The organism is Acinetobacter sp. WCHAc010052, assembly GCF_002165295.2.
GTDB classification, from domain to species: Bacteria; Pseudomonadota; Gammaproteobacteria; order Pseudomonadales; family Moraxellaceae; genus Acinetobacter; species Acinetobacter chinensis.
In genome coordinates, this window is record NZ_CP032143.1 from 1,038,083 (window position 1) to 1,095,753 (window position 57,671).

Here is a 57,671-nt window from a genome sequence, read left to right on the forward strand (position 1 = left end):
CGCTTTGTGGGCGGGGGATTTTAAATCCCCTGTGTCTACCGATTTCACCACTCGGGCTTTACAAGATATGGAGGTAGGAGCCGGAATCGAACCGGCATTTACGGAGTTGCAGTCCGCTGCATCACCATTCTGCCATCCCACCATCTCTTGGTGATGCACATATTAGCAAGCCCTGAAAAAAAAACAATACTAGTTTTCATGCAGATGCACATAAATTCGGCATATAGAATAAAATTGTCTAAATAATCATGTATTATTTGCGAAATTGATTCATATCTACTTTGGAGATGTGCCGTGGCATTGGTATTGGATGGTCGCGCATTAGCGAAACAAATTGAAGCAGACTTGTTGACCCGTGTTGAAGCTTTAAAAGCAAAAACAGGTCGTACCCCAATTTTAGCGACAATTCTGGTCGGTGATGATGGTGCATCTGCAACTTATGTACGTATGAAGGGTAATGCATGCCGCCGTGTGGGTATGGATTCTTTAAAAGTTGAATTATCAAAAGAGACGACAACTGAACAGTTACTGGCTGAAATTGAAAAATTAAATGCCAATCCAGATGTACACGGTATTCTGCTGCAGCATCCAGTTCCTGCACAGATTGATGAGCGTGCATGTTTTGATGCGATTTCACTGGCTAAAGACGTAGATGGTGTAACCTGTCTTGGTTTTGGTCGTATGGCAATGGGTGAGGCTGCTTATGGTTCAGCGACTCCAGCCGGTATTATGACGATTCTGAAAGAAAACAATATTGAAATTGCTGGTAAGCATGCGGTTGTTGTCGGTCGTTCTGCGATTTTAGGTAAACCAATGGCTGCAATGCTGCTTGAAGCAAATGCAACAGTAACAATCTGTCATAGCCGTACACAGGATTTGGCAAGTTTTGTGAAGCAGGCTGACATTATCGTTGGTGCTGTAGGTAAAGCTGAGTTGATCCAGAAAGACTGGATTAAACAGGGTGCAGTGGTCGTTGATGCTGGTTTCCATCCACGTGATGGCGGCGGTGTGGGGGATATCCAGCTTGCAGGTATTGAAGATATCGCATCTGCTTATACACCTGTTCCAGGCGGTGTAGGTCCAATGACGATTACGACTTTGATTCGTCAGACTGTAGAGGCTGCTGAAAAAGAACTGGGTTAATGCTTTTGCTCCTTCTCCCTTTGGGAGAAGGTTGGGATGAGGGGGTAGACCTCTCCCTAACCCTCTCCTGAAAGGAGAGGGGACTCTCAATATTAAAATGAATTAAAAAAATATGAGCTGTACATTCCAACTTCTAAAAGCCCCGCAACACTTACTTGATGCTTTACATGAAGTGATTCCAGGCTGTGATCTGCTTGCACAGCAGTTACCTGAAACACCGATCTCCTTATGGTTAATTCCACCTGTATTTCCAACTGACCGTTTAGATGATGAAGTGATCCGCCGTATCTGGAATGATACGCCGTACTGGATCTTCTGCTGGGCTTCGGGTCTGGCGATGGCGCAATGGTTACTGGCTGAACCGCATCATGTCAAAGATAAGGTGGTATTGGACTTTGGTGCAGGTTCGGGTGTGGTTGCGATTGCGGCAAAAATGGCAGGTGCGAAACGGGTGATATGCTGTGATATTGATCAGGTCAGTCTGGATGCCTGTCGTGAAAATGCTCAGCTGAATGATGTGGAACTTGAATATCTGGATGATCTGTATAAGGCAGAACAGGTTGATGTTCTGCTTGCTGCTGATGTTCTCTATGATCAATGCAACCGTTTCTTTCTGGATGAGTTTTTAAAATTTGCCCCTGAAGTGTGGGTTGCAGACAGTCGTGTGAAAAATTTCAGTCATCCGAATTATCAGAAACTGGATGAACGAAGTGCCACGACCTGGCCTGACCTGGATGAAGCCAGAGAGTTCAGAAATGTCAGTTTTTATAAGACTTTATGATCTATTTTTAGTTAAAAAATTGTAAAGAGACAGGTTTTTAACTGCAAGCAGCTGATACGCATATGCTTTTTGCCAGCGGTTTTTTACGATAAAAATGTGAGCATGCCAGTTTTCCCTTTTACGGATATTTACTCCACTCATGATCAGGATAAAGTTCTGAGGTGAGTTTGTGATTTGCTTTGAGAGTCTTTGAGCTTCGCATAGCGTGAACTGCATGAAATCATCTTCACTCACTTTGGGTGGGTGAGTATCCTGACACAGAATAAAACAATCCTTCAGTAAAGGGGTCTGGTAATGAATCAGACAACATCCATGGCGATGATAGTCATCATGCGGAATGAATTTTGTTTTATTTCTGATGATGAAGCGGACAGCATGCATTTTTATATTCATATGATTATGGCGGATGCGATAACGTTGAAAGGCTCTGAAAACAGAGCCTGACATTTTAAAAAATAAATATAATCAGTTAAGAGCAGGTGTAGCGGACTACACGCAATGTTGCTGGACGGGTATCCAGGGATTGTCGGGTTGCATAGTCTTCACCGCCATGAAGACTGGGGGTGTTACTTAAACCGACACTGGTTCTGGAGTTCCCCAGGGTTTTACCAAACTGTTCTGATTGCACAGCTGGATTGATAATTTCATTGACGCTTAATATCGACAGTTTGTACTGTTTTGATGTACCAAGAACTTTCTGACAGGCACGCTGTAATTTATTTTTGTCCAGCTGCTGATTCTGACGTCCTGCAAGTGTATAGGCGAGGGTTGCCGTGTCTGCGGACTTACTTTCAATCTGATACCCCACTTGACCATTAAACTGTCTTGGTGCGCTTTGACAGGCAGAAAGCCCTGCTGCAATCAGAATCAGTCCAGTGATTTTATATAAATTCTGCATTTTAAAATTTCCTGGTGTTGTTATCTGTATTGAGTATGCCATCAAAGCTGTATCTTGTCGCTTGCTACAAAATGTAAATTTCCAATAAAAAGCCCTCAGTTAAGAGGGCTTTTTGGATTGCTTAAGATTAATTGTCAGTAATCAGACTATGTTTTTTCGTATCTTTCATAAATACATAAGTGAGCAGAGACAGACCGATCATGAATGTAATGTAATAGAAGAAATAGTTTTCATGTCCTGCATTTTTAAAGCTCAATGCAACCAGTTCAGCAGTACCACCAAAGAGCGTATTGGCAATAGCATAAGGTAATGCAACACCCAGTGCGCGGATATGCGCAGGGAACAGCTCTGCTTTAACCACAGCATTAATAGCGGTATAGCCAGTCACAATTACCATACCACTCATACACAGCATAAATGCAGTTGTAGGGTTGGTAGTGGAACCAAGACCATTAAAAATAGGAATGGTAAACAGCACACCAAGCACACCAAAGGTGATCATAATCGGTTTACGGCCAATTTTATCTGACAAAGCACCAACAGCCGGTTGCAGCAGCATAAAGACAAAAATCGCAGCAGTGGTGATTTCAGTTGCTGTGGTTTTTTCAAAGCCAGAGGTGTTTACAAGATATTTTTGCAGATAAGTGGTAAATGTGTTGAAAGCAAGCGTACCACCCGCTGTCAGCATTATGACAGTAAAGGCCTGTTTAGGGTATTTGGTGAATAAAGCCAGGGCTCCTGATTTTTCACCCCCATTTTTTGCCTGTTCCTGAGCCTGCTTGGATGATTCAGTTTCAACCAGACCGCGACGGATCCAGAACACAACCACAGCAAGCAGTGCGCCAATAAAGAATGGAATACGCCATCCCCATTCAGATAACTGACCTTCGGTTAACGTGCGCTGTAAAATAATCAGTACGCAAAGCGCAAGTAACTGACCCGAAATAAGCGTGACATACTGGAAGCTGGAGAAGAAACCACGGTGGTTTTTACCTGCCATTTCCGTTAAATAGGTTGCACTCGCGCCATATTCACCGCCGACACTCAGACCCTGAAGTAAGCGGGCAAATAATAGTAATGCGGGTGCAAGCATACCAACACTTGCATACGTCGGTGCGCAGGCAATAATCAGTGAACCGGCACACATGAGTGATACTGACAGGGTAAGACCGGATTTACGTCCTTTTCTGTCAGCATAGATACCCATGATCCATGCACCAATCGGTCGCATGAGGAACCCGAGGGCAAAGACAGCTGCAGCCTGAAGAAGTTTTACAGTGTTGTCACCATCAGGGAAAAACTGTGGTGCAAAATAAAGGGTAAAGGCGGCATATACATACCAGTCGTACCATTCAACGAGGTTACCCGCTGAACCGCCTAAAATGGATTTAACTCGTGTTTTACGGTCCACTTGAGGGGCGGCAGTTTGAACAGATGAATCAGACACAACGATTCTCCAGGAAAAGTTGATTAACACATCCTTTAAATTTTCGGCAAGCTGTATTCTGTAGAAAATTTAAAAGATTGTTTCACCAAGGAAGATGGGAGATAAATTAAATAAAATTTAAAACACCTTATACGCCTGCATTACAGCATGACTTATTAGACTTTAGTCTTGTGTATGGTTAAATTATTATCTATTCAGTTGTATTTGATAGTTAAGTTTTTGTTGTGATTTTTAAATATTAAATTTAAGTTTCTGTTATAAAAATAAAAAATGAGAAACCCTTAAACATTGTTATTTTTTATGTGAAAAATGCTGTTTGTCTGAAAAATAATCTTTACAGAACCTGAAAACGGGGCTCAGACAGATGAACAGCTATGGAATTCGGGGAATTAATCATGTTATATCTAAAATGTTCGAATACGAAAATTTCAGGGTTTGATGTATGAGTATGATCATCCGCCATCAGCAGATTGTAGAACTCGTCAGGCAGCGTGGTTATATCAGTATTGATGAGCTGGCACAGCATTTTGCGGTCACACCGCAGACTTTACGCCGTGATATCAATCAGCTGGCAGATGCAGGACAGCTTAGACGCTATCATGGCGGTGCAGCACTTGATTCAAGTGTAATCAATACAGAATACAGCCAGCGGACAGGGCAGCACCTGACTGAAAAGCAAAAAATTGCAGAGAAAATTGCACAGGATATTCCTGATCATGCCTCAATTTTTATTAATATCGGGACAACCACAGAGGCGATTGCACATGCTTTGCTGAAACATCAGGGATTAAAGGTGATTACCAATAATCTGAATGTTGCCGGTATTTTAAGTGCCAGGGAGGATTTTGAAGTACTGATTGCCAGTGGTCGGGTCAGACCCGATGGTGGGGTGATCGGGCAGGCGACATCGGCATTTTTCAGCCAGTTCAAGGCAGATTATGCTTTGATTGGAATCAGTGGAATTGATGAAGATGGAACATTACTCGATTTTGATTTTCAGGAAGTAAAGGTTTCGCAGACCATTATTGAAAATTCAAAACGTGTCTGGCTTGCAGCAGATCACAGTAAATTTGGACGACATGCCATGATGCGACTGGCACAGCTGGATGCTGTTGAGCGTGTTTATACCGATGTTTTACCAGATCAGCACTTTCAGCAGATCATGCAGCATAATCAGGTAAAACTGGTTGTGGCTGACTGAGTCATTTTATACCTTCAAATGTTTGTTACATTTACAAAACAGATGATTATTTCATCGTTCAGTCATGGAAAATGACTAATATTTACCCTATTATGTTCGTATACGAAAATAATAGAAAATATCTGATCAATCTCTGAATAGAGAGCGATCCAGGCTGAACAGGTGAAATGCGTATGACAAATCTGAATGAAAATCTGAAATGTTATGATGTTGCGGTCATTGGCGGTGGTATCAACGGTGTAGGCATTGCCAATGATGCTTCAGGTCGTGGTCTGTCTGTTTTCCTTTGCGAAAAGGATGATCTGGCAAGCCATACCTCATCTGCCAGCAGTAAGCTGATTCATGGTGGCTTACGTTACCTGGAACATAAAGAATTTCGTCTGGTTCGTGAAGCACTGGCTGAGCGTGAAGTATTGCTTGCTAAAGCACCTCATATCATCCGCCCTATGCGTTTCATCATGCCTCATCGTCCACATTTACGTCCTGCATGGCTCATTCGGACAGGTCTGTTTTTCTATGATCACCTGGGGAAACGTGAAAAATTGGCAGGATCAAATAATGTGACTTTTCAGCCTGTAGACAGTCCTTTAAACAAAGATATTACCCGTGGATTTGAGTATTCAGACTGTGCTGTGGATGATTCACGGCTGGTTGTTCTGAATGCAATGCAGGCGCGTGAGCAAGGTGCTCAGATTATGACGCAAACACGGTGTATTTCAGCACAGCGAAAGGATTCTGTCTGGATACTGGATATGGAAAACCAGCAGGGGTGTTTTCAGATTCAGGCAAAAGTACTGGTCAATGCCGCAGGTCCGTGGGTTGCGCAGTTCATTCGTGAAGATCTGAAATTACAGTCACCCTATGGAATCCGTCTGATTCAGGGCAGTCATATTATTGTTCCGAAACTGTATGAGGGTGACAAAGCATTTATCATGCAAAATGATGATCAGCGCATTGTTTTTGCCATTCCTTATTTAGAAAAATATACCATGATTGGGACAACAGACAGGGAATATGCCGGTGATCCGAACAAAGTGGAAATCTCAGCAGATGAAACAGCATATCTGCTTGATGTGTCCAATGATCATTTTAAAACTCAGTTGAGTGAAATGGATATTGTCAGTACTTTTTCAGGTGTGCGCCCGTTGTGCGATGATGAGTCAGACAATCCTGCTGCGGTGACCCGTGACTATACTTTGGCGCTTTCGCAGGAAAATGTTTCAGATGCGCCGTTGCTGTCTGTATTTGGTGGAAAATTAACGACCTATCGTAAGCTGGCTGAATCTGCGATGGAGCATTTACAGAAATTTTTTCCTGAAATAAAACAACCATGGACTGAACAGGCACTGTTGCCAGGAGCTGAGAACTTAAGATCTGTGGATGAGCTGATCACGGAGATTGAGAATAAAATAAAGGGTGTGGATACAGGTACCGCACAGCGCTGGGCACATGCATACGGGAGTCGGGTGTGGAGCTTTCTGAAACACACCGGTTCTGTACATGAACTGGGGCAGCATTTTGGGCATGGTTTGTATGCTCAGGAAGTCGATTATCTTGTAGATGCAGAGTGGGCAGTGGACAGTGATGATATTTTAGAACGTCGCTCTAAACTGTATCTTGAATTCAGTCTGGATGAAATTTTGCTGCTGGATCAATATCTGGCTGAATTGCATGAGCGTAGATTACAGCAGGATGTGGCGTAAAGCATTTTGAGGGATTGAAATATCCTTTTAAGAGTCATAAAAAAAGACCGCGATATCGCGGCCTTTTTTAAATCTCCCTGACTCCCTCTTTATAAAAGAGGGATCTGAAAGGGGATTAAGCAGATTTTTTAACAGCTTCTAAAAGTTCGTCCTGACGAGCTTTAAGTGCTTTAGGTAAACGGTCACCTAATTTGTTGAACAGTTCAGTGTGGCTTTCAAGTTCTTTGATCCACTGATCTTTGTCCTGTGAAGTTACAAGATCAAACTGTTCTTTAGTGAAGTCAGAACCAGTCCAGTTCAGCTGTTCATAAGTTGGTACGCGACCGATTGGTGTATCAATTGCAGTAGCACGACCTTCACAACGGTCAATGATCCACTCAAGAACACGCATGTTCTGACCGAAACCAGGCCATACGAAGTTACCTTCAGCATCACGACGGAACCAGTTCACGTTGTAGATACCTGGTAATTTGTTGCCGTTAGCCGCAGCTTTTGCACCAACTTCTTCACCCAGCTCCAACCAGTGTGAGAAGTAGTCAGCCATGTTATAGCCCGCAAATGGAAGCATTGCGAATGGGTCACGACGGACGATACCTTGTTGACCAACAGCCGCAGCAGTTGTTTCAGAGCCCATAGTTGCAGCTTTGTAAACACCATCAACCCAGTCAAATGCTTCTGAAATCAGAGGCACAGTGTCTGCACGACGACCACCGAAGATGAACGCAGAAATTGGAACACCCGCTGGATTTTCCCAGTCAGCGTCAATCGAAGGACATTGACCAGCTGAAACAGTGAAACGTGCATTTGGATGAGCTGCTTTTTCACCAGCAACGTGCGGCTGACCTTTCCAGTTAGTCAGGTTAGCAGGTACTTCTTTAGAAAGACCTTCCCACCATACTTCACCATTGTCAGTTACAGCAACGTTTGTATAGATTACATCTTTAGTCAGTGTAGCCATACAGTTCGGGTTGGTCTTGGTGTTTGTACCTGGCGCAACACCGAAGAAACCAGCTTCTGGGTTGATTGCATATAAGCGACCATCTTCACCTGGTTTGATCCAGGCAATGTCATCACCTACAGTTTCAATTTTCCAGCCTTCGTAGCCAGCTGGTGGAATCAGCATTGCAAAGTTGGTTTTACCACATGCAGATGGGAACGCAGCAGCGATATAGTGTTTTTCACCTTGTGGGTTCGTTACACCAAGGATCAGCATGTGTTCAGCTAACCAGCCCTGTTGACGACCCATAGAGGATGCAATACGTAAAGCCAGGCATTTTTTACCTAACAGTGCGTTACCGCCGTAACCTGAACCGTAAGACCAGATTTCACGGGTTTCTGGATAATGCACAATATATTTTTCAGGGTTGCAAGGCCATGCAACGTCTTTCTGACCTTCAGCAAGCGGAGCACCAACAGTGTGTACGCAAGGAATGTATTCGCCATCTGTACCCAGTACATCGTAAACAGCTTTGCCCATACGAGCCATTTTACGCATGCTGACAGCAACATAAGGAGAGTCAGTGATTTCGATACCGATGTGTGCAATGTGTGAACCAAGAGGGCCCATAGAGAATGGAACCACGTACATGGTACGGCCTTCCATTGCGCCATCAAATAAACCGTTAAGACGGGCACGCATTTCTGCAGGAGCTTCCCAGTTGTTGGTCGCACCGGCATCTGCCTGGTTTTCAGAACAGATATATGTACGACCTTCAACACGAGCAACGTCGGACGGATCAGAATTCGCTAAATATGAACCAGGGTGTTTTTCCTGATTCAAAGCTTGCATAGTGCCGTTAGCGATCATCAGGTCGATATAACGCTGATTTTCTTCGTCGCTTCCGTCACACCATTCAATTTTTGCAGGTTTGGTTAATTTAGCAATTTCTTCAACCCATGCAATAAGCTTGGGATGACGAACGAATTCTGGTGCGTTCACTTGGGTCATGGTGAGGCCTATCTAAATGTGTACAATAAAGCTGTACAAAGTATGATCTGAACAACGTGATACATTGTCCAGATGAAATATAAAAAAAAGTGGCTGTATTAAAGCATAAAATCATAAAAAAAATAAGACTAAAGGAAGTATGGACTTTTTATGGAATATTGTGCTTATTTTTAATAATATTGTTTTTAATCAATTGTTTATGTATTTAAATAAAGTTTATTATTTATATTTACTGTTTTTATGAGGATTATTTTTTTTAATAATATTATTTAAAAACAATATATTAGAGCTAATGTTTTTATGAGAATTATTATTGATTAAATAAATGGTGGTAATTCGAATTTTACATAAAGGTGCTTTTAATTGTCGGATATTTGGACAAAATTAGAATAAACACTTTAAAGATGTATAAAAAATGGCTGAACAGCTTAAACCTCTTTCCATCATTTATAATGAAAAATCGGGTTTCCATGCATCGGGGAAAGAGGATATTTACGAACAGCTGGTGGCTGAACTGACCCATTATGGTTTTGAAATTCAGTCTTATGAGATCAGTTCTGAGCCTGATTTTGATGTTCTTTTCCAGAAAGTGATCACCAGGCATCTTCAGCATAAAAACAGGGGGATTATTGTCACAGCTGGCGGTGATGGGACTTTGAATGCCGTTGCTTTAAGGTTGAAAGGGCAGAATATTCCGATGGGGATTTTACCTTTGGGTACTTTCAATTATGTAGCTCGGGCGCTCGATATTCCACTGGATCTGATGCAGGCTGCAAAAGTGATTGCAACAGGAAAGAAGCGGGCTGTACATCTGGCGCAGTTGAATGATCAGATTTATATGAATAATGCCAGTCTGGGCTTATATCCTTTATTTATTCAGAAAAGAGAGCAGCTGAACAGTAAGTTTGGACGTTTTCCACTGTTTGCTTACAGTTCAGGTCTGGATGTGCTGATCAGGGACAGAAAAGAGCTGAAGCTTGAGATTTCTGTGGATGGAAAGACCTATCCTGTCAAAACGCCTTTGATTTTTTTTGGAAATAATCAGCTTCAGCTTGCAGACTTTAAACTGAGAATTGCTGAATGTGCTGCACTGGGTAAAGTCGCGGGAGTAGTGGTCGCCAAAAGTGATAAACGGACGCTGTTCAGACTGTTATGGCAACTGATCCGTGGGAAAATAGACAAAGCTCCTGATGTTTACAGTTTTTCAGCTGATCAGGTCAGGATTGATTCAAAAAGTAAAAAACTGACCGTGGCAATAGATGGAGAACTGGTGGAGATGAAACCACCTTTAAAGATATCCGTTCTGAAAAATGCACTGGAGGTCATGGTTCCTGATGATTCTGCACCTGTCTGACCTGCATTTTGGCACTGAAAATAAAGACTGTATGGAAGCCATCCGTCAGTTCTGTCAGACCCATCAGCCTGAAGCTGTTGTGGTCAGCGGAGATCTGACCCAGCGGGCAAAATACATTGAGTTTCTGCATTGTAAAAAATTTCTGGACAGTCTGGAAACCCCTTATCTGACTGTGCCAGGCAATCACGACATTTCTCTGTTTGATCTGTGGAACAGGGTGTTTAAACCTTTTACACGTTACAGACTTTTTTTTGGAAATACCGATTCTGTTTTCGACACAGAACATTTTTATCTGATTGGTCTGAACAGCATCCGCCGCAGATATCACACACGTGGACACATTTCCATGGAGCAGATTCAGTGGGTCAGCAACAGGCTGGCTGAAGCTCCCGCAGATAAGCTGAAAATAGTAGTCACTCATCAGCCTTTTTATGTGGACAGCCAGCATGCTCACGCTGTGAAGGATTGTCCTGTACAGGGGCGGATTGCTCTGGAAAGCTGGTCTAAAAACGGGCTTTTTGCTTTATTGCATGGACATCTGCATCAGTCAGCGGTTTATGACCTGAATTATATTTATCAGTTGAATGCCATGCATCCTGTACTTGAAATTCATGCAGGAACAGCAACTTCATATCGTCTGCATCATGGATTCGGTAACAGCTTTAATGTCATTCAGAATGATGGCACGGTTCAGTATTATTATTTCGATGTCAGAACGAAGCGCTTTCGGACAAATGTACTGGACGAATTATAAAACGGCAGAGATCACGACTTTGCCTGAAAAAAATACAAAAAATGAATTATTTTTTCAGTTAGCCCTTTAAACCTTTTTTTCCATCCCCACAAAAGTGGCATATCAAAAATTTTGTTGATGACCAGGAATAAGAAGTCATCTTCACAGTGCAATTGAATGACATTGAAACAATGTCCATGGAGTTAGAAATGAGCAAGATCCGTCCTTTACATGACAACGTTGTTATCCGTCGTGTTGAAAAAGAAACCAAGACAGCTGGTGGTCTGATTCTGAGTACTTCTGCTGCTGAACAACCAGCTCAGGGTGAAGTGATTGCTGTCGGTAACGGTAAAGTAACTGACAACGGTGTACGTGCTCTGGATGTTAAAGTGGGCGATAACGTACTGTTTGGTGCTTATGCAGGTACTAAAGTAAAAGTTGAAGGTGAAGAACTTCTTGTTATGAAAGAGTCTGACATTTTAGCGGTACTGGAAGGTTAATCCTTTTACCGTTGAGACTTAATACATCTGGTTATATTTTTAAAATTTAAAAGATTCAGGAGTTTAGCATGTCAGCTAAAGACGTAAAATTTGGTGATTCAGCGCGTTCAAAAATGATCGCTGGTGTAAACACACTTGCAGATGCTGTAAAAGTAACTTTAGGTCCTAAAGGCCGTAACGTTGTGATCGACCGTTCTTTCGGTGCGCCGCACATCACTAAAGATGGTGTAACTGTTGCCAAAGAAATTTCTTTGAAAGACAAATTTGAAAACATGGGCGCTCAGCTGGTTCGTGAAGTATCAAGCAAAACCAATGACATCGCAGGTGATGGTACAACAACTGCAACTGTTCTTGCTCAGGCAATCCTGAACGAAGGGATCAAATCTGTAACAGCAGGTATGAACCCAATGGATCTGAAACGCGGTATTGATCTTGCTGTAAAAGCACTGGTTGCTGAAATCAAAGCGACTGCAAAACCTGCATCAGATACCAAAGCCATTGAACAGGTCGGTTCTATCTCTGCAAACTCTGATGAGACTGTAGGTAAACTGATTGCTCAGGCAATGGAAAAAGTCGGTAAAGAAGGCGTGATCACTGTTGAAGAAGGCTCAGGCTTTGAAGATGCGCTGGACGTTGTTGAGGGTATGCAGTTTGACCGTGGTTATATCAGCCCGTACTTTGCAAACAAGCAGGACACGCTGACTGCTGAACTTGAAAACCCGTTCATTCTTCTTGTTGACAAAAAAATCAGCAACATCCGTGAACTGATTACTGTGCTTGAAGCTGTTGCTAAAACAGGTAAACCACTTCTTATCATCGCTGAAGATGTTGAAGGCGAAGCGCTGGCTACACTTGTTGTGAACAACATGCGCGGTATCATTAAAGTATGTGCGGTTAAAGCGCCTGGTTTTGGTGACCGTCGTAAAGCAATGCTTCAGGATATCGCAATCCTGACTGGTGCAACTGTAATTTCTGAAGAAGTAGGTATGTCTCTGGAAACTGCATCTCTTCAGGACTTGGGTACTGCGCACAAAATTACAGTGTCTAAAGAAAATACTGTAATCGTTGATGGTGCAGGCGATGCAAACCAGATTGCTGAACGTGTGACTCAGATTCGTGCTCAGATTGAAGAATCAACTTCTGAATATGACAAAGAAAAACTTCAGGAACGTGTTGCTAAACTGGCAGGCGGTGTAGCGGTTATCAAAATTGGTGCTGCAACTGAAGTTGAAATGAAAGAGAAGAAAGACCGTGTTGACGATGCGCTTCATGCAACGCGTGCTGCGGTTGAAGAAGGTGTTGTAGCTGGTGGTGGTGTTGCACTGGTTCGTGCAGCGAAAGCGCTTGATGGTGTCACTGGTGTAAATGATGATCAGAACGTTGGTATCAACATTTTACGTCGTGCGATTGAAGCGCCTTTACGTCAGATCGTAGCTAACGCAGGTGATGAGCCTTCAGTTGTGATCAATGCTGTGAAAAACGGTGAAGGTAACTTCGGTTATAACGCTGCAACTTCACAGTATGGCGACATGCTTGAAATGGGTATTCTTGACCCAGCGAAAGTAACCCGTTCTGCGCTTGAACATGCTGCATCTGTAGCAGGTTTGATGTTAACAACTGAATGTATGATTACTGATATCCCAGAAGACAAACCAGCAATGCCTGATATGGGTGGCATGGGTGGTATGGGCGGAATGATGTAATCTGCACTGTATCAAAATAAGTGTCTGTGATGGAATGATAATGTGCTGATCTGATCTGCATTTACTCATTCTCTTACTCACATTTATTTCCGATGAAAAAGGTCGCTCAATGAGCGGCCTTTTTTATTGAACTGATACTGTGTAAGTCGGTGTGCGAAGTATTTTATTTAAAATTTTCATGTATTTAAATTTTATAAGTGGTCAAGGTTTTTACCAGATATTTTAGTTATTCTAATGAATAGTTAAAAACAATCCCTAAATTGTGGGATGGAATTGGCGTTTTTGAAAAATTATAGTTCAGGAGATTTAAAAACAATAAGTAAATAACATTAAGGATTCTAAAATGAACAAAAAATATTCGTCACTGGCTCTGGCAATATGCACAATTATGCAGGCAGGAGCAGTAAAAGCCGCAATAACTGATGATGTCGATGCACCGAATTATATAACCACACCAAACCTGACTGTAAATGGTAACGCCAATATAAATGGAGATTCCAATGTCAGTGGAAACTCGACTGTGAATGGAAAGCTGACCACCAATGAACTTCATGTGAATGGTGCTGTTACAGGTTTATCACAGCTTAATGGTGGGCTGACTGTGAATGATGCAGCAGGTACATATAACCTGATGTCCATACAGGATCAGGGAAATGGTGAAGGCGTTCTGTATCTTAATGGTGACAGTTATACATCGGGAGATTCTACAGTCCAGGGAAATTCAACCGTCAGTGGAAAGCTGACCACCAATGAACTTCATGTGAATGGTGCTGTTACAGGTTTATCACAGCTTAATGGTGGTCTGAATATTAATGATGCAGCAGGTACATATAACCTGATGTCCATACAGGATCAGGGAAATGGTGAAGGGTATTTGCAGCTTACTGGCGATAGTTATACATCGGGAGATTCTACAGTCCAGGGAAATTCAACCGTTAATGGAAAGCTGACAGCCAGTGAGCTTCAGGTAAACGGCACGATTACAGGGCTTTCATATTTAAATGGTGGGCTGACTGTTAATGATGCAGTGGGAACAACTAACCTTTTTTCCATTTCAGATCAGGGAAATGGTAAAGGTGCATTATATCTCAATGGTAATAGTCATACGGTGGGAGATTCATTAGTCCAGGGAGATTCAACCGTTAATGGAAAACTGACAGCGAATGAACTGCAGGTAAACGGCACGATTACAGGTCTGACTCATTTAAATGGGGGGCTGAATATTAATGATGCAGCGGGAACTGCTCAACTGTTTTCCATACAGGATCAGGGAAGTGGTGAAGGGTATTTACAGCTGAATGGTGACAGTGTAACTACTGGTGATTCCACAGTTCATGGAAAACTGACAGCGAATGAACTGCAGGTAAATGGCACAATTACAGGTCTGACTCATTTAAATGGGGGGTTGAATATTAATGATGCAACAGGCGCCAATAATTTGTTTCTGATACAGGATCAGGGCAATGGTAAGGGGTATTTTCAGCTGAATGGTGACAGTGTTACTACGGGTAATGCATGGATTCATGGTGATACTTCAGTGGGTGGAAAACTGACCACCGGTGATCTTCAGGTGAATGGTACAGTTACTGGGATTTCACAGCTGAATGGTGGTCTGAATATTTATGATGCAACAGGAACAACTCAACTGTTTTCCATACAGAACCAGGGAAATGGTAAAGCTTATTTTTCGGTTAATGGTGACAGTGTTACTACGGGTAATGCATCTATTTATGGTGATACCACAGTGGGTGGAAAACTGACCACTACGGATCTTCAGGTGAATGGAACACTGACAGGTTTAAATCAGATTGTCAGCGCAGATATTAAGACTCAGGCGTTTGCAGTCAATGATCCGGCAGGGGCGGTTTTATTCAGTGCTCAAAATGCTGGAAATGGGCAAGGTTTGTTTAACTTCAACGGGCTGAGTAATTTTAATGGTAATTTGTCTGTGAGTGGGAAAGTGACGGTTCAGGATCTGGAAGTTCTGGGACTGTTGCAGTTAAAAAATATTGATGCTCAGAATACTCAGATCAGTAATGTAGCCGCTGCAAATCAGGGGCATCAGGCTGTCAATTTAACACAGATGAATGACACGGCTGCACAGACACTGACAGATGCAAAAGCGTTCACTACATCAACAGCTACAACATTAAGATCGGAAGCTGCAACAGAAACGACCCGTGTCAATAAAGCCATAGCAGATGGCGATGCTGCGACCCTTGCATCAGCCAATAAAACCACAGCAGATACAGCAGCAGCCATCCGTACAGAAGCTGCAACAGAAACGACCCGTGTCAATAAAGCCATCGCAGATGGCGATGCTGCAACACTGGCATCAGCCAATAAAACCACAGCAGATACAGCAGCAGCCATTCGATCAGAAGCTGCAACAGAAACGACCCGTGTCAATAAAGCCATCGCAGATGGAGATGCTGCAACACTGACATCAGCTAATAAAACCACAGCAGATACAGCAGCAGCCATCCGATCAGAAGCTGCAACAGAAACGACCCGTGTCAATAAAGCCATAGCAGATGGAGATGCTGCAACCCTTGCATCAGCCAACAAAACCACAGCAGATACAGCAACAGCGATCCGAGCAGAAGCTGCAACAGAAACGACCCGTGTCAATAAAGCCATAGCAGATGGAGATGCTGCAACCCTTGCATCAGCCAATAAAACCACAGCAGATACAGCAGCTGCGATCCGAGCAGAAGCTGCAACAGAAACAACCCGTGTCAATAAAGCCATAGCAGATGGAGATGCTGCAACATTGGCATCAGCCAACAAAACCACAGCAGATACAGCAGCAGCCATCCGATCAGAAGCTGCAACAGAAACGACACGTGTCAATAAAGCAATTTCTGATGGTGATAAAGCGACCCTGGCATCAGCCAATAAAACCACAGCAGACACTGCAACAGCCATCCGTGCAGAAATTGCATCAGAAACAACGAAAGTCAATCAGGCAATTTCAGACGGAGATAAAGCAACACTTGCATCTGCAAACAAGACTACAGCAGACACCGCAGCAGTGATCCGTACAGAAGCCGCAACAGAAACGACCCGTGTCAACAAAGCAGTTTCAGATGGAGATAAAGCAACACTGGCTGCGGCAAATAAAACTACGGCAGATACTGCAACAGCGCTGAAAGCAGATGCCGCAAAAGAAACAGCCAGAGTCAACAAAGCTATTACAGACAGTGAGCAGTCAGCAATTGCAGCTGCCAGACAGCATACAGATCAGACGGGTGCATCCATTATTGCTCAGGCAAAGGCTTATACAGATGCCAATGCAAATGGTTCGGTCAACGTTCAGATCAATGCTGCAGATAAAACTGCCAAAGCAACAGCACAGGGCGCAGATTCACTTGCAATTGGAGTTAACACTTTAGCAGGTGGAGATGAAGCCATTGCAATCGGTAAAAATGCACAGGCTTTAGGAAGGCAGTCCATCAGCATTGGAACAGGAAACATTGTTAAAGGAAATAACTCAGGTGCATTTGGTGATCCAAACAATGTCACAGGAAATGCAAGTTATGCTTTTGGTAATAATAATACCATCAGTCAGGACAATACTTTTGTGATGGGAAATAACGTCAATACAAAAGCAAAAAATGCAGTTGTCCTGGGCAATGGCTCGGCAAGTGACCGTGATAACACCGTTTCAGTGGGTGCAAGTGGCAGTGAAAGACAGGTGATCAATGTCGCAGCGGGTACTGCCAGTACAGATGCGGTCAATGTGAAGCAGATGAAAGATGCCGATGCAAATACTTTGGCATCAGCAAGATCGTATGCAGATTCACGGGTTGTACAGTTAAACAATAAACTGAATGATATCGAAAAAACAGCATACAGAGGTGTTGCTATCGCCATGGCTTCTCAGCAGCCAGTGCCAAATATTAAAGCAGGGCAGTATGCTGTGTTTGGTGGCATTGGACATTATGAGGGAGAGTCGGCAGGTGCTTTAGGTGTAGCCAGTGTTTTTGCTGATGGACAGACTTCAATCAGTGGTGCGTTCAGTGTTGCAGGTGGTGGTGAAGTGGGTGGTCGAGTTGGTGTTTCCTACGTTTTTGGTGGTAAATAAAGCCTGAATCGACTGAATGATCATGTACCAGAGCAGACTGAATGAATTATTTTGGTCTGCTTTTTATAAAAAAATATTTAAATAAAGGTTTATATAATAATAAATAAAGATTTTTTTAAGGCAATTAAAATTTTTATTTCCATTGTTTTTAAATAATTTTAAAACAAAAATTAAAAAATATATAATTTAAATTATTGTAATTAAATGTATTTTTATAATAAATTTAAAATAAAAAATTATAAATATAACTATTGTTATATGAAATATAAATGAATATATATAATGATTTTGACAAGGCATTTAAAATAATATTATTGTGTGAATAATATTAAAATTGTGTGATTCAGTTAACATGAATGCTGCAAGTGAAAATGAAATTATTGGCTTGATTTATGATGCATCAATGAATGCTGCGGTATGGCAGCAGGTCATTGATCGTATTGTTGAGCATACTCAGAGCAAAGCTGCCATTTTGACCGCAGTTGATCAGATGTATTCAGATTATGATTTTGTTTACAGCAACAACCTTCCTGCTGAAAGTATTCTTGCCTATCAGGATGAGCGCATCAGTGTGATTGATATGCGGCTTCATGCGCAGAAACTGCTTGATGTTGGGGTGGGAGAGCCTGAGCAGTTCAATCTGATGCATTATGCAGAGATGCCAGGTACAGATGAATATCTGTTTTATGAACGTTGTATGCGGCCTTCAGGAATTGGGCAGTTTTGTGCTGTATTGCTGGAACATGGTCATTCGCGGTGGTCAGTGCTCGGTGTACATCGTGCAAAGGATGCTCCTGCTTTTGAACGGCAGAATGTAGAATTTATTCAGCGGATTTCCAAACATTTGCGCCGTGGTCTTCAGATTCATCGTCAGCTGAGTATCGTTAAGCAGCAGAATCACAGTTTACAGAAGCTCCTTGATCATATGAGAACAGGTGTCATGTTGCTGGATGAACAGCGCAGTCTGACTTATTCAAATCAGTGTGCTCAGAATATTCTGCAAAAATACAACCTTCTGTCACTGGATCGGTTTAATCGACTGATCGTACCTAAACATCAGCAGGAAAAGTTTGATCAACTGGTGAATGGAATCTTTATAAATCCGGTTAAGGCAGGCAGAGAAGTTGGAGGAGTCATGGCGATTTCTGATGGCGTGGAGCGATCTTTAATGATCAGTGTTCTTCCATTTAATGATTCACAGAATCTGACAGATACCGTTATGGATACCTCAGAGAAACATGCTGCTATCTTTTTTACTGAAGTGGATCGCTGTTATTCACTTGAAAAAGCATATTTAAAACAGATGTTTGGTCTGGCTAAGCGCGAAATGGAACTGTGTGAATACCTGGTTAATGGTTATAGCATAGAAGAAATTGCAGATACAGCAAAAATTACTTTGAGTACGGTCAGAACGTATATGAAGTATATATATGCGAAAACAGGCTGTAGTTCTCAGACGCAACTGATTCATTTACTGATGGGCACGACAACCAATTTTGAACATATTCATTAATTTTTAAATGCTGTTATTTTAACAGAATGATCAACCATGTAAAAAATATAATGGCCTGAGCCACAAACTGAGCAGCACTGCCCATATCTTTTGCATTTTTAGAAAGTGGGTGGCGTTCCAGGGAAACACGGTCAACCACAGCTTCCAGTGCAGAGTTGAACAGTTCCACGATGATTGCAAGTAAACAGACACCAATCATCAAAGCCTGTTCAACTGATGTGACATCAATAAAAAAAGTGATTGGAATCAATATAATATTGAGCCAGACAATCTGACGGAAAGCGGCTTCATTCTGATAGGCTGCTTTGAAACCTGCCAGGGAATAACCTGTTGCATTCAGAATACGTTTAAAACCCGTAGTGCCTTTGTAGGGAGAATAGTCGCTCATAAGCCAGAAAAGTAAAAGTTTAGAATACTGTCGTATTTTAAACTTAATTGAGGCTTAAATTTAGTTTATTTTTCAATGTTTTTAGACATATTTAAAGATGAAAAGCTGTATCTGGCTCACTGAGCATTTTTCTGAAAATTATTCAGTGCCTTACGTCCCAGTCCTGGATCATCGGTAAAGACCCCATCCACACCTGCTTTAAAATACATCTCAAACTCTTTAATGGCTCCTGCTTCACAGTGTTTTGATGCATCTGCCAGAGCTGTACTGCACTTCAGATCCGGTGCAAGAAAGTTATTTTCAGGACGGAAAGTATAAGGATGTACTTTTAAACCGGCTGCATGAGCATCTTTGACAAAATCAGACGGTGCGGTATAGGTTGCGTTAAAAATATAGGATTTTGCAGGTCCTGCACCATCTGCATATTTTGCAATGTCTTTGAGCCCCTGAGCAGTTGCCATTTCTCCATAGGTCAGGGGAGTACCATTCAGCACAAAGTCGGCAGGGCGTAACAGTTTGCTGTCAAACAGCTGAATAATTCTGGCATTTTTAATGGACTTATGCAGGGCAAGCTGGTCTTTCAGATATTTCAGATTGGAGACTTCAAAGGACTGAAGGTACACGGGAGCAATATCACGGGTATAGGCATGCTGTGCCAGTGTTTTTAACAATGGATCTTCCAGCCCCAGTTTCTTTTGCTGAAAATAACTGGGATGTTTTGTTTCAATATATAAGCCAACAATTTTGCCTGTTTTTTTATAGTGAGCTTCTGCCAGATCAATAATCTGATCAAGTGTCGGGATGCTGAACTGGTCATTGTATCTGACATTGCCAGGGCGGAGCTCAGGAATCCGTTCACGGGCTTTAATCTGATTCAGCTCGCTGAGCGTGAAGTCTTCAGTAAACCAGCCAGTGAGTGGTACGCCATCAATGGATTTTGTCTGCTTCCGGTCAGCAAACTGAGACAGCGTACTGACATTGCTGGTTCCACCAATTTCATTTTCATGTCGTGCAACCAGGTAACCATCTTTGGTGGAGACCAGGTCCGGTTCAATGAAGTCTGCACCATCATCAATCGCCTGCTGATAGGCTGCCAGGGTGTGTTCTGGACGTAGGGCACTGGCACCACGATGCCCAATGATCAGCAGTTCAGATTTCTGACCAGGGGTGGTGACCTTTACACTGTTGTCATCATCATTGCAGCCTGACAGACAGACCAGACTGAATACAGTTAAAGCAATTCTTTTTTTCATGATTATTGTGCTGTCCATAAAATGTTTTCAGGAAGTTTGGTGTTGATTCCTGAGTCAGTTTTATGTGAGCAGACTGCATTTAGATGACAATTCGCAAAAAGACACAAAGCGTTACTGTTCAACGTCACGCTGTTTCTTCATATTCTCTTCATAATCTGAATATATTTCTGTGATTATGTAAGTGATTCTTATTATTTTTAACTTTAGTCACTGAATCTTCTTAAAAATTTGTTAAGCTTTCCTGGATAGAGCTGATCTGATTTTTCTCCAGAACCTTATACTGCGACGGGACATATGCTGTCTAAATTTTTTATCCAACGACCCATTTTTGCAGGTGTTCTGGCGATTATCGTCATGGCACTCGGTATCTTTGCTGTACTGAATTTACCTGTAGAGCGTTATCCAGATATTGCTCCTCCCCGGATTACGGTTTCCACGACTTATACGGGTGCAGATGCAGCTACGGTCGAAGAAAGTGTCACGCAGGTGCTGGAACAGCAGATTAAAGGAATTGATCACCTGCTGTATTTCAGTTCCAGCAGTGATTCATCAGGGCGTGCCCGTATCAGCCTGAGCTTTGAAAATGGAACAGATCCGGACACCGCTCAGGTTCAGGTCCAGAACAGTATTAATGGTGTCATGAACCGTTTGCCGGATGATGTACAGCGTCAGGGTGTGACGGTGAATAAATCGCTCGGTGATACTTTTATGGTGGTGGGTCTGTATGACCGGACAGGTAAAAGTAACAATATTGAGCTGGGGGATTATCTTGCTGATCATATAGAGCAGGAGATTTCACGGATTGAAGGCGTGGGCGAGGTGGATGTTTTTGGTTCACAGTATGCGATGCGTATCTGGCTGAATCCGAATCTGTTACGCCAGTATCAGTTGATGCCTTCAGATGTCCGGGCAGCCATTGAAGCTCAGAATACTCAGGTGGCAGCAGGGGGAGTCGGTGATTTACCCGTCGTGCAGGATCAGTATCTCAATGCCAAAGTGACAGCAGGTTCACGCTTAAAAACAGTCGAAGAATTTCAGAATATTATTATTAAGTCTTCAACAGATGGACAGTACGTTTATTTAAAAGATGTGGCTCGGGTTGAACTCGGTGCAGAAAATTATCAGACATTCAACACCATCAACGGTTATCCATCTTCAGGTATGGGAATTTCACTGTCGTCGGGTGCCAATGCACTGGCAACTTCCGCTCAGATTAAAGCTGAACTGACCCGAATTTCAGAGAAACTGCCGCAAGGTTATAAAATTGTTTATCCACGAGACAATACTCCCTTTGTTCAGGAATCCATCAAGGAGGTCGTAAAGACCCTGTTTGAAGCAATCCTGCTGGTGGTTATTGTCATGTTTGTTTTTCTGCAAAGCTGGCGAGCAACCTTAATTCCTGCCATTACTGTACCCATTGTCATACTGGGAACATTTGCAGTGCTGTTCGCTTTAGGCATGAGTATCAATACACTGACGCTGTTTGCTTTGGTGCTGGCAATCGGTCTGCTGGTGGATGATGCGATTGTAGTGGTGGAAAATGTTGAACGGCTGATGCATGAGCAGCAGATGACTGCAAAGCAGGCTTCGATTGCTTCCATGCAGGAAATGACAGGTGCGCTGATTGGTATTACCGTGGTTTTGACTGCAGTTTTTATTCCAATGGCTTTTTTTACAGGGTCAACCGGAGTGATTTACCGTCAGTTTTCCATCACGCTGGTAACAACCATGAGCCTGTCTTTAATGGTGGCACTGGTGCTGACACCTGCTCTGTGTGCTTTGATTCTGAAACCCGATCCTAAACCTGCTAGATGGGCAGTATGGTTCAATCAGCAACTTGAATGTCTGAAACAGCGTTATCTGACGCTTATACAGAAAACCTTGCAGTTAAAATGGGTGATCCTGGTGCTGTTTGCAGGATTGATTGCTGTTTTTGCACTGTTCTACAGAGGCTTACCAACCAGTTTTATTCCAAGTGAAGATCAGGGTGTGCTGAGTGTGCAGTTCAGGCTGGCTGAAGGTGCTCCTATGTCCAGCAGCCGGATAGTGGGTGAAGACATCCGCAAATATTTTCTGGAACAGGAAAAGCAGAATGTTGAAATTGTACTGATCCGTTATGGACGAAATTTCTCTGGAACAGGGCAGAACTTAGGCACAGGATTTGTTGCACTGAAACACTGGGATGAGCGTCCGGACAGTCAGAATTCTGCTCAGGCAATCCGTGAACGGGCTGTAAAATATTTCAGACAGAACCGTAATGCCACCATTACCGTCATGCTGCCTTCTTCGGTCAGTGGTCTGGGTGACAGTAACAGTTTGGAGTTCTGGATTCAGGATATTAATGGACAGGGGCGTCAGTTTCTGGATCAGCAGTTCAATGCATTACAGAAACAGTCTGCACAGTTTAAAAGTTTTGAAAACCTGGACAAAAAATCCAATCCGGACAAAGCGAAACTGAAAATTCATGTCAATCAGAAACAGGCGATGGCCAACGGTTTGAATCAGGCGGCAATCAACAGTACGCTGTCTGCGGCATGGGGCGGAAATTACGTCAATGACTTCATTGACCGTGGTCGGATCAAAAGGGTGATGATGCAGGGGGATGCAGAATTTCGCTCAAAACCGGAGGATTTACAGTACTGGACTGTACGTAACAGTACAGGTCAGATGATTCCGTTCAGTAATTTTGCCACGATAGACTGGGAAGGTGGACCGGATGTTGTTAACCGTTTTCAGGGCTATTCTGCTTTGCAGATGGAAGCTGATACTGCAAAACATACCAGTTCAGGGACTGCCATGAAGGATATCCAGAATATGGTTGCCACGCACGAGGGCATAGATGTCGCCTGGAGTGGGCTGTCCTATCAGGAACAGAAATCCAGCAGTCAGGCAATCTGGCTGTATCTGATATCCGTTGGATTTATTTTCCTGTGTCTGGCGGCACTGTATGAAAGCTGGTCCATTCCAACAGCAGTGATTGCCTCAATTCCACTGGGGATTGGCGGTAATATCCTGTTCAGTCATGTGGCTGGATTTCCAAATGACATTTATTTCCAGATTGCATTGCTGACCACGATTGGACTGTCCTGTAAAAATGCCATATTAATTGTGGAGTTTGCTGCAATGGCTCAGGAGCAGGGCAAAACTGCTCTGCAGGCTGCAGTTGAAGGTGCGGGATTACGTTTACGCCCAATTCTGATGACTTCACTGGCATTTGGTGCAGGCGTTATTCCTTTGGTCATTGCATCTGGGGCGGGTGCTGCAAGCCGTCAGGAAATTGGGGTCAGTGTGCTGGGTGGGGTGATTTTTGGTACCGTACTGGTCCTGATTTTTATTCCGTTTATGTATGTACTGGTTCGGACGGTGTTTAAAGCTGGACGGGCAACAGATCATGACTGATCTGTCTGAACGCTGAGTAAAGTTTTGTAGTTCAGGTTGAGTAACCGGTCTGATCTTTGTAGTATTGCCACGCCGTATGAACGGTAAACAGAGGATTCCATCAGCAAATGGACAGTCATAGTCGTAATTTTAGTTATTTAACTGATTTTTCAAACATAAATTCCATAAAGACAACCGTCAAAGAATTCTCTGTATAACCATTATCACAGTGTTCTTATGATTGGTTGATCAAAAATAAGGACACATGATGAGCTACAACAACTTCATATTTCTATTAAATGATGCATTGGAACATCAGCACATTCAGCGGGCACTGGATGCTGTTAAAACATTTAAAGCTGCAGACCTTGCAGATGTACTGACACAACTGCCACAGCAAAGCGGATTGCTGCTGCTTCAGCATTTGCCTGATCGGGCTTATATTTTCAGTTATTTAAAACCTGTGGAACAGGCTCGGTTTATGGCGGTGCTTGATCATAAACTGCTTGTGTCCCTGTTTGAAGACATGCCTTCAGACCGCCGTGTCGATGTTTTTAAACGGCTGAATACCGAACAGCAGAATACCCTGTTACCTGTACTGGCTCAGGCAGAACGCGAAGATATCCGTAAACTGGCTGCCTATAAAGAAGGGACAGCTGGCGCAATCATGAGCTCTGAATACGCTACGCTGAAACCTGGTATGACCGTGATGGAAGCAATCAGAATGTTGCGGGAAGAAGCACCCGATACTGAAACCATTTACTTTGCTTATGTGCTGGATGATTTACGCAGACTGCTGGGCGTACTGTCCTTAAAGGAACTGATCCTGGGGCGGGAAGATCAGAACATCAATGAACTGATGACCACAGATATTCTTCAGGCAAAGGTCAGTGATGATCAGGATGATGTGGCAAAACTGATTGCCCGTTACGATCTGCTTGCACTGCCTGTGGTTGATGATGCAGGCATTATGCTCGGAATTGTGACCTATGATGATGCAATGGATGTTGCAAGTGATGAAGCAACAGAAGACTTTTTAAAATCAGGGGCAATTCAGGCAAATGATAAACTGAGTCTGAAAACTGCACCTGTGTTTCAGCTGTATCAGAAACGGGTTTACTGGCTGGTGATTCTGGTTTTTGGCAGTCTGCTGTCAGGGATCGGGATTGCTCACTTTGAAGATATTATTGCGGCGCACATCGTACTGGTGTTTTTTCTGCCCTTACTGGTGGGCAGTGGCGGTAACGCCGGCTCTCAGTCTGCAACCCTGATGGTCAGAGCACTGGCCACAGGTGATGTTCAGTTTAAAGACTGGTTCTATTTACTGGGCAGAGAAAGCCTGGTTGCACTGTGCTTAGGTGGCACAATGGCATTTGCAGTCTCGGTACTCGGTTATATCCGTGGTGATGAAATGGTCGCCCTGGTTCTGGCTTTAAGTATGATGGGAATCGTTATGCTGGGTTGTCTGATTGGGATGAGTTTGCCTTTTGTACTGAATAAAATCGGGCTTGATCCTGCCAGTGCATCTGCACCTCTGGTCACTTCCATCTGTGATGCAACAGGCGTACTCGTCTATCTCTTTATTGCTTCCCAGATTCTTTCAGGTGTTTCTGTCTGAATTATTTTTTTTATACAGATATTTATTGAATTTTCAGTAAAATTAACCGGAAATATGCAGAGAAATAAAAGAATGCCAGAGCCTTTACAGCAAAAAAAATTATCTACCCAGGAAGTGATCAGGCTTGAACGGGATCTTGCAAAATTTGCCAATATGATGGACTCCGTAGTCCGTATTCCATTTACTAAACAGGGAGTAGGGGCAGATGCAGCACTCAGTACGATACCCGTTGCCGGTGATGTCGCAGGTTTTGCCCTGACCTGTTATGCCGTGTTCAAGGCAAAGCAGATCGGTGTGCCACAGGCGAAACTGAATGGTGTGATGAAACTGGCGGCAATGGATGCTGTGGTTGGGTTTATTCCCTTTGTTGGAACCATATTTGATATTTTTATCCGCCCAAGCCGCAAAGCACTGGATGTTGTTCATGAACATATCCGGACTGAATATCAGATTCAAAGCGAAGATCATGTTGTTCATCCATTTCTGCATGAAAAACTGGAACAGAAACAGCAGAATTCTGCCTTCTGGCGCAATCCCGTGGTTGCATGGTGCTGGCTCCATATCCCGGATCTGCTGGGGCTGATTGTACTGGTGTGTATAGTTGCGGCTGCATGGTTTGGAATTTCGATGTTATGGGAATGGTATCAGGGACTGAAATAAATTGAACGGACTTTGTACTGAAACAGTCAGACAGTCATGGAAGGCATCTCCAAAAATTAAAAAAACAGGGAAGAAAATGATTACAGCAAATTTACCGGCAATAGATTTTGAGCAGACACAGCGTTTTTATGAACACCTGGGGTTTGAATGTGACTATCGTTCAGATGAATGGATGATTATGAACCGCGATGGTATGTTGCTTGAGTTTTTCCATCATCCAGAGCTTGACCCGAAACAGTCATGGCACAGTGCCTGTATCCGTGTGGAAAATATGGAACATTATTTTCAGGAATGGAAAACTGTGGCGTGGCAGAATTTTTCAGGTGCAGCCATTACAGAGATTGAACATCTGGATGAAATCAGCCTGTTCTGTATTATTGATATGAATGGCAGTCTTTTGCGCTGTATTCAGCAATAAAAAAAGCCTCAGTCTGAGGCTTTTTTATTATTTCAAACAACTTAATAACTTAAGGGCAGTTCAGTTGCTGCAGAGCCGCAACACGCTGCTCAATTGTAGGGTGGGTCTGGAAAAGAGCAGCCAGGCTGAAACCCTGTTCCTTACCTTCCGCAATTGCAAAGGCTTTCATTTCTTTAGGCATCTGATCAGGCATTTCTGATTCTGCCTGTAAACGCAATAATGCAGAAATCATGGCCTGTTTACCTGCCAGACGTGCACCTGCCTCATCTGCGCGGTATTCACGGTAGCGTGAGAACCACATCACAATTGCTGACGCCAGAATACCGAATACGATATCAAGGACAATGGTAATACCGAAATAAGCCAGTCCTGGTGCTTCACCATCTTCACGACCAAATACGTTACGGTCAATAAAGTCACCGACTACACGGGCAAAGAACATTACAAAGGCGTTGACCACACCCTGGACCAGGGCAAGTGTCACCATATCACCGTTTGCAACGTGCCCGATTTCGTGGGCAAGTACTGCACGCAGTTCATCTTTGTTCATGCGTTCAAGCAGTCCTGTGGAAACGGCAACCAGTGCATCGTTTTTATTCCACCCAGTTGCAAAGGCATTGGACTGATATGAAGGGAAAATACCGACTTCAGGCATATTGATACCTGAACGTTGCGCCAGCTGGGCAACTTCCTGCACGAGCCATGCTTCTGCCTGGTTGCGTGGAGCATTCGGGTCAATGAGTTCAGTGCCAGTTGATTTTTTCGCCATCCATTTAGACATGAACAGGGAAATTAAAGAGCCAACCATACCAAAAACAAAACAGATGACTAACAGGTTGCCCAGATTCAGACCACCAGCGCCATGATAACTACCGACACCGAAGAGCGACAGAATAATGCCAGCTACAACCAGTACCGCGAGGTTGGTTAGCAAAAACAAACCAATCCGCATCATTGAGAAAACCCTCTTATGATAAAAAAATAATCTGATTTATTAATTACAAATCATAAAGGTCAATATGCGGTGTAAAACCCAAAAATTCAAGCAGAAAAATATAAAAATCTGGATCAGTCTGTAATGGAAATTTTAGCAGATGCCATCGCATTTGCTGTTGCATAAGAACCTGCAGGCGCATCTGTGAAACTGCCATCTTCAGAAACGATAATCTGACGCTGTGATGAGTTTCGTGATGAGCCGGCGGCTTTGGTATTCTCTGAGTAATGAGTGGACTGAGCAATGATCTGAGGGGATGCTGTGCTGCCTGAAGTCGAAATGATACCGCCTGAATAAAGATTGCTTAAACGGCTGGACACCCGACGTACATAATCCTGAGTTTCACGGAAAGGGGGAATACCACCGTATTTATCGACATTGCCTTCGCCGGCATTATATGCAGCAAGCGCCAGTGAAGTGTTGTTGTTGAAACGTTTCAGTAACCAGCTGAGATAACGTGCTCCCCCCATAATATTCTGATGAGGGTCGTATGCATTTGAAACATTAAAACGTCGTGCGGTTGCAGGCATCAGCTGCATCAGCCCCTGGGCACCGACTGGAGAGCGTGCATTACTGTTAAAGCCAGATTCTGTATGCATGACAGCTTTGATCAGACCTTCAGAAACACCGTGCTGTAAAGCTGCCTGTTTAATGATGGAATCAAAAGCATTTTTATTGCGGCTGTAACTGGGCAGTACAGAAGCTTCGCTTGAGCCCCAGTTACTGTAAGAATGGATATTGCTGTCCGCATAATAAGTGACTTTCACCCTTTTTAAGGACTGATCAGCGCTTTTACGGTTTGTCAGCAGGGTACTGCCGTTTTTATCTTTATAAATGTAAATCTGACCGGCATGCGTATTTTCAGTTACAAACAGAACTGAACTGGCACCCATTAAAAACAGACAAGAAAAGTCAAAAATTTTTTTCATTGTAGTAAGAATAAAATTCTGTCCCCGAACATTAAAAAGGAGTGTATCAGAAAAACTGGGGATGAAAAATATATCCACACCAAGTCAACCCTTGCTTTGAAAAAATCAAGTCTGTTTGTCTTCTAATTAATCAAAAAAAAATTAATATTTTTTTTAATCGGCATAACTTGACACATTTAAGTAACTGATATTTAATTAAAAATAAATTGATCAAAAAATGATCAATTTAAATAAAACCCTTACTTGCAGGGGGCAGCAACTTGTCAAGTGATTTAGAATCCACAAAGTTATCCACAGCTTTTGTGGACAACTGTGGAAAAGTCCAAAAGATAAGCATCTGGGGCAAAAAATGAACGCGAAAGTCCATTTTATCATTTCAAAAAATACAGCTATATGACAAAAGAATGTAATTTTCAAAATTACATTCTTTTGGTGCGCAGAGAAGATGAATCGGCTAAAATTGCGCAGTAATTTTTTTATGGGTTAATCGCGTCTATGTATTCGCCAGTTGAATCCACTCAGGGATTTAATTTTAAACCGGAACTGCCTACAAGCTCTGCCTATTACCGTCTGCTGAAAAAGCTGCGTCGCCAGGTGGGTCACGCTATCCGTGACTTTAAAATGATTGAGGAAGGTGACAAAGTCATGGTTTGTATTTCCGGGGGGAAAGACAGTTATACCCTGCTGGATATCATGCTTCAGTTCAAACGGATTGCTCCGATTAACTTTGATGTGGTTGCGGTCAACCTGGATCAGAAGCAGCCGGGCTTTCCTGAAGATGTTTTACCCCGCTATCTGGAAGAAAATAATATTCCTTATTATATTCTGGAAAAAGATACTTACAGCATTACTAAACGTCTGACACCAGAAGGCAAGACATACTGTGCCGTATGTTCACGACTGCGCCGTGGTTCGCTTTATGGTTTTGCTCAGGAAATCGGAGCAACTAAAGTTGCGCTTGGTCATCACCGTGACGACATTCTGGCAACTTTTTTCCTGAATCTGTTTCATGGTGGCAGTCTGAAAGCGATGCCGCCTAAACTGCTGTCTTCAGATAAGAAAAACATTCTGATCCGACCACTGGCTTATGTGGAAGAAAAAGACATTATCAAATATGCAGAAATGCGTAAGTTCCCGATCATTCCTTGTAACCTGTGTGGTTCACAGGAAAATCTGCAGCGTGCCATTTTAAATGACATGTTACGGGACTGGGATAAACAGTATCCGAAGCGTCTGCACAGCATCTTTGGTGCGCTGCAGAATGTGTCACCATCACAGCTGGCTGACCGTGAACTGTTCGATTTTGAAAGACTGGATGAACAGCGTGAGTTTGATTTCAATGAAAGCTGTTCAACTGAAAATCCAGAACAGGACAAGCGGATCAATATGGTCAATTTAGGCTTTGCTGCTGAGTAATCCATCTGTACAGAAGCTGTCAGCAGGGCAGTTTCTGTATTATTTTACTGAATTAAAACAATATTATTAAAAATTGAACGCTCCGTACAAAAAACTTTATGCCTAAACGGACTATACATGCTATAACAAGTCACGAGCCAACTGCTTACTCAGATGTTGTCTGGAGAGACGACACAAAACGAACTAAAAATTGAGGAAAGAACATGCCTGCTTTTTTAACTGATGACTGGTTTTCAACTGTAGAAACTTTAACTGCTCAGGCGGGCGATCTGAACCTGCCACCAGCACTTTCAGGCCTTGCAATTAACCTTGTTGTAGCAGATGCATCTGGAAATACAGAATTAGCACTGGATGGCGGTGCAATTAAAAAAGGTTTGTCTTCAAATGCGAAAACAACACTGAATATGGATGCAGAAACACTTCGTAAAGTATTCCTTGAGTTTGATATGGCTGCTGCTATGCAGGCATTCATGACAGGTAAAATAAAAGTTCAGGGTGATATGTCTCAGTTGATGGCATTACAGACTGCAAAACCAAGTCAGGAACAGAAAGATCTGTTCAAAAAGGTACTGGAACAGACAACTGCATAATTTTCAGTTGCTGAATTTAAAAAAGCTTACCGTTCGGTAAGCTTTTTTTGTGCCTGCAGCTTTAGATATTGACCAGCTGAGGCGTGGTTTTAATATGTTCCAGGTAAGCCCTGATACGGGTTACATACTGGAGTGCCTGGCGGTAACGTGAGTTACTGACCTTGTTACGTTCAAGGTAAGCATACATATTTACCCACTGATCAGGATTTTTCCCCTGAGCTTTCAGACGCTTCTGAATCTGACCGACAGCACCAGGACCCATGTTGTAAGCAACCAGGGCATACCAGTTACGGTCAGGGAAGGGAATGTTCTCATACCTGTCCAGCATCAGATCATAGTATTTTGCACCACCCTGAATACTCTGGGATGGATCATTACGGTCTGTGACACCCATTGCTTTGGCGGTATTGTTGGTCAGCATCATTAGACCACGGACACCAGTGGGAGAAATGGAGTCGGGTTTAAGATAGGATTCCTGATAACCAATCGCTGCCAGTAAATGCCAGTCAAGATCATATTGCTTGGCAGTACGTTTAAAGCTTGCCTTATAAACAGGCATACGCTTTTTCAGATCCTGCTGAATGGTGTCCCATGCTTCTTCTTTTACAACGTTACGGTTGTAGAAAGAAGCCAGCTGGTTGATTGAACCATTCTGTTTACCACGGCAGATGAAAGCATTGGCTGTCTGAGATAAAGGATCGTCAGCATTTTTGAATACCCAGTTTAATCCGGTATTCAGACCATTTTTTTCCAGTGTAACAAACTCACCGCATGTTGCAGAGAAAGAAGACAGATGCTTCTGTTCAATACTCTGGATGCTGGCAGTGGTCATGGCAAAACTGGCTTTACCCTGTGAAACCAGTTTCAGCGCGGCTGCATTGGTTTCCACAGTCTGAAAGTCCAGCTGAACATTCAGGCTGTCTGCATAGTTGCGGACCAGGTCGTAACCAAAACCGTGTAAGTGCTGACCTTCACGGAATACTGTGGTGGGTGATTCAACAGCAACAACAGTCAGTTTATTGCTGTTCACAACAGTATCAAACTGATGTGCTGTCTTGCTTGCATTCAAGCTGTGAAATGGAAAAAGTACAGTACTTAAAGCAAGTGCTTTTAACGCGATCGAAGAAGAAAAGGTATTAAGGCAAAGCCTCGACCCAGTTGTTGAACTACTGTGCATGTTGTCTCCGCTACAAGTAATTTATGCCCTAAAAAGCGCAGACAACATGTCTGATCTTTTTCAAGTTGAATAAATCCAGTATTAGGGGTGGGCAGTCATGACGTCATTCTGAATGACATGGGGTTGAAAGATGATTGTGTAGTAAATCTACACAGATGAAAGGTTATTTCAGAGTAAATAGTGAGTGCATAATAAAGATGAAAAAACTCTCTGTCAAATTTTGTACATAATTTATGAGAAACATGTAACTTAATCGATTCAAAATAATAATAAAACAGGTTTATACAGGGTGGTTGTGAATAAACGAAGAACGTTGTTTATTTTTCCTGTAAAAGCCTGAGAAGTGATAGGGAATATGCATCATGTAATCCATCTTAAGTACAGGCAGGAGAATATTGGAAAAGTGTATGGAAAGACTGTATTTAAAGGGTGTCATAAAAGATGTGATGGGGTGATAAAAATAATTTTCACCCCATGATTCTGCATCTGGCAGATCCGATAATGGTTGCTGAAAATGGGTGTTTTTTATTCACTGAATATGCTGTTGACTGAGCCGTCAGGGATAAAAATAAAGCAGAAAAATATTTTTTGAAATAAGTGCTTCAAATCCTGTTTATGACGTTTTTTCATAGATGATCTGAGTCAGATACCAGTTTTTTTTGCCATGAGGGGTATGAACCTGTATTTCATCATCAACTGCTTTACCCAGACACGCTTTTGCTATAGGAGACTGTAAAGAAATATAGTCTTTACGCCCATAAATTTCTTCATCACCCACAATGCGGAATTTGACAGTTTCGCCGTCATCGTTTTCAAGCTCAACCCATGCACCAAAATAGGCTTTTCCATCCTGTTCAGGGCTGTATTCAACTTTATGAGCGACTTCAAAAAGTTTAGTTAAGAATCTGATTCTACGGTCAATTTCACGGAGTTTTCTTTTATTATAGTGGTAGTCAGCGTTTTCTGAACGGTCTCCGAGGCTTGCAGCCCAGGACACGATTTTGGTGATCTCAGGGCGTTCTTTACGGACCAGGTCATTCAATTCATTCTGTAAGCGTTGATAACCTTCAGCGGTCAGCAATTTACGGTTCAAAATAAAACTCCTGTTCTTTCCATAATTGAAGCTGTTTGGCCTGTCTCTGTATAAAAATAAAGTATGGACAGATTTCTGCTCAGATCTGATTGTAAAACATTCTGAAATGATCAGACACAGTTGTACTGCATATATTTTCAGTTATGAAAATTATGGATTGGAAGTGATGAAAAATGGTGGATAAAAGGAAAGGTGGTTATAACAGGATATAGACAGCGTTATAATTATAATAAGAAAAAAGTAAATAGCTCCAGAAGTGCCGCTGCATGTCGTTACCCTGAACCCGAAGAAGTTCAAGGGGGACGCGACGTATACTTGCTGGGTTTCCCACACGAAGATGGGCATACGCTCTAAATATACAGAACACATCCGTAAGTTTAAGTATCGGCAGGGATATAGACGCGCTGGCAAACACCCCAGAGTTGCATTCAGTATAACCTGTATTGAGCAGGAGGCAAATCCCTGGAGGAAATGATTTATCTGTCGCATGTTCATGTGAACATGCTTTGATCAGTTTCAGGTCAGTTGTTCTACATCTTCAAGAATGGTGTTCAGCAGGCGTTCGCAATGCTCGTATTCCTGAATGGTTTTATTCATGGATAACACGTCCTGCATCATTTCCAGGGCAACCATGATGATCAGTTTACTTGGTTCCATGCGAGGTGCTTTCTGGCGAAAATCATCGTATTTTTCATTCAGTAACTGCGCTGCACGTTCCAGTTCTGGTTTTTTATCTTCTGTGGTGGCAAGGCGGAAACTGTGTCCAAGCACACGCAGTTCTACAGGAATCTGTTCACTCATGATTCTATCTCTTCATTGGCTTCGGCAGGATGGGCAAGTTGCTGAATTTCCTGAGCATGCTGATCCTGAGCAGTACCTAAAATAGATAAGCGCTGAATAATGGCTTCAACTTTCGCTTTGGCATGTTCATTTTTTTGTAACAATCTTTCACGTTCCAGCTTCAGATTCTGAATTTCCTGTTGAGCATGACGCTGTTCATTCTGCATCTGCTCTTTAAGCATGCGCAGTTCATTGCGTTCAGCAAGAATTTCCTGGAAACGGTTTTTCAGGTCAGTGCAGCTTTTCTCAAGCCGACTGTAGCGGTCTGCAAGCGCAGTCGCATCTGTATTGAGCTGTTTCAGCTGATCCTGAGAGGTTTTCAGCTGATCAGACAGCGTATCAACTTCTTCCTGTTTATGGGTGATGATACTGTTCTTTTGAGCGATCTGGCTGTGGTGCTGCTCAGCAGACGTATCTTTATCGTTCAGAAGTGTACGGTTTTCATTCTCATACTGAGAAAGTCGCGTTTTTAAAACGCCAATGTGCGCCTGTAGACGCTGTAATTCTTCTAACATATCGTGGTCGCACAGTATCGCAAACAAAGGTAATATATAAGAAGTATAGAGATTGGATAAGCGAATGCAAGACGATATTTCAGGTTGGTCCGAATGGAACCGCAATTTTTCCTCAATTGAGGAGATTTCAAGCCCAAGTGAGTTACATGGTCTGTTAACAGGTATAGTTTGTGTGACAAATACACCTTCAAGAGAAGAGTGGCAACAGATATTAAATACGCTTGAAGTTCCAGAACTGAATGAAGAAGCTCTGGATATCCTCAGTGATGAAGCAGAAGATGTTGCTCATGCACTGTCGGAAGATGAACTGGATTATCTGCCGTTGTTACCTGATGATGAACATGTGCTCGCTGACCGTGTCCAGGCACTTGCTGACTGGTGTGCAGGCGTAGTGCTGGGATTTGGACTGGCTTCAGGACATATCCGTCAGGATGAAATGGAACTGATTGAACATCTGCAGGACGTTGCAGCGGTTGAATTTGAAGAAAGCGACAATGATGAAGAAGGTGAAGAAAGCTATCAGGAACTGTATGAGTTTGTACGCCTGATTCCTGTCAGCCTTTCTTTGGGGCGCAAGAAAATTCCTGTAGATGAAAGCTCTTTGCTGAAAAACTTTTCTGCAAGATCTAAAGTTGCTGTTGAAGATAAAGCAGCAGTGGTGGAAATGTTTACGCCACATCGACCAAGCTGAAACTGAACGGAATAACCTGTCTGCAATATGGCCGGTTATTCCTCTATATATATTAAATTTTTAAAAATGATGAAGTGCTTTAATGAAGAAACTGACTCAGGCAGATTTTAAGGAACGTCGCGACCGCCTTGCTGAAGAAATGGGTCCCCACGGTATTGCCGTCATTGCAACCAGTCCTGTTGCCATGCGTAACCGCGATGCCGATTATAAATTCCGTGCTGACAGCAGTTTTTTCTGGCTGACGGGATTTGCAGAACCTGAGGCAGTTGCTGTCATTGAAACTTACGAATCCATAGATGAGGGTTATACCTACAGTCTGTTCTGCCGTGAACGTAACCGTGAAATGGAAATCTGGAATGGTTACCGTGCCGGTGTGGATGGTGCTGTGGATGACTTTGAAGCAGATGAAGCGTATGCGATAGATCTGCTGGATGACGAAATTCAGGAAAAACTTCAGAACAAGACCCGACTGTTTTACCGCATTGGTCAGCAGGCTGCTTTTGATGCGCGTGTAGCAGGATGGATTGCAAAAGCCAGCGGTGAATCCAGACGTGGTACTTCAGCACCTGCTCAGCTTGTACAGCTGGATCGTATTATTGATGAGCTTCGCCTGCATAAAACTGAGCAGGAACTGGAACTGATGCAGATTGCATCTGATATTTCCGCAGAAGCGCACACTCGTGCGATGCAGACTGTAAAACCAGGCATGATGGAATATGCTCTGGAAGCTGAACTCAATTATATTTTTGGTAAAAACGGCTGTGTACCGTCTTATAACAGCATTGTGGGTGGTGGGGAAAATGCCTGCATTCTGCATTATGTTGAAAATGACAAAGTGCTGAAAGACGGTGATCTGGTACTGATTGATGCAGCCTGTGAGTATCAGCTGTATGCCTCTGACATTACCCGTACTTTTCCGGTCAACGGTAAGTTCAGTCCTGAACAGAAAGCACTGTATAACGTGGTTCTGGATTCACAGATTGCTGCGATCCATGCAGTTCAGATTGGAAATTCATATAAAGAGCCGCATAACGTAGCTGTACGTATCCTGGTTCAGGGTTTGCTTGATCTTGGTATTATGCAGGGCAACATCGACGAAATTATTGAAAAAGAAGCTTATCGTCAGTTTTATATGCATGGCACAGGGCATTGGCTTGGCATGGATGTGCATGATGTAGGTACATACAAACAGGATGGTGAATGGCGTGCCTATGAAGAGGGTATGGTTGTCACCGTGGAACCAGGTCTGTATATCGCACCGGATGATGAAACGGTGGATGTGAAATGGCGTGGTATAGGTATCCGTATTGAAGATGATGTGGTCGCGACAGAAAATGGTCCGCGTGTTTTAACAGCTGCGGTAGTGAAATCTGTAGAAGAGATTGAAGCCTTAATGGCGAAATAATCTGAAATGAATTAAAAAGCCGGTCAGATGACCGGCTTTTTAATAGTATGTAAGAGATTATATACAAAGCATTATATTGAATCAGGTCATATCGTGATAACTGTAATTTTTTAATTGAGTCATAATTGCAATTAACTGTAAAATTATTTCTGGTGTTTGTTTGTTTTTTTGATGTTTGGATTGTTGAATAATTCTTCTTAAAACTGGTTATTTAATTAATATGGTGAGGTTCTTGTTTTTATACTATTGTTTTTTTTAAAAGAAAGGGGTGTGAAATAAAATTGGTTGAGATTATGTTTTAATATTTTTTAACGCTAAAGTTGCATGCGGTGCTTGAAGAGTGTTGGGAAATATTTTTATAAAAATAAGAATTTAAAATATGGAAAAGAAATTTTAATTAAAAAACTTGCTCTTATTTGTCGTTTGTATAATCTGTACACTTAAAATTTTAATTTTTTAATTGGAGTGGAAGTGATAGACTTTTTATTGAACTCATCAAGATTTAATGATTGGTTTTTTATTAATACATTTTTTCTGTTGTTAGCTCATTTTTGTTTAATTTATACAATTGGATTGTTAAGTAAGAAGTTGTGCTCTTTTTTTGTTTTATTGATACTCATGGCATTGCTCGCTAGAGCATGGAATAATTTTGTGGGAGTAGAATTATTCATTCAGTCATTATTTACGATATTAATAGCAATTATTGTTAATGAAATAGACTATTCCATAATACCTAAGTGGATATTTTTTACGAGTATTTCCGGAATCGGTTTTTTCTTTTTTTATCAATGGTATGTTTGGGATATGGAAACATATGTATGCAGAAGTCCTGTCTGCGAACCTAAAGAGAAAGTTATATGTAAAACTTCAATTAAAAATGATGAAAATGGATATGCTCTACAGGATACAAAAAAAATATGCCTGACTGAAAAAACGAAAAAACTTTGGTCTTTTGAGCATCAAACACATGCACGACCTGGAAGTACACCGGGTTTTAGAGAGGGATATGAGTATTTTACTCCGAGGTGTTATGATCCAGTGGGAGAATATGTGGATTGTGAAACTAAATTTGGATTATCTCAGTATGCAGATAGAAATTAAATAATCAGATCTGAAAGGCTGCTTTATACATTATTGATATTGGATTTAATAGACTCCTATATGTGGATATTTGTTGTTGGAGTTGTTTTTAACTGGTGTTATATATTTTATAAAGGATATTTATTTTTAATTAAGGTTTGTTTGAAAGAGATTTTTTAAATAGTAATTTTGTTAGCTGATGTTGATGTGTTTAAAATATAATGAGCTGATGTGGTTTATTGTTGATGGTCTTATGAAGCTACTTTATTATTTTATTTGGAAACTGTAAATTAAAATTTTTGAAACAGGGCGAAAGATAGTACATTATTTATTAATATCTGAAAAAAACTTTATAGATAATATTACTTCGATGCTCCTTTTATTGTTGAGTAAATGCGTTAATCCTGCTCTAAAGATTTATGTAATAAAAAAGCCTGACATCCTGTCAGGCTTTTTTACGTATTTGATGCTTTGGTCTGACTCCTGTCGAACCTGCATGTCCATTGCTGTCTTTTCTTATTTTTGTCTGGAGCATCCTGCTCTCTATATCCCCATAATAGAAAATTGATACAGAACTGTATATTCGCCAAAGTCCTGAATCGCTGTACGTCCAGGCGTACAAAACTGACTGAGTTTTATCCGAGAGCAGAGTAAAAATTTTTGATTTCCCATCATTTTCTTACTGTTTCATTGACTAAAGTTGCTGTGTCAGATGTTTTCAGTACGGAAGTCTTCGCTTAAGTTCTATTCAGTTGCATCGAAGGCTTCATGGTAAGTGACATTACCCTGAGGGATATGGTCAGTAAAACTGAGTGCCTGAAAATACTCAGGGGGCACACCAGGTAAATTGAGATCAGGATAGGATTTAAAACCAAAACGGCTGTAATAAGCAGGATCTCCTAATAAAACACAGCCTTTTCCACCGGATTGTTTTAATTTATCCAGTGATGCATGCATTAAAAGTGATCCAATTCCCTGACCTTGTTTATCAGGACAGACAGAGATGGGACCTAAACCGTACCATCCTGTTTCACCTGAAGAAATACTTACGGGAGAAATGGCAACATGACCAACAATAACGTCATGTTCAACTGCCACTAAGGAAATGCTGAGCTGCCCGTTCTTACGAAGACTGTTCACAATAAACTGTTCAGTATGACTGGAGTGTTCTTCATTTAAAAATGCAGCTTTGGTCAGTTCTTCAATGTCCTGAATATCTGCTGGTTGTTCATCCCGAATGAGAATATTCATTAAAAATCGTCCTGGTATTTTTTGATTACTGTCGTGATTTTATCAAATAAAGATGATGCACTTTCAGTTAATCACTGAACATTTTTGGAAATCGGCATTATATAATTTTAAGTGGTTTTATTTGTAATATTATCAATTAGTTGTTTGTTTTTTCTTGATGAAAATGAGGCTTGAATATGAAATATTATACTGGATCGTTGTGGTGCGATTCACAGTTCATTTCAGATGATAAAAACTGCGCTGGCTTTTTGATAAAAACAGTTTTTTCAGTCCGGTTTTTATTCAAAGTATCAGGATTTCATCAGCTTAAGAGCATCAGTGCTATTTCATTATAAAAATAAATGACTTTGCGGTAAGATAAATTCAATCAAGATAATCAGTGTCCAGCCCGACTGGATACGTATGGAAGGATCAAGGCATGCAACAAGAAGTCATCATTGTGGGTGGTGGTATGGTCGGACTCAGTCTGGCACTGATGCTGGCAAAAGCAAAAATTGGCGTAAAGCTACTCGAAGCGATCAGATACCCTGATTATGATGATGCAGATCTTGCCCCTTATCACTCAAGTTTTGATGCCCGAAACAGTGCGCTGTCACGCCGTACGGTACAGATTTATCAGGAACTGGGTCTGTGGGATGCATTACAGGAACATGCAACGCCTATCCTGGAAGTCAATATTACTGAACAGGGCAGTTTTGGTAAGGCACGTTTAAAAGCAGAACAGGAAAAAGTTGAAAGTTTTGGGCAGGTGATTGAAAACGCCTGGCTGGGACGGGTACTGCTGACTGAAGTAAAAAAAGAATCTTTGATTGAACTGATTGATGGTGTGCAGGTCACATCATTAACGCAGGATACAGATCATGCCTTTATAGAAGCTCAGCGTGGTGAAGAAGCACTCCGACTGCAGGCTAAAATTGTGATTGCAGCTGATGGTCGTGATTCATTCTGCCGCAAAGCTTTGGGTATTGGTGCTTCGGTACATGACTATGATCAGGTAGCGATTGTCACCACAGTACAGACTTCGAAGCCGCATCATCATGTCGGTTTTGAACGTTTCAGCCATTTAGGGCCATTGGCTCTGTTGCCATTGCCGGGGGAATACCGTCGCTCGGTGGTCTGGCCTGTGCCTAAAGGTACAGAAGGTGAATGGCTGGGGGATGAAAATGATCAGCATTTCCTGGATGCTTTACAGCAAACCTATGGAGACCGTGCGGGTAAATTCCAGAAAACCGGTAAACGGTTCAGTTTCCCACTGTCTCAGGTTCTTGCTGAGAAACAGGCGGTAGGACGTGTGGTTTTAATGGGTAATGCAGCTCATACCATTCATCCAGTTGCAGGTCAGGGTTTTAATCTGTGTATGCGTGATGCTCATGTATTACTGCGTTATTTAAAAGAGCAGATGAATGCTGGTGCTGATTTAGGCGATGCAGCAATGCTCCTCGACTACGAAAAATCAAGACTGACCGACCAGCAGCGTGTGATTAAATTCTGTGATTCTGTGGTACGTGGATTCAGTAATCAGAATCCAGTCCTTAAACTGATCAGAAATACAGGACTGGTGGCTTTTGACGTGATTCCAGGGATTAAACCCTTGGTGGCAAACTATGCGATGGGGTTGAAAGCATGAGTCAGGATATACTGGATGCAGTGGTAATTGGTGGTGGACTTGTGGGTGGTCTGACTGCATTGTTGCTTGCTCAGGGTGGAGTAGAGGTCACGGTACTGGATGCTGCCCCTGTACTGGATGAGCAAAGTGTACTTGCAGTCTCAAACCCACGGGTGCTTGCACTGAGTCAGGCAACAATTCATCTGTTAAAAACAGCGAAAGTCTGGGAAGGTCTGAAACGTCAGATGCCGTACAGCGGTATGCAGGTGTGGAATAAAAATGGCTACGGAGAGATTAATTTTGGTCAGTCATCCGAACTGACACCGACACCTGAGCAGACACTCGGTTCAATGGTTGAACCCAGTATTTTGAATCTTGCGATACAGCAACAGCTGCTGGAGCAGATCCGTGATTACAGAACGCAGGTAAAAGTTATCCGTGTTGAGAGAGGTGTCGGTGTCTGGCATATAGTGCTGGCTGATGGCACTGAACTCAGAACAAAACTGCTGATCGGTGCAGACGGTGCTAACTCATTTGTACGTGATCAGGCGTTTATTGAACTGGATGTGCTGGATTATCAACAGGCAGGGCTGACCTGTGCCATCCGTACCCGTGAACCGAATTTACATGTAGCCAGACAGATATTTCTTGAAACAGGTCCACTGGCTTATTTGCCTATGGCAGGTCTTGATGCTGCTGAGAATAGTTACTGGCAATCCATTGTCTGGACTTTGCCGGATGACTTTGCAGAAGAATATGCCGCTTTAAGTGATGAAGCATTCTGTCAGCTGATTACAGAACAGAGCCACCATATGCTGGGTGGAGTCGTTGAAGCTACTTCCAGAGTAAGATTTCCATTAAAGGCTCGCGCTGCAAAACGGTATATTGCAGAAGGACTGGCACTGGTTGGTGATGCAGCTCATGTGATTCACCCACTTGCAGGTCAGGGGGTCAATATAGGCTGTCTGGATGCTGCTGTACTGTGTGATGTTCTGCTGCATGACTTAAAGCGTGGTGTGTGGGCACATGAACAGACACTGAAGCGTTATGAGCATCAGCGCAAAGGTCAGAACGATGCCATGATGCACAGTATGTCCATCATTGGCTGGACGGAAACTGCACAAATTTTTCCTGTGGTCTGGGCACGTAATTTTGCTTTGAAGCAGGTTGAACAGCATGAAATTCTCAAGGATACGTTTATGGCTCAGGCAAATGGACTGTCTTCACTGAGTCATACACGCTATGCGATTTCCTGAAATTGTTGAATTTTAGCCATTCATTTAACTTTAATTACGTTTTTGATCGAAAAAAATACGTTTTTTTTGCATTTTACTCTATGCGAAATGCAAAGAGATTGATAAATTTCTTCGTAATTCGGAACCAGTTTTGTACTGGGCAAGTCTGAGGGGAAATGAAAGATGACGGATATGAATGATTACGATGATGCAGAAGACTCAACTGTAGATGAGGATGAGGCACAGGCTGCTGAAAAAGGCGCTGGTAGCGCTGAAGATAGCGCTGCAGAAGGTGATATGGCAGAAGCTGAAACATTGACTGTAACGGCAAAGCTGAAGCAGCGTCAGGCACTCGAAGATGAAGTGGCTGCTTTTCTTGCCAGAGGCGGAAAAATTACTGAAGTTCCTCCAGACGCATCTGCCGAGGATTAATAAAAAAGCATCACTACGGTGATGCTTTTTTATTTTCAGATCAGGAGCAGTCAGTAGTTTGAAAAACAGCGTTCAGTGATATATCTACAGCCTCTTACTGAAAGTTAGTCTATAGGTAAAATAAACAGACTGAAGTTCAGATATAAAAATCAGTCCTGTTTTTTGTCTGTCAGTTCAAGTGCACGCTGGTAAGCCACTTTCTTTTTAATACCTGTCAGGTCTGCTGCAAGTTGTGATGCTGCTTTCACTGATAAATCCTGTAACAGGCGAAGCAGCAGTTTATCCAGTGCTTCCTGTTCAAGGTCTTTTTGTTCAGTTGAACCACCAATCACCAGCACGATTTCACCTTTTTGCTGATGATGATCATTTTCGATAAAGCTGACCAGTTCAGACAGTGACATTTTTTTTATGGTTTCAAAGGTCTTGGTAATTTCACGGGCAAAACCGACAGGGCGTTCAGCGCCAAAAACGGTTGCCATATCTTTTACACATTCAAGAATACGGTGCGGTGCTTCATAAAAAATCAGCGTCTGAGTTTCATCTTTGAGTTTTTCAAGGGTCGCAACACGCTGTGACTGTCGGGAGGGTAAAAATCCTTCAAAGCTGAAGCGGTCACTTGGAAGTCCCACAGAACTCAGTGCAGCGATTGCAGCGCAGGCTCCAGGTACAGGAACGACACGAATCTGGTGCTGTTGAGCTGCACGGACCAGTTTAAATCCAGGATCACTGATCAGAGGAGTACCTGCATCACTGATCAGTGCCATATTTTCACCGTTTAAAATACGCTGAATCAGCTGATCTGTTTTGTTACTTTCATTATGATCATGGCAGGCAGTCAGTGGTGTGGAAATATTAAAGTGCTTCAGCAACTGAGCAGAAGTCCGAGTGTCTTCAGCAGCAATAATCTGTACAGATTTAAGGACTTCGACTGCGCGATAGGTGATATCATCAAGATGCCCGATGGGGGTGGACACAACAAACAACTGGGCATTCATGCAATTTCTCCCTGCACAGGATGGTATTCAGTCAGTTGATTTTTAACTGACCGTAAAAGGGTTATTCTACCTGAATTGGACTGCATCATGGGAAATGAATCCCGTTGCTTGAGGCTTTATCATGAAGCTGTTGTGAAAAAATTAAAATAAATAATGAGCTGTAAAATTCCAATGAAAATGCAAATGGGGCAATGGGCTGAACTGGAAGCCCGTAAATTTCTTGAAGCAAAAGGCTTTCGGGTCGTCGCTGTAAATTATCATTCGCGAAACGGTGAAGTGGATCTTATTGTTGAGCAGCAGCAGGATCTGATTTTTGTGGAAGTCAAAGCAAGGTCAGCAACGGCTTATGGTCATGCATCTGAGGTGGTGACTTTATCAAAACAGCGTAAACTGATGAAAACGGCATTGTACTTTCTACAGAAAAATCCACAATATGCTGACTTTTATTGTCGGTTTGATGTGATTTGTTTTGATTTTTCTCAACAATTTGCAAAAACAGTACAGTATCACTTTTCCAGTTTCCCTTATGATCTGCAATGGATTGAAAATGCTTTTACTTTTGATCTGGAGTTTATTAATCTCTAATCATCATCCAGACCAAAGTCTGAAATATAAAATAATTTGGTTTAAATCATTAGGAGTCTTGCTGAGTGTTTAAGCATATTGCAATGACAGTGTTGTGCGTAGCAGGTTTATCAGGCTGTGCAAGTTTTATTTCCGGTGGTACTGGTTCTGCACCTGTAGGGACAGAAAGTGGCGCACGTTCGCTGGGGCAGGTTTTTATTGATTCTTCCATTGAAAGAACTGCAAAAATCAATCTGTATAAACTGGATGCAAGATTCAAACAGTCGCGTATCAATATTGAAAGTTTTCACGGTAATGTTCTGCTGACCGGGCAGGTGCCTGATGCGCATCTGAAGCAGCTGGCAGAGGATAATGTCCGTGCAATGAGTGATGTAAAGACCGTACATAATTATATAACGGTTGGCGATCAGATTGGTTATTCAACCATTATGCAGGACACAACAGTAACAGCAAATACACGTGGTCTGATCATGAAAGCTGCGGTTGTTTCTGACAGTAAAGTCCGTGTACATACTGAAGATGGTGTACTTTATGTGATGGGGCGACTGAACAATGCTGAAGTGGATGATCTGAATCAGGTATTGCAGCAGGTTGGCAATGTCACCCGCATTGTAACTCTGGTGGATAATATTGATCAGCGACAGTCAACTGTGTCTGGGACTGTAGCAACACCGATGATGAACACGGTACCTGATGTGCAGACGCCTGTTGCCATTGATCCTGATCAGGCTGAACCAAGCAATGTTCAATAAGATTCAACAGATTGCAGCATTACTGAAAAACCGCGTAGAAAAGGCAAAATCCCTGTACAGGGATTTTCGTCTGTATGATGCAGGCAGTTATGCGCTGAACAGGCTGACTCCGCGTAGAGGATACAGTGTACAGCACAATGTTGCTTATGGACTGAAAGCCCGACACCGTCTTGATCTGTATGCGTCAGAGCAGGAAGGTGAAAATCCTCTGATTGTTTTTGTGCATGGTGGTGCATGGTCACATGGTGACAAAAAGGATTACCGCTTTGTCGGAGAGTCTTTTGCCCGTGAAGGTTTTGATGTGGCGGTCATTAATTACCATCTTGCGCCACAGCATATTTTTCCGAGCTCAGTGGATGACCTGACTCTGGCTCTGAACTATCTGGCACAGCAAAAACAGCGCCTGAAAATCAGTGCACAGAAAATTGTTCTGATGGGACATTCAGCGGGTGCTTTCAATATTATGTCTGCGCTGTACAATCCAAAGCCTTATGAGTTGATCTGTAAAACTGAAATCCGTGCTGTGATTGGATTGGCAGGACCTTATCATTTTGACTATAAAGGTGATCCATTGTGTGAAGATGCATTTGATCAGCAGGTACCGTTTCAGCAGGTTATGCCTTTTTATTTTGTTGAAAGCAATACCGTCAGACATTATCTGTTCACTGCTGAAAATGACAGAATTGTTCATCGCAGCAATGCGGTCGATCTGGATCAGATGCTGAAAGAAAAGGGTAATCACAGTCAGATTCTGGATGTACCCAAAACTGGACATCTGACAGTGATGGGGTCTGTTTCAACGCTGTTCAGCCGTTATTTTCAGACCCGAAAAATGATTATGGATGTTTTAACAGAACTGCGTCAGATGGACTGATTACAGCCATTCACGGGTGTCATCTGCAACAGGATGCCCCTGAGTGACATGCATGATCATGGCATAAGCAATACTGCCTTTAAATGGAATTTCAGGCAGTTCATCAAATTTAAAGAACTGTGCTTCACTGATTTCATCTTCCTGAAGCACAATTTCACCAGCAGCATACTCTGCTTTAAAAGCCAGCATCAGATTACTTGGAAAAGGCCAGGGCTGACTTGCCAGGTACTGAATATTTTTCAGTTTTAAACCGACTTCTTCTTCAGTTTCACGGCGTACTGCTTCTTCAAGTGTTTCACCGACCTCAACGAAACCTGCAATCAGGCCATACATATTGCTTTTATTACGGGCATTTTTTGCCAGTAAAATTTCATTATCACCGCGGGTAATGACTGTTATGACACAAGGCTGGACCCGTGGGTACTGATGATATCTGCATGCAGGGCAGACCATGGCATATTCGGTGGGATGTACTTCGGTCTCATGGCCACAGTGACTGCAGAATTTATGATTGCGACGCCATTCCAGTAACTGAATGGCACGGCTGGCATGTTCAAACTGCTGCGTGTTCCAGAGCGGAAGGAGCTGTCGGATAGGAACGAGCTGAAAACCCTCAGGGATGGGTTCATGCTCCTGAAGATCACGGGCAATCACCTGATCACCCGTATTAAGACTTAAATCACTTGCCAATCTTTCAACTCTAGGGAGTTGAAAGTTTTCATCGACCAGCAGTTGTTGTTGTTGGAACAGATAAGCAAGTGAGAGTTCAGTCATCAGGCTACAGTTTTCAGTTTTTCGCTACTGACCAATGCTACATCAAACATCGAGCGCAGGACAGGCTGTTTGTTCTTTAAATTGTCAATTAACATGTCGGCACTGGCAAGCGTGTCGAGCAAATGATTGATTTCTTCAGCAGAAATAACAGCTTCAGCTGCAATTTTGTCCTGAACAAAATTTGATGCAGTTTTCAGGGCTTTCTGTCCATCCTGAGCGTTCAGGAACAGCAGTGCTCCACTGACTTCAGCCAGCTGTGCAGGCATCTGCTCCAGAGCTTTCAGGTTATGATCCTGAAGGTACTGTACAAGTTGCTGACTGCTGTTTTCGATCTGAGTCTTTGTTTCCGCCAGTAATGTGGCATGAGCATCATCCAGGCGATCCAGTGAAATATTCATGTTGTTTACACGTAACTGTAAACGGCTGGACGTATGGTGGCGCTCAAGAACACCAATGGAGTTCATTGCAGACAGGATGCAGTTCATCAGCTGCTGTGCGAAGCCTTCATCTTTGAGCACTTCAGCCTGATTCAATGATTCTGCCTGACGGAAAAGATCATTGCAGGCTTCATTCAGGTTGAGGACACGGAAAATATTGGCCATGCCTTTCAGTTTGTCCTGAAGTTCAACTGTTTTTTCAGGTGACATGTTCTGATAATTGTATTCAATATCATTTCTGATCTGAGCCATTTCATCAGTCACAAGATTGCTGATGGTATGCATGGTATCAAAATCAGGACCGTACAGCTGACGGCTGAAGACCTGTAACTGTGTGTCTGTCAGCATGTCATCGCCAATGTTCAGCTGCTGACGGATATGTTCAGAAATACTGTCTTCCTGGCTGATGCACAGACTGAGGATATTGGCTAAATCCTGAATTTCTGCTTTGAATGTTTCAGGTGCGCTGAAATATTCTGCGATATTCCGTTCAATACTGATCAGCGTGCGCAGACGCGGTTCGTTCAGCAGTAAATTTTCGATCTGTTCAAATGCAACATAAACAAGGTTCCAGTATTTACCAGAAGTATGTTCAGTTGAAACACCTGCCAGGTAAGCGCCAACGACTTTCAGTGCCTGTAGATCGAACTCGGACTCTTCCTGTTTGATCAGTCGGTTCAAAGACAGTTTATACAGACGGTGTACATACTGTGATTTTTCCAGTACAGGTGGCGTCGGCAGTGAGAATTCTGGAGTGATACAGTCCAGCAGTGATTCGATATGCTGACCTTCAGAGGTGATCGGTTTACCAAGCGTGCGTTCCAGGCGGTTCAAAGTATCCAGCAGGAACTGTGGAATCTTGACTTCGCGCAGACAGATGAATTCGATATAGCGACGCAGCATGGTTGTACCTTCACTGAGCGCAACCACTTCATCGGTGTTGATCTGAGTCGGGTTTGCCATGATTCTGCGCATGAGTTCAGCTGAATACTGTGCAATTTTTGCCAGGCTTTGCATGTCAATCAATGCAAGAACCTGAGCACACTGTTCAAACTGGTTTAATGCGTCATCAATTCCGAAAGGTAAGGTCTGGTCTTCTGCCAGGGCACTCACAGCTGATTCCACCAGCTTGATTGAGTTATCAACCTCATTTTTTATTATCAGCAATGCAGTCGGATCAAAATGAATTGAGGTTTGGTAAGACATGTATCTGCACCTTTCCTAGTGTTTTATCTGTTTTACTGTCGCCTGAAATTCAGGCATGACGGTTTGCATTCAACTATAACTTAACTGTCGGATGTTTAAATACAAAAAAACACAAAAAGTGCAGATTTTATTTGGCAAAAAAGCAAGGTTCTCCATGCTTTTCTTCATATTGTTTGACCCAGTTCTCATGTGCTTCCAGTTCATCTGCAGATGGCAGGATTACGGGTAATTCAATTTCCACCTGTCTGCGGTGACCTGATCCATTATTTTCTTCGGAGGAAGATGCATCAATATCCAGCAGAACCTGTCCACCGGTCATTGCCAGATAGACATCGGAGAGAATTTCGGCATCCAGTAATGCGCCGTGGAAAGTACGGTCGCGCTGAGGAATCTCATAACGACGGACTAAGGCATCAAGTGAATTTTTCTGTCCTGGATGCTTGGATTTTGCCATTGCCAATGTATCGGTCACTTCACAGACTTCTGATAAAGCCTGTAAACCTGCACGTCTGAACTCCATATCCAGGAAGTTCATATCGAAGGTGGCGTTATGGGCAATAATTTCTGCACCTTTCAGGTAGTCAAACAGAACATCTGAAATTTCAGCATATTTCGGCTTATCTTTCAGAAAATCATCTGTAATACCGTGAATGGCTTCAGAGTCACCGACCGGTTTTTCAGGATTGATATAAATATGAATAGAGCTACCGGTCAGTTTCCGGTTAATCATTTCAATGGCACCCACCTCAATGATCCGGTCAGTGTCCTGAAAATAAAAACCTGTTGTCTCTGTATCCAGAATCAGCTGTCGTGGACCGCTTAGATCGGTTTTGGCAGGTGTAATGACAATGTGAGGGTGTGCCGCAACTGATGGGTTTGTTTCAGATGTTTCTTCAGCATCAGCAGACAGGACTTCACTGATTTCATCCTGTTCTTTCATATCTTCAGGTATTTCTGATTCAGCAGCGTCATCTGTATCGGTCAGATCAAGTCCGAAGGGGTCGTCCAGTAACCAGTCGGGTTCAGATTTTTTTTTTGAGTCAGTCTGCAGCTGTGCCTGGGTTTTATCAGCACCCAGATTGGCAAGCTGGTCAGCCATTTCATTGCCTGCATGACCTGCATGACCTTTGATCCAGTTCCACTCAATCTGACGACCCTGGCAGAGGGCATCAAGCTCTTTCCACAAATCAGGGTTTTTAACATCTTTCCAGTTTTTCTTTTTCCAGCCATGAATCCATTCGGTAATGCCTTTCTGCACATAACTGGAGTCCGTCCACATGATCAGGCTGGCATCGGCTGGGCAGAAACGGATACCTTCAATGGCAGCGGTCAGCTCCATACGGTTATTGGTTGTTTCAGGCTCGCCACCACACAGTTTGTGTTCTTCTGTTTCCGTAATGATGTAAGCTCCCCAGCCGCCTAAGCCAGGATTGCCACGACATGCGCCGTCAACATAAAGTGTGATGGTCTGAGACATATTTTATTTTCCAGAGGATCTGCTGAAACAAAAAAGAGTGCTGTATTGTATAACGCAATTGCACTCAGGAAGTGTATCGAGTGCTTATTTTTTAATTTCTTGTAACATTTATACTGAAATAGGGCTGAATTATTGCCTTGTGTCTCCGACATGCTTCACTACAATGGCATATCTAAAAAATAAATTTATACGAGTTGTCTGGATTTCTTATGTATAAACCAACCACGCTCCTGTGGCAGCCTTCAGTCTCTGCACTTTTTAAAATTACTGTATTAGGGTCTGCAATTGCTGCTCTGGGGCTCACGACGGGATGTACATCCTCACCTGGCGCATCTAAAACTTCCAAATCAAAAATGGCTGGCTCAGGCATGATGGACGCCAGTGGTCTGGATGGACTGGAAGATCTGCTGTCTGCAACCGATATGCGTGCAGTGGAAGGAGACCGCCTTCAGATTCTGAAACATGGTGATGTCTGGAAACGGATGACGGTTGGTTTTAAAATGGATCTGAATCACTGGGATCCGCGAATTGAAGCGCAACGTGGCTGGTTTGCTTCACGTCAGCCTTATATTGAACGTTTGAGTGCGCGTGCATCACGTTATCTTTATCATACTGTAAAAGAAGCTGAACGCCGTGGTATGCCGACTGAACTGGCGTTGTTACCGGTGATTGAAAGCTCTTATGACCCTGCGGCTACAAGTAGTGCAGCCGCGGCAGGTCTCTGGCAGTTTATTCCAAGTACAGGCCGTATTTATGGTCTGCGTCAGACAGGTTCCTACGATGGACGTCGTGATGTGGTTGAATCCACCCGCGCAGCTTATGAGTTCCTGGGCAGTCTGTACAACCAGTTTGGTTCATGGGAGCTTGCTTTAGCTGCCTATAATGCAGGGCCTGGTCGGATTCAGCAGGCAATCAACCGTAACCGTGCGGCAGGACTGCCTACCGATTACTGGTCACTGAAGCTGCCTCAGGAAACTATGAACTATGTGCCACGTTTCCTTGCAGTGGCTCAGATTATTAAAAATCCGAATGCTTATGGCGTAAGTTTACCGCCGATTGCCAACCGTCCTCACTTCAGGGAAATTTCTGTTGGAGCTGTCAGTCTGAATGATATTTCGGCTGTAACAGGTTTGAGCCGTGCAGAACTGTACGCACTGAACCCTGGACACCGTGGTGAACAGATTGATGCTGCAAGTCCAATGCGTATTCTGATACCTGCTGATTTAAGTCCAGCCACTGATGCAAAACTGAAAGGTCTGAAGTCGTCATCGTCAGGCAGTCTGTGGGCAAGTACCACTGTAAATCCATCTGTATCCACGCCACCTGCAATGGGTGGCGCAGTGATTTTACCATCTAAAACAACACCGCCTGTCATTGCAGCAACCAATACTAAACCCGCTGTTGCAGTTACTGCTAAAACGGAGCCTGCCAAAGCGTTCACAGCGTCTTCACGTCCTGTGCAGACACCGCAGGGTTCAGCTGCACTGGCTGCATTTGCTTCAGGTTCGGATGTGCCGAGCGCACCACGTATTCCTGTTGCTGTTACACAGGCAACAAATGTCCAGCCGGTTAAGGTTGAACCTCCAATTTCTGTGGCAGAGCGTGAGCAGATCCAGGCTGCTGTTCGTGCAGAAGGACAGACTAAATCCGTAGATGAAGTGTTGCGTCCTGTTGCTTCAAAAGCAGAACAGGAGCAGGTGGTGGCTGAGCTGAAACAGATTGCACCACAGGGCACTGAAATTGTTGATCCATTCGATGGAAAAATTAAACTGACCGCTATTCAGACCAGTCAGTCCGTGGCAGATCAGCAGGGTAAAGAGTTGACCAAAGGCTTCTCATATCCTAAAGGTGTAGCAGAAAATACTCAGTCAGACTCGGATGAGGCAAAACGTAATCAGGGTAAAAACTTTGTAAAAACAGATTCAGAAGTTGTGGTGGTTCCACCGAAAGGCAAGCGCAGTACCTATACTGTATTGCCAGGTGATACGCTGGCGGTGATTGCCATGAAAAATGGCGTGAACTGGCGTGATGTGGCGAAATGGAACCAGATTGATCCTTCTTCGACGCTGTATGTCGGTACCAGTATTTATCTGTACGATGCTAAACCTCAGGTCAGTGCAGAAGCATCGGCTAAAAAAACTGTTCCGGACAGTTATGTGGTTCAGGCAAATGACAGTCTGACCGGAGTAGCCAGTCAGTTTGGGCTGAGCGTTAAACAGCTTGCAGACTATAATAATCTTTCTGTAACCAGTGGGATTAATGTCGGGCAGAAGCTGACACTGAAAGAGCCTGTTGCTGACAGCCGGTCAGTGAAAGCTGACTCAGTGAAGCCTGCTGAAAAAGCTGCAAAAATCAAAACGAAAAGTTATGTGGTGAAGCGTGGCGAATATCTGAAACTGATTGCAGACCGTTATGCACTTTCAAATCAGGAACTTGCTGATCTGACCCCTGGTTTAAGTGCAGGCAGCAGCCTGATGGTGGGGCAAAAAATCAATGTTCCGTTGAATGAAGTGGAAGCGGAACCTAAAGCAGATGAAAAAGTTACATCCAGAGTGGATACAGCTAAATCTGAACCTGCTTATAAAACAGAGAGCTACAGAGTTCAGCGTGGAGACACCTTATACAGTATTGCCAGTCAGTCAAAAATTTCAGTTTCTGAGCTGACTGAACTGAATCGTCTTTCTGCTGCAAAAGGTTTACAGGCAGGTCAGGTGCTGAAAGTTCCGGCAGGCGCAACTGTACCGGATACTTATACGGTACAGTCTGGAGATACGCTGACTTCTTTGTCAGCTAAATACAATCTGAGTATGGATGATATTGCCGGTCTCAACAGCATAAACCGTAACGCAGGTCTGCGTGTGGGTCAGAAGCTGAAACTGACAGGTGATGTACCGGAACAGAATGCCAGAACTGAGAGTAAAGCCGATAAAAACGATGAAAAAGTCAGTTCAGAGATTCATACTGTGAAATCAGGTGAGACCCTGGGCAGTATTGCACGTAAATATCATCTGCAACTGAGCTATCTGGCGGATCTGAACGGTTTAACCCGTAATGCCCCTGTACGTGTGGGTCAGAAGCTGAAAACAGAAGGTGATGTACCATCCGCTGAAAACAAAGCTGAATCTGCACCTAAAAAAGCAACTGTATCTTCACGTGAGACGGATAAATATACAGTGAAGTCTGGTGAGTCTCTGAATGTGATTGCTGCCCGTGCAGGAATGAGCGTTGCGGCACTGGCAGAACTGAACGGATTAAGTCCGCGTGCCGGTTTACAGGTGGGTCAGTCCATCGTACTGCCTAAAACGGTGAAAGAATATAAGGTCAAACGTGGAGATACCTTGATTGGTCTGGCCGGTAAATATGGTCTCAATGCAGGTCAGCTTGCGGAAATGAATGATTTAAAAACAGATACGCAACTGCGTATAGGTGATGTCATTAAAGTTCCAAACCTGTAACTTTTATTCTGAGTCCGCAGGGAGTAGCGCATTCATGTCATTGTCCAGTGCAGCAAGACTGAGCTTGCTGTTGGGATTACCTTTGCTGTCAGTTACGGGGTGGGGGGCTTTACAGACCACACCGTATATTGCCATCCATGCCACTCCACAGTATTCAGGCAGGGCGCATATGCCTTATGCCAATCCTGCTGCACCGAAGGGTGGGTTACTCAGCCAGACAGGTGTCGGAACTTTTGATAACCTGAACAGTATGAATGGCAAAGGAACTTCGACAGAAGGGGTTAATTATCTGTTTGATACACTCATGAGCAGTTCGCTGGATGAGGCAGCAGTGATGTATCCATTGCTGGCGGAAAAAGTGACTTACGATCCTGAACGGACCAAGTTTGTTATTTTTCATCTGAATCCTGCTGCAAAATTCAGTGATGGAACAGCGCTGACCGCAGAAGACGTTAAATTTTCTTTTGACACCTATCAGACAAAGGCCAATCCTGGTTTGCAGATGTATCTGGCTGATCTGGAAAAAACCGAAGTATTGTCCCGACATCAGGTCAAAATGACATTTAAGTCAGACAACAATACCGAAATGCCTTTGATTCTGTCTCAGATGCCGATTTATTCGAAACGTGACTGGCAGACGAAAGATTTTACCAAAGTGACTCTGGTTCCGATTTTGGGTTCTGGTCCCTATCTGATTGACCGGATTGATGCAGGTCGCAGTATTACCTATAAGCGCAATCCTGCCTACTGGGGACGTCATCTGGCAGTCAATAAAGGCAAATATAATTTTGACCGGCTGAAATTTGTATATTACCGCAGTCTGGATATTGCTTTTGAGGGGTTTAAGTCAGGTCAGTACACGTTGCATGAAGAGTTTACTGCCCGAAAGTGGGTGACAGAATATAATTTCCCTGCTGTGAAAGAAGGTATGGTGGTGAAATATAAGTTTCAGCATCAGAATCCTGTGACCACACAGAGTTTTGTCTTCAATACCCGTCGTGCGCCAATGGATGATATTTATTTCAGACAGGCAGCGACACTTGCTTATGATTTTGAATGGCAGAATAAAGCTCTGTTTTATGGTCAGTACAAACGTTTGCAGAGTGTTTTCAGTAACAGTGAACTGGAAGCAAGAGGGAAGCCATCCGCAGGCGAGCTGAATATTCTGAAACCTTATCTGAACAGGCTGCATCCCTTACAGCGACAGGGAGTGCTCAGTCAGTGGCAGTATCCAGTGTCTGATGCCAGTGGTTTTAATCGGAACAGTCTGTTAAAAGCCCGTCAGATTTTGCTGAAAGCGGGTTATTCCTATCATCTGGGACAACTGCTGGATAAAAAGAAACGACCAGTAAAGCTTGAGTTTCTGATTCATCAGGATGGACTGACCCGAACGCTGATGCCTTTTATCCGCAACATGAAGCGTCTTGGTGTGCAGGTGTCTATACGTCAGGTTGATGTACCTCAGTATATCGAGCGTAAACGTAAAGCCGATTTTGATATGACCACCGATGCGATGCCGCAGTCGCTCAATCCAGGTAACGAACAGGCGCAGTTCTGGGGGAGTTTTGCCGCAGATCAGCCTGGTAACTACAATTATGCCGGAATTAAAAACTCGGTTATTGATGATGTGATTCAGATGGTGATCCGTGCGCCAGACCGTCAGCAGCTGGTGCAGAGAACACATGTACTGGACCGACTGTTACGTGCCGGATACTACCAGATTCTGACTTATGGCAAAGGTGAAAACTGGTATGCTTACTGGGATATGTACCGTATGCCAGCAATCAGACCCAAACTGAATGCAGGTATAGATTACTGGTGGGTTGATGAAGATCAGGCAAAGCGGGTTTCTGCGTACTTAAGAAAACAATAATCAGCAGAACAGGGGAAGTTGATGGGAAAATACATTCTAAAGCGGTTACTGCTGATTATTCCGACTCTTTTTTTTATTCTGCTGATCAATTTTATTGTGGTTCAGATTGCCCCTGGTGGACCAGTGGAGCAGGCGATACAGCAGGCAGAAGCATTTCAGGGAATGGGCGTGGGGACAGGTGCTGAGTCTGCACCTCAGGGACCTTACCAGGGTGCGATTGGGCTAAGTCCTGAAATGGTGGAAAAAATTAAAGCCCAGTATGGTTTTGACAAGCCTGCTCATGAGCGTTTTTGGGTCATGCTGAAAAGCTATCTCAGCCTGGATTTTGGAACCAGTTTTTTTAAAGATAAGCCGGTGACTCAGCTGTTGTGGGAAAAACTGCCTGTGTCATTGTCATTGGGGTTATGGAGTACCTTGCTGATTTATATGATTTCTATTCCATTGGGGATTCATAAGGCAAGAAAGCATGGCAGTTTCTCAGATAAATCCACATCCCTGTTGATTGCAGTGGGATATGCAGTTCCTTCTTTTGTATTTGCAGTATTGCTGATTGTTTTTTTTGCAGGCGGTTCATATTTTCAGTGGTTTCCTTTACAGGGACTGGTTTCAGAAAATTTTCATGAACTGAGCTGGTCGGGTAAAGTGGCTGATTACTTCTGGCATATGGCTTTGCCTTTATTTGCCATGGTCATTGGTGGTTTTGCAGGCTTGACCTATCTGACTAAATATTCATTTATGGAAGAACTGAGCCGCCAGTATGTCCTGGCTGCCCGTTCTAAAGGTCTGTCAGAATCCAGGGTGCTGTATGGGCATGTATTCAGAAATGCCATGCTGATTGTTATAGCAAGTTTACCTGAAGCACTGGTTGGAATTTTCTTTGTCGGCAATCTGTTCATTGAAGTGATTTTCAATCTGGATGGTTTGGCACTGCTGGGTTTTGAAGCGATTACTCAGCGTGATTATCCTGTTATTTTTGGAACTTTGTTTCTTTTTACACTGTTGGGTTTAATTTTACGACTGGTCAGTGATGTGCTGTATCAGGTCATTGACCCACGGATTAATTTTGAATCACAGGAGATGAAATAATGTCTCCTTTAATGCAGCGTCGTCTACAGCGTTTTAAACAGAACCGACTTGGATATCTGTGTTTTATCCTGTTCAGTATTATTTTTACCGTTTCGCTGGCAGCAGAGTTCATCGCCAATGATAAGCCTTTACTGGTGAGTTATAAAAACTCATGGTACGTACCTGTTCTGAAAACCTATCCTGAAACGGCTTTTGGTGGTGTGTTTGAAACTGAAGCCGATTATAAAGACCCCGTGGTACAACAGTTGATCAGTGACAATGGCTGGGCAGTCTGGCCTCTGATCCGCTTTTCCTATAATACACCGAATCTGGAACTGGCAGTGCCTGTACCCTCTGAGCCTACGTCACAGAACTGGCTGGGAACAGATGATCAGGGGCGTGATGTACTCGCCAGGATTATTTACGGTCTACGGGTGTCTTTACTGTTTGGATTTGCACTGACACTGGCATCTGCAACTGTGGGTGTGATCATTGGTGCTTTACAGGGTTACTACGGTGGATGGCTGGATCTGATTGGTCAGCGGATCATTGAAGTATGGGGTGGTTTACCTATGCTGTTTATGGTCATGGTATTGGTCAGTATGTTTACGCCCAGCGTTTACTGGCTGTTTCTGATTATGTTGCTGTTTGGCTGGCCTGCGCTGGTTGGATTGGTTCGAGCTGAATTTTTACGTGCCAGAAATCTGGATTATGTCCGCGCTGCAAAAGGACTGGGTGTCAGTAATCAGAAAATTATATTCAGGCATATTTTGCCCAATGCCATGAGTTCCAGTCTGTCTCAGTTACCATTCATGCTAACGGCAAATATTACGGCACTGACTGCTCTGGATTTTCTGGGTTATGGATTGCCTCCAGATGCTGCTTCACTCGGAGAACTGTTGCTTCAGGGTAAAGAGAACCTGACCGCGCCGTGGCTTGCATTATCAGGGTTTTTCACATTGGCAATTGTCCTGTCATTATTGATTTATATTGGGGAGGCGACACGTGATGCATTCGACCCACGACGTCAGTAATGAGATTTTACTGAAAGTTGAACATCTGAGCGTTCAGCATCTGCAACAATTTCTGGTGCATGATCTGAGTTTTCAGCTTAAGGCTGGTGAAACGGTTGCTGTGGTTGGAGAAAGCGGTTCAGGGAAATCTGTCAGCAGTCTGGCATTGCTGGGGTTGCTTCCAGAGGACTTACAGATAGAGGGATCAGCTGTTTTTGAGCAACAGGATTTACTTCAGCTGTCAGCCCGTGAACTGGAGAAAATTCGTGGACAGAAAATTGCCATGATTTTCCAGGAGCCGATGACTGCACTGAATCCTTTGCACCGAGTTGAAAAAATTGTCGGTGAAATGCTTTTGTTGCAGGGAATCAACAGACAGCTGGTCAGACAGAAAGTGATACAGCTGCTGGAGGATGTCGGCATAGTAAAGCCTGAAACAAAATTACGCTGTTATCCACATGAGCTGTCAGGCGGACAGCGTCAGCGTGTGATGATTGCTATGGCGCTGGCACAGGATCCGGAAATTCTCATCGCAGATGAACCTACGACTGCACTGGATGTAACCTTACAGGCACAGATTCTTGATCTGCTGAAAAGCCTGCAACAGAGCCGTAATATGGCAATGATTCTGATCAGTCATGATCTGAGACTCGTGAAGCGTTACGCAGGTCAGGTGATTGTCATGCGTCAGGGTGAAGTGGTTGAGCAGGGAAGTGTCCAGCAGGTATTTACATCACCAGAGCAGGCATATACCCAGAATCTGCTTGATCAGAACTTTGGTTCTGCACTGGCTCAGATCAATGCAGAGCCTTTATTGGAATTGCATCAGCTTGAGGTGAAGTATCCTTTAAAAAGTGGATGGTTGAATCGGGTTCAGGATTATTTCACAGCAGTAGAATCCCTTGATCTGTCTCTTTTACGTGGAGAATCCATTGGAATTGTGGGCGAAAGTGGTTCAGGTAAATCATCACTGGCACTGGCTGTTGCCAGACTGATCAAAAGCCAGGGAGAGATTATTCTGAAAGGACATTCACTGAACAGCTTGTCTGAAAAACAGTTAAGACCGCTCCGAGAAAATTTCCAGATCGTTTTTCAGGACCCGTTCAGCAGTCTGAACCCTCGAATGAACGTGGAGCAGATTATTGGTGAAGGTCTCGGGCTGAAAAATCTGACCACAGAAGAAAT

At 43.1% G+C, this 57,671-nt stretch carries 47 protein-coding genes, 2 tRNA genes and 1 other RNA gene (2 of these 50 running past the window's edge); 31 read left to right on the forward strand and 19 right to left on the reverse strand.

Annotated features, from left to right (window positions below):
• Positions 1–57, reverse strand: a tRNA-Leu gene (locus CDG61_RS05345); it reaches 29 nt to the left of the window's first position.
• An 11-nt stretch (positions 58–68) separates the two neighbouring features.
• Positions 69–142: transfer RNA gene (locus CDG61_RS05350), tRNA-Cys, on the reverse strand.
• A gap of 152 nt (positions 143–294) precedes the next feature.
• On the opposite strand from CDG61_RS05350, the gene folD reads away from it, so the two are divergent.
• The 3 genes from folD to CDG61_RS17440 all read left to right on the forward strand — a co-directional run bounded on the left by folD (position 295) and on the right by CDG61_RS17440 (position 2,368).
• Positions 295–1,143: a bifunctional methylenetetrahydrofolate dehydrogenase/methenyltetrahydrofolate cyclohydrolase FolD gene (folD, locus tag CDG61_RS05355; protein WP_087550669.1), complete on the forward strand. Its 849-nt coding sequence runs from the start codon at positions 295–297 to the stop codon at positions 1,141–1,143.
• A gap of 112 nt (positions 1,144–1,255) precedes the next feature.
• Positions 1,256–1,924, forward strand: coding sequence for a class I SAM-dependent methyltransferase (locus tag CDG61_RS05360; RefSeq protein WP_087550670.1), 669 nt, complete (start codon positions 1,256–1,258; stop codon positions 1,922–1,924).
• A 294-nt stretch (positions 1,925–2,218) separates the two neighbouring features.
• A complete protein-coding gene (locus tag CDG61_RS17440) occupies positions 2,219–2,368 on the forward strand; it encodes a hypothetical protein (RefSeq protein ID WP_171405575.1) in 150 nt (49 codons plus the stop codon).
• A gap of 25 nt (positions 2,369–2,393) precedes the next feature.
• Here the strand turns inward: CDG61_RS17440 and CDG61_RS05370 are convergent, their stop codons facing one another.
• Positions 2,394–2,822, reverse strand: coding sequence for a hypothetical protein (locus CDG61_RS05370; protein ID WP_087513251.1), 429 nt, complete (start codon positions 2,820–2,822; stop codon positions 2,394–2,396).
• A gap of 127 nt (positions 2,823–2,949) precedes the next feature.
• Positions 2,950–4,269, reverse strand: a complete 1,320-nt coding sequence (locus CDG61_RS05375) for an MFS transporter (protein ID WP_087513250.1) — start codon at positions 4,267–4,269, stop codon at positions 2,950–2,952.
• Between the two features lie 442 nt (positions 4,270–4,711).
• Here CDG61_RS05375 and CDG61_RS05380 point away from each other — a divergent pair, with 442 nt between their 5' ends.
• A complete protein-coding gene (locus CDG61_RS05380) occupies positions 4,712–5,470 on the forward strand; it encodes a DeoR family transcriptional regulator (protein ID WP_087550672.1) in 759 nt (252 codons plus the stop codon).
• A gap of 173 nt (positions 5,471–5,643) precedes the next feature.
• The gene (gene glpD, locus CDG61_RS05385) at positions 5,644–7,173 is read left to right on the forward strand and encodes a glycerol-3-phosphate dehydrogenase (RefSeq protein WP_087550673.1); all 1,530 of its coding nucleotides are present in this window, start codon (positions 5,644–5,646) and stop codon (positions 7,171–7,173) included.
• Positions 7,174–7,288: 115 nt separating this feature from the next.
• Here the strand turns inward: glpD and CDG61_RS05390 are convergent, their stop codons facing one another.
• Positions 7,289–9,121: a phosphoenolpyruvate carboxykinase (GTP) gene (locus CDG61_RS05390; RefSeq protein ID WP_087513248.1), complete on the reverse strand. Its 1,833-nt coding sequence runs from the start codon at positions 9,119–9,121 to the stop codon at positions 7,289–7,291.
• Between the two features lie 415 nt (positions 9,122–9,536).
• Here CDG61_RS05390 and CDG61_RS05395 point away from each other — a divergent pair, with 415 nt between their 5' ends.
• The 6 genes from CDG61_RS05395 (at position 9,537) to CDG61_RS05420 (ending at position 19,011) form a co-directional block, all read left to right on the forward strand.
• Complete coding sequence (locus CDG61_RS05395; RefSeq protein WP_087550674.1) at positions 9,537–10,475, forward strand: diacylglycerol/lipid kinase family protein; 939 nt, start codon at positions 9,537–9,539, stop codon at positions 10,473–10,475.
• Positions 10,456–11,229, forward strand: coding sequence for a metallophosphoesterase family protein (locus CDG61_RS05400; RefSeq protein WP_087550675.1), 774 nt, complete (start codon positions 10,456–10,458; stop codon positions 11,227–11,229). Before CDG61_RS05395 ends, CDG61_RS05400 begins: the two co-directional genes overlap by 20 nt.
• A 188-nt stretch (positions 11,230–11,417) precedes the next feature.
• Positions 11,418–11,708 (forward strand): co-chaperone GroES, encoded by a 291-nt coding sequence (locus CDG61_RS05405; protein WP_067669103.1) that lies wholly within the window; start codon positions 11,418–11,420, stop codon positions 11,706–11,708.
• Between the two features lie 68 nt (positions 11,709–11,776).
• Entirely contained in the window at positions 11,777–13,411 is a 1,635-nt protein-coding gene (gene groL, locus CDG61_RS05410) for a chaperonin GroEL (RefSeq protein ID WP_087513245.1), read from the forward strand.
• A 343-nt stretch (positions 13,412–13,754) separates the two neighbouring features.
• Positions 13,755–17,498, forward strand: coding sequence for a YadA-like family protein (locus CDG61_RS05415; protein ID WP_087550676.1), 3,744 nt, complete (start codon positions 13,755–13,757; stop codon positions 17,496–17,498).
• Positions 17,499–17,850: 352 nt separating this feature from the next.
• Positions 17,851–19,011, forward strand: a complete 1,161-nt coding sequence (locus CDG61_RS05420) for a LuxR C-terminal-related transcriptional regulator (protein ID WP_087550677.1) — start codon at positions 17,851–17,853, stop codon at positions 19,009–19,011.
• Positions 19,012–19,024: 13 nt separating this feature from the next.
• On the opposite strand, the gene CDG61_RS05425 is transcribed toward CDG61_RS05420, so the two are convergent.
• The gene (locus tag CDG61_RS05425; RefSeq protein ID WP_087550678.1) at positions 19,025–19,399 is read right to left on the reverse strand and encodes a diacylglycerol kinase; all 375 of its coding nucleotides are present in this window, start codon (positions 19,397–19,399) and stop codon (positions 19,025–19,027) included.
• 116 nt (positions 19,400–19,515) lie between these two features.
• Complete coding sequence (locus CDG61_RS05430) at positions 19,516–20,652, reverse strand: glycerophosphodiester phosphodiesterase (RefSeq protein ID WP_087550679.1); 1,137 nt, start codon at positions 20,650–20,652, stop codon at positions 19,516–19,518.
• 294 nt (positions 20,653–20,946) lie between these two features.
• Here CDG61_RS05430 and CDG61_RS05435 point away from each other — a divergent pair, with 294 nt between their 5' ends.
• The 4 genes from CDG61_RS05435 (at position 20,947) to CDG61_RS05450 (ending at position 26,726) form a co-directional block, all read left to right on the forward strand.
• Positions 20,947–24,051: a multidrug efflux RND transporter permease subunit gene (locus CDG61_RS05435; protein WP_087550680.1), complete on the forward strand. Its 3,105-nt coding sequence runs from the start codon at positions 20,947–20,949 to the stop codon at positions 24,049–24,051.
• A 247-nt stretch (positions 24,052–24,298) separates the two neighbouring features.
• Positions 24,299–25,648: a magnesium transporter gene (gene mgtE, locus CDG61_RS05440; RefSeq protein WP_087550681.1), complete on the forward strand. Its 1,350-nt coding sequence runs from the start codon at positions 24,299–24,301 to the stop codon at positions 25,646–25,648.
• Positions 25,649–25,720: 72 nt separating this feature from the next.
• The gene (locus CDG61_RS05445) at positions 25,721–26,308 is read left to right on the forward strand and encodes a DUF4112 domain-containing protein (RefSeq protein WP_087550682.1); all 588 of its coding nucleotides are present in this window, start codon (positions 25,721–25,723) and stop codon (positions 26,306–26,308) included.
• Positions 26,309–26,384: 76 nt separating this feature from the next.
• Complete coding sequence (locus CDG61_RS05450) at positions 26,385–26,726, forward strand: hypothetical protein (RefSeq protein WP_087550861.1); 342 nt, start codon at positions 26,385–26,387, stop codon at positions 26,724–26,726.
• A 49-nt stretch (positions 26,727–26,775) separates the two neighbouring features.
• Here the strand turns inward: CDG61_RS05450 and htpX are convergent, their stop codons facing one another.
• Positions 26,776–27,681, reverse strand: a complete 906-nt coding sequence (gene htpX, locus CDG61_RS05455) for a protease HtpX (RefSeq protein ID WP_087513236.1) — start codon at positions 27,679–27,681, stop codon at positions 26,776–26,778.
• Between the two features lie 113 nt (positions 27,682–27,794).
• Positions 27,795–28,649, reverse strand: a complete 855-nt coding sequence (locus CDG61_RS05460) for a lytic transglycosylase domain-containing protein (protein WP_087550683.1) — start codon at positions 28,647–28,649, stop codon at positions 27,795–27,797.
• A 495-nt stretch (positions 28,650–29,144) separates the two neighbouring features.
• Here CDG61_RS05460 and ttcA point away from each other — a divergent pair, with 495 nt between their 5' ends.
• Together ttcA and CDG61_RS05470 are read left to right on the forward strand one after the other, a co-directional pair.
• Positions 29,145–30,065, forward strand: a complete 921-nt coding sequence (gene ttcA / locus CDG61_RS05465; protein WP_087513234.1) for a tRNA 2-thiocytidine(32) synthetase TtcA — start codon at positions 29,145–29,147, stop codon at positions 30,063–30,065.
• Positions 30,066–30,268: 203 nt separating this feature from the next.
• The gene (locus tag CDG61_RS05470) at positions 30,269–30,655 is read left to right on the forward strand and encodes an SCP2 sterol-binding domain-containing protein (RefSeq protein WP_087513233.1); all 387 of its coding nucleotides are present in this window, start codon (positions 30,269–30,271) and stop codon (positions 30,653–30,655) included.
• Positions 30,656–30,716: 61 nt separating this feature from the next.
• Here CDG61_RS05470 and CDG61_RS05475 read toward each other — a convergent pair whose 3' ends face one another.
• From CDG61_RS05475 to CDG61_RS05495, 5 genes are all read right to left on the reverse strand, one after another.
• Positions 30,717–31,832, reverse strand: a complete 1,116-nt coding sequence (locus CDG61_RS05475; RefSeq protein ID WP_087513232.1) for a transglycosylase SLT domain-containing protein — start codon at positions 31,830–31,832, stop codon at positions 30,717–30,719.
• A 613-nt stretch (positions 31,833–32,445) separates the two neighbouring features.
• Positions 32,446–32,925: a transcription elongation factor GreB gene (gene greB / locus CDG61_RS05480; RefSeq protein WP_087513231.1), complete on the reverse strand. Its 480-nt coding sequence runs from the start codon at positions 32,923–32,925 to the stop codon at positions 32,446–32,448.
• A gap of 243 nt (positions 32,926–33,168) precedes the next feature.
• A non-coding RNA gene (gene ssrS / locus CDG61_RS05485) (6S RNA) lies at positions 33,169–33,351 on the reverse strand.
• A gap of 90 nt (positions 33,352–33,441) precedes the next feature.
• Positions 33,442–33,726 carry a cell division protein ZapA gene (locus CDG61_RS05490; RefSeq protein ID WP_087513228.1) on the reverse strand — a complete coding sequence of 95 codons (285 nt, stop codon included), beginning with the start codon at positions 33,724–33,726 and terminating at the stop codon, positions 33,442–33,444.
• A complete protein-coding gene (locus CDG61_RS05495; RefSeq protein ID WP_087513227.1) occupies positions 33,723–34,280 on the reverse strand; it encodes a hypothetical protein in 558 nt (185 codons plus the stop codon). The genes CDG61_RS05490 and CDG61_RS05495 overlap by 4 nt, the downstream gene beginning before the upstream one ends.
• A 64-nt stretch (positions 34,281–34,344) precedes the next feature.
• On the opposite strand from CDG61_RS05495, the gene CDG61_RS05500 reads away from it, so the two are divergent.
• From CDG61_RS05500 to CDG61_RS05510, 3 genes are all read left to right on the forward strand, one after another.
• Positions 34,345–34,971 (forward strand): UPF0149 family protein, encoded by a 627-nt coding sequence (locus tag CDG61_RS05500; RefSeq protein ID WP_087513226.1) that lies wholly within the window; start codon positions 34,345–34,347, stop codon positions 34,969–34,971.
• Positions 34,972–35,053: 82 nt separating this feature from the next.
• A complete protein-coding gene (gene pepP / locus CDG61_RS05505) occupies positions 35,054–36,376 on the forward strand; it encodes a Xaa-Pro aminopeptidase (RefSeq protein WP_087550684.1) in 1,323 nt (440 codons plus the stop codon).
• Positions 36,377–36,994: 618 nt separating this feature from the next.
• Entirely contained in the window at positions 36,995–37,477 is a 483-nt protein-coding gene (locus CDG61_RS05510; RefSeq protein WP_087550685.1) for a hypothetical protein, read from the forward strand.
• Between the two features lie 723 nt (positions 37,478–38,200).
• On the opposite strand, the gene CDG61_RS05515 is transcribed toward CDG61_RS05510, so the two are convergent.
• Entirely contained in the window at positions 38,201–38,707 is a 507-nt protein-coding gene (locus CDG61_RS05515; RefSeq protein ID WP_087550686.1) for a GNAT family N-acetyltransferase, read from the reverse strand.
• 418 nt (positions 38,708–39,125) lie between these two features.
• On the opposite strand from CDG61_RS05515, the gene ubiH reads away from it, so the two are divergent.
• The 3 genes from ubiH (at position 39,126) to CDG61_RS05530 (ending at position 41,980) form a co-directional block, all read left to right on the forward strand.
• Entirely contained in the window at positions 39,126–40,334 is a 1,209-nt protein-coding gene (gene ubiH, locus CDG61_RS05520; RefSeq protein WP_087550687.1) for a 2-octaprenyl-6-methoxyphenyl hydroxylase, read from the forward strand.
• Positions 40,331–41,569 carry an FAD-dependent monooxygenase gene (locus tag CDG61_RS05525; RefSeq protein WP_087550688.1) on the forward strand — a complete coding sequence of 413 codons (1,239 nt, stop codon included), beginning with the start codon at positions 40,331–40,333 and terminating at the stop codon, positions 41,567–41,569. Before ubiH ends, CDG61_RS05525 begins: the two co-directional genes overlap by 4 nt.
• A 162-nt stretch (positions 41,570–41,731) precedes the next feature.
• Complete coding sequence (locus CDG61_RS05530; RefSeq protein ID WP_087513219.1) at positions 41,732–41,980, forward strand: hypothetical protein; 249 nt, start codon at positions 41,732–41,734, stop codon at positions 41,978–41,980.
• 149 nt (positions 41,981–42,129) lie between these two features.
• Here the strand turns inward: CDG61_RS05530 and rsmI are convergent, their stop codons facing one another.
• Positions 42,130–42,975, reverse strand: coding sequence for a 16S rRNA (cytidine(1402)-2'-O)-methyltransferase (gene rsmI, locus CDG61_RS05535; protein WP_087550689.1), 846 nt, complete (start codon positions 42,973–42,975; stop codon positions 42,130–42,132).
• A gap of 171 nt (positions 42,976–43,146) precedes the next feature.
• Here rsmI and CDG61_RS05540 point away from each other — a divergent pair, with 171 nt between their 5' ends.
• The 3 genes from CDG61_RS05540 to CDG61_RS05550 all read left to right on the forward strand — a co-directional run bounded on the left by CDG61_RS05540 (position 43,147) and on the right by CDG61_RS05550 (position 45,186).
• On the forward strand, positions 43,147–43,560 hold the full coding sequence (locus CDG61_RS05540) for a YraN family protein (RefSeq protein WP_228199617.1): 414 nt from the start codon (positions 43,147–43,149) through the stop codon (positions 43,558–43,560).
• 65 nt (positions 43,561–43,625) lie between these two features.
• Entirely contained in the window at positions 43,626–44,312 is a 687-nt protein-coding gene (locus tag CDG61_RS05545) for a BON domain-containing protein (protein WP_087550690.1), read from the forward strand.
• The gene (locus CDG61_RS05550; protein ID WP_087550691.1) at positions 44,302–45,186 is read left to right on the forward strand and encodes an alpha/beta hydrolase; all 885 of its coding nucleotides are present in this window, start codon (positions 44,302–44,304) and stop codon (positions 45,184–45,186) included. The genes CDG61_RS05545 and CDG61_RS05550 overlap by 11 nt, the downstream gene beginning before the upstream one ends.
• On the opposite strand, the gene nudC is transcribed toward CDG61_RS05550, so the two are convergent.
• From nudC to dnaQ, 3 genes are all read right to left on the reverse strand, one after another.
• On the reverse strand, positions 45,187–45,960 hold the full coding sequence (nudC, locus tag CDG61_RS05555) for an NAD(+) diphosphatase (RefSeq protein WP_087550692.1): 774 nt from the start codon (positions 45,958–45,960) through the stop codon (positions 45,187–45,189). It abuts the gene before it with no gap.
• Positions 45,960–47,603 carry a chemotaxis protein gene (locus CDG61_RS05560; protein ID WP_087550693.1) on the reverse strand — a complete coding sequence of 548 codons (1,644 nt, stop codon included), beginning with the start codon at positions 47,601–47,603 and terminating at the stop codon, positions 45,960–45,962. The genes nudC and CDG61_RS05560 overlap by 1 nt, the downstream gene beginning before the upstream one ends.
• Positions 47,604–47,730: 127 nt before the next feature.
• Positions 47,731–49,080 (reverse strand): DNA polymerase III subunit epsilon, encoded by a 1,350-nt coding sequence (dnaQ, locus tag CDG61_RS05565; protein ID WP_087550694.1) that lies wholly within the window; start codon positions 49,078–49,080, stop codon positions 47,731–47,733.
• Between the two features lie 209 nt (positions 49,081–49,289).
• On the opposite strand from dnaQ, the gene CDG61_RS05570 reads away from it, so the two are divergent.
• The 5 genes in view from CDG61_RS05570 to CDG61_RS05590 are tightly spaced (at most 34 nt apart) and all read left to right on the forward strand, a layout consistent with a single transcriptional unit that may run on beyond the window.
• Positions 49,290–52,535 carry a lytic transglycosylase gene (locus tag CDG61_RS05570; protein ID WP_087550695.1) on the forward strand — a complete coding sequence of 1,082 codons (3,246 nt, stop codon included), beginning with the start codon at positions 49,290–49,292 and terminating at the stop codon, positions 52,533–52,535.
• 34 nt (positions 52,536–52,569) lie between these two features.
• Complete coding sequence (locus CDG61_RS05575; RefSeq protein WP_087550696.1) at positions 52,570–54,408, forward strand: extracellular solute-binding protein; 1,839 nt, start codon at positions 52,570–52,572, stop codon at positions 54,406–54,408.
• Between the two features lie 21 nt (positions 54,409–54,429).
• Positions 54,430–55,494, forward strand: coding sequence for a microcin C ABC transporter permease YejB (locus CDG61_RS05580; RefSeq protein WP_087550697.1), 1,065 nt, complete (start codon positions 54,430–54,432; stop codon positions 55,492–55,494).
• Entirely contained in the window at positions 55,494–56,507 is a 1,014-nt protein-coding gene (locus CDG61_RS05585; protein WP_087513209.1) for an ABC transporter permease, read from the forward strand. The genes CDG61_RS05580 and CDG61_RS05585 overlap by 1 nt, the downstream gene beginning before the upstream one ends.
• A protein-coding gene (locus CDG61_RS05590) for an ABC transporter ATP-binding protein (protein WP_087550698.1) crosses the window boundary here: on the forward strand, positions 56,482–57,671 show its 5' portion. It continues 397 nt past the right edge of the window; only the first 1,190 of its 1,587 coding nucleotides appear in the window; it begins with the start codon at positions 56,482–56,484; its stop codon lies off the right edge, out of view. Before CDG61_RS05585 ends, CDG61_RS05590 begins: the two co-directional genes overlap by 26 nt.

Coding starts and splice junctions, on each gene's coding strand:
- CDG61_RS05530 (WP_087513219.1), top strand. CDS start 41,732: ATGACGGATATGAATGATTACGATGATGCAGAAGACTCAACTGTAGAT.
- CDG61_RS05580 (WP_087550697.1), top strand. CDS start 54,430: ATGGGAAAATACATTCTAAAGCGGTTACTGCTGATTATTCCGACTCTT.
- ubiH (WP_087550687.1), top strand. CDS start 39,126: ATGCAACAAGAAGTCATCATTGTGGGTGGTGGTATGGTCGGACTCAGT.
- CDG61_RS05575 (WP_087550696.1), top strand. CDS start 52,570: ATGTCATTGTCCAGTGCAGCAAGACTGAGCTTGCTGTTGGGATTACCT.
- CDG61_RS05470 (WP_087513233.1), top strand. CDS start 30,269: ATGCCTGCTTTTTTAACTGATGACTGGTTTTCAACTGTAGAAACTTTA.
- CDG61_RS05430 (WP_087550679.1), bottom strand. CDS start 20,652: ATGAAAAAAAGAATTGCTTTAACTGTATTCAGTCTGGTCTGTCTGTCA.
- CDG61_RS05400 (WP_087550675.1), top strand. CDS start 10,456: ATGATTCTGCACCTGTCTGACCTGCATTTTGGCACTGAAAATAAAGAC.
- CDG61_RS05360 (WP_087550670.1), top strand. CDS start 1,256: ATGAGCTGTACATTCCAACTTCTAAAAGCCCCGCAACACTTACTTGAT.
- CDG61_RS05550 (WP_087550691.1), top strand. CDS start 44,302: ATGTTCAATAAGATTCAACAGATTGCAGCATTACTGAAAAACCGCGTA.
- CDG61_RS05570 (WP_087550695.1), top strand. CDS start 49,290: ATGTATAAACCAACCACGCTCCTGTGGCAGCCTTCAGTCTCTGCACTT.
- CDG61_RS05495 (WP_087513227.1), bottom strand. CDS start 34,280: ATGTTAGAAGAATTACAGCGTCTACAGGCGCACATTGGCGTTTTAAAA.
- rsmI (WP_087550689.1), bottom strand. CDS start 42,975: ATGAATGCCCAGTTGTTTGTTGTGTCCACCCCCATCGGGCATCTTGAT.
- CDG61_RS05435 (WP_087550680.1), top strand. CDS start 20,947: ATGCTGTCTAAATTTTTTATCCAACGACCCATTTTTGCAGGTGTTCTG.
- CDG61_RS05450 (WP_087550861.1), top strand. CDS start 26,385: ATGATTACAGCAAATTTACCGGCAATAGATTTTGAGCAGACACAGCGT.
- CDG61_RS05460 (WP_087550683.1), bottom strand. CDS start 28,649: ATGAAAAAAATTTTTGACTTTTCTTGTCTGTTTTTAATGGGTGCCAGT.
- CDG61_RS05425 (WP_087550678.1), bottom strand. CDS start 19,399: ATGAGCGACTATTCTCCCTACAAAGGCACTACGGGTTTTAAACGTATT.
- ttcA (WP_087513234.1), top strand. CDS start 29,145: ATGTATTCGCCAGTTGAATCCACTCAGGGATTTAATTTTAAACCGGAA.
- groL (WP_087513245.1), top strand. CDS start 11,777: ATGTCAGCTAAAGACGTAAAATTTGGTGATTCAGCGCGTTCAAAAATG.
- CDG61_RS05420 (WP_087550677.1), top strand. CDS start 17,851: ATGAATGCTGCAAGTGAAAATGAAATTATTGGCTTGATTTATGATGCA.
- CDG61_RS05380 (WP_087550672.1), top strand. CDS start 4,712: ATGAGTATGATCATCCGCCATCAGCAGATTGTAGAACTCGTCAGGCAG.
- CDG61_RS05445 (WP_087550682.1), top strand. CDS start 25,721: ATGCCAGAGCCTTTACAGCAAAAAAAATTATCTACCCAGGAAGTGATC.
- CDG61_RS05475 (WP_087513232.1), bottom strand. CDS start 31,832: ATGCACAGTAGTTCAACAACTGGGTCGAGGCTTTGCCTTAATACCTTT.
- htpX (WP_087513236.1), bottom strand. CDS start 27,681: ATGATGCGGATTGGTTTGTTTTTGCTAACCAACCTCGCGGTACTGGTT.
- mgtE (WP_087550681.1), top strand. CDS start 24,299: ATGAGCTACAACAACTTCATATTTCTATTAAATGATGCATTGGAACAT.
- CDG61_RS05415 (WP_087550676.1), top strand. CDS start 13,755: ATGAACAAAAAATATTCGTCACTGGCTCTGGCAATATGCACAATTATG.
- CDG61_RS05405 (WP_067669103.1), top strand. CDS start 11,418: ATGAGCAAGATCCGTCCTTTACATGACAACGTTGTTATCCGTCGTGTT.
- CDG61_RS05510 (WP_087550685.1), top strand. CDS start 36,995: ATGGCATTGCTCGCTAGAGCATGGAATAATTTTGTGGGAGTAGAATTA.
- CDG61_RS05585 (WP_087513209.1), top strand. CDS start 55,494: ATGTCTCCTTTAATGCAGCGTCGTCTACAGCGTTTTAAACAGAACCGA.
- nudC (WP_087550692.1), bottom strand. CDS start 45,960: ATGACTGAACTCTCACTTGCTTATCTGTTCCAACAACAACAACTGCTG.
- CDG61_RS17440 (WP_171405575.1), top strand. CDS start 2,219: ATGAATCAGACAACATCCATGGCGATGATAGTCATCATGCGGAATGAA.
- CDG61_RS05515 (WP_087550686.1), bottom strand. CDS start 38,707: ATGAATATTCTCATTCGGGATGAACAACCAGCAGATATTCAGGACATT.
- CDG61_RS05560 (WP_087550693.1), bottom strand. CDS start 47,603: ATGTCTTACCAAACCTCAATTCATTTTGATCCGACTGCATTGCTGATA.
- CDG61_RS05370 (WP_087513251.1), bottom strand. CDS start 2,822: ATGCAGAATTTATATAAAATCACTGGACTGATTCTGATTGCAGCAGGG.
- glpD (WP_087550673.1), top strand. CDS start 5,644: ATGACAAATCTGAATGAAAATCTGAAATGTTATGATGTTGCGGTCATT.
- CDG61_RS05500 (WP_087513226.1), top strand. CDS start 34,345: ATGCAAGACGATATTTCAGGTTGGTCCGAATGGAACCGCAATTTTTCC.
- pepP (WP_087550684.1), top strand. CDS start 35,054: ATGAAGAAACTGACTCAGGCAGATTTTAAGGAACGTCGCGACCGCCTT.
- dnaQ (WP_087550694.1), bottom strand. CDS start 49,080: ATGTCTCAGACCATCACACTTTATGTTGACGGCGCATGTCGTGGCAAT.
- CDG61_RS05525 (WP_087550688.1), top strand. CDS start 40,331: ATGAGTCAGGATATACTGGATGCAGTGGTAATTGGTGGTGGACTTGTG.
- CDG61_RS05390 (WP_087513248.1), bottom strand. CDS start 9,121: ATGACCCAAGTGAACGCACCAGAATTCGTTCGTCATCCCAAGCTTATT.
- CDG61_RS05395 (WP_087550674.1), top strand. CDS start 9,537: ATGGCTGAACAGCTTAAACCTCTTTCCATCATTTATAATGAAAAATCG.
- CDG61_RS05490 (WP_087513228.1), bottom strand. CDS start 33,726: ATGAGTGAACAGATTCCTGTAGAACTGCGTGTGCTTGGACACAGTTTC.
- CDG61_RS05540 (WP_228199617.1), top strand. CDS start 43,147: ATGAAAATGCAAATGGGGCAATGGGCTGAACTGGAAGCCCGTAAATTT.